Consider the following 42,182-nt stretch of genomic DNA (forward strand, 5'->3'; position numbering starts at 1 on the left):
CTTAAACGATCGGCATTAGGCTTAAAAGCCACCTTTTTTATTGTTTACCGCTCAGGATTTTTTCAGAAATGATCGGCTCGATTGAGTTTAAACACCGCCATGCTTTTTGCCAGTAACTGCGCCTGCTCTTCCAGTGAACGTGTGGCCGCTGTCGCCTGTTCCACCAGTGCGGCGTTTTGCTGCGCTACCTGATCCATCTGCGTAATCGCCACGTTCACCTGTTCGATGCCGTGCGTTTGTTCTGTCGTCGCGATGGAAATCTCACGCATCAGGCTGGTCACTCGTGTCACTTCGCTGGAGATTTCCAGCATAGTGTTTGCGGCAGATCTCACCATATCCGAACCTTCAGAAACCCGGCTTTCAGAATCCACAATCAGCTCTTTAATCTCTTTAGCCGATTGCGCACTGCGTTGCGCCAGGCTTCGCACTTCACCCGCCACCACCGCAAAACCACGACCCTGCTCGCCGGCACGTGCGGCTTCGACTGCCGCATTCAGCGCCAGAATATTGGTCTGGAAGGCAATGCCGTCGATGACCGTAATAATGTCGCCGATACGTTTTGAGCTATCGGTGATGCCCTGCATTTTATCCATTACCTGATGGACGACTTCGCTGCCTTTGTTGGCAATGACTGACACGCTTTGCGCCAGTTGATTGGCCTGGTCAGAGTTCGCGGCATTCATGCGCACGGTTGAGGTCAGTTGCTCCATGCTCGCGGCAGTTTCTTCCAGCGATGCAGCGGATTCTTCGGTGCGCTGCGCCAGATGGACGTTACCGGCAGCCAGTTCGCGGGAACCGACATCGATCTGATTCCCGGCATCGCGTACGCGTCCGACAGAAAGCGCCAGCGAATCCTGCATTTGCTTCATCGCTTTCAGTAAACGCCCCATTTCGTTATTACGGGAATCATCAATTTCATGGGTCAGATCGCCTTGGGCGATGTATTCCAGTTGCGCAATGGAGAATGTCAGCGGATGCATGATGATCTTCTGCAAGGCGAACCATGCCAGCACCGCGATAATCAGCGCAATGATGAAGCTGGTGGCAATCACCGTCAGTTGGATACGTGCATTGGCGCGGGCCTGTTCAATGCGGTTGTTGGTATTATCTACGGCATAGGCACGGAAATCCGCCAGCGCTTTATCATAAGCATTGCTGTAAGGCGTGATTTTGTTTTCCAGCACATCGTAATAACCGTCTGCACTTTGCGCCTGAATTGCTGCCAGCAGCGGCACTAAGCCGTTAGCTTTATAGGCATCGTAGGTTTTCTTTACTGCGTCGGATAAATCTCTGCCCTGCTGAGTGTCATCCTGGATGCTGATAAATTTCGCCAGATCGGTATCGGCTTGTTTGATATAACCGCTAATGCGGTCCGCTGTATTTTTCGCATCATCCATCATGCCAATTTCCAGCTGACGTACCGCCACGCCGCTGGCGACACGCGTGCGCAACGAGAAACTGTAGCTGTCGGCCAGTGAACCAAGTTCATCGCCCTGAAGCTGGTTAATTTTTTGCAGTGATGTCGCACTTTGCCGGATGGCATTCGCCCCCAGTACGCTCACCAGCAAGAGAATTAACGTCATAAATACCAGCAGGCCAATCAGACCGGCTTTTACGCTCAACTTATTCAACATACGGTGTTATCCAGCCATTCAGGTGAAAAGGAGATACTTCAGATGGGTAGGGATCAGGTTAATCCTGATTTTTTGTTTGAATATTGTTATCGGCAATCGCTCGAATATCTTGATAAGAAAAGCAAAAACAGGCAGTTACGCGGAAAAGTATCGGATCAGTAAATTTTACTGCCAATACGGAAGATTTAGCCGAGGTTCAACAGCAGGTCATGCCGGAAAATGCGCGCAGACGATTCGACGAAAAGGGCGGGAAATCGCGGGAGAGTTGGCTATAATGTGCGGCACTCTATTCCTGGTTCAATGAAGGAAACCAACAATGAGCTTACTGAATGTCCCGGCGGGCAAAGAACTGCCAGAAGATATCTACGTAGTGATCGAAATTCCTGCAAACGCAGATCCAATCAAGTACGAAGTGGATAAAGATACCGGCGCGCTGTTTGTAGACCGTTTCATGTCTACTGCGATGTTCTATCCGTGCAACTACGGTTACATCAACCACACGCTGTCTCTGGATGGCGACCCGGTTGACGTTCTGGTTCCAACTCCGTACCCGCTGCAACCAGGTTCTGTGATCCGCTGCCGCCCTGTCGGTATGCTGAAAATGACCGACGAAGCCGGTGAAGATGCGAAACTGGTTGCCGTTCCGCACACCAAACTGAGCAAAGAATACGATCACATCAAAGATGTGAACGACCTGCCAGAACTGCTGCGCGGCCAGATCACCCACTTCTTCGAGCAATACAAAGCGCTGGAAAAAGGCAAATGGGTAAAAGTTGACGGTTGGGCTGATGCTGCTGCTGCAAAAGCTGAAATCGTGACCTCTTTCGAACGTGCTAAAAACAAATAAGTTTTCTGCCATTTGAACAAAAAAACACCGCCAGATGGCGGTGTTTTTTTATGTATTAAGCGTTGTCAGACAACGATTATTTTCCGACGACCTTGCTCAGATTACTCACTTACTGCTTCGTTACGCTTAACCCAGTCACCACCCTCAATTCTCGGCACACCATCCAGTGAACGAATGTAGAGGTAAATCCAGGCGCTGCCATAAGGTGTCGAAATCAGCTCACGACGATAATCTTTCGTATTACTTTTCAGCTCATCTAACTCAGCCATGATGGACGAGTTAATGCGGTAAACTTCGCAATAGACTTTGCCTTCCCCTGGTATAACAGCAGGATAGTGACCCAGATTATACAGGGCGTAACCTTCCAGCTCATGATCACCCAACCATTGAGCATTCGTCATCCAATGACTGTTGCCTTGCTTGCGTCGTAAGCTACCGTAAACAATTATTCGCATGTTTATATTCGTATAGTAAAAGTCACATGAATTAAAACTCAAACTGATAGAGCAAATCCAATGCCTGATCGATGCCCGATACAGCCTGCAGGTAAAGCTTGGGCATCAACCGGTAGCGCAGAGTGAGCGTTGCCAGCGAGTCGAATATCCCGACGCCATATTTCACCTGTAAACCCGGTAAAACATAACCACTGACCACGACCTGGGAGCTGTCTCCCACGCCCTGAGTATCCAGCGCCAGATTGCTGACACCGAATGCCTCGCCGATTTTACCCACAAGTTTACCACTTTGTGCAACCCCTAACCCGATAAGAGCGGAAGTCATTGCGCCACTGTCACCGCCGGAGTTGTCTAATCCTTGCCCGCGAAGCAGGTAGGACAAGGCTTCCTGCTGTGACATCGCCGGATCTGAGAATATTTCAAGTTTAGGCGCATCGGCCTCACCGGTAACTCTCAAACCAGCAACCACATCGTTTTCTGTCGCGTCCGGGTTACGGATCGCTTCCAGATTCAGTAGCGGCTGGTCCGCCGGGCCGGAGAACAGCAACTGGCCTTTACGTACAATCAGATCCTGCCCGTAGGCATGGAAGCGCCCGGACGGAATATTAATTTGCCCGTTCAGCCCCAGACCGCGGCTGTCCTGTGCCACTTTCAGCGCACCTTCCAGCCGGGCTTTCAGACCGAAGGCATCGAGACGAACATCTTTACCAATGTTCACCATCAGATTGCTGTTGATCGGAATAGAAGCAGAAGCCGGTGCGATAGGCTGACGCTGGTCGTTGAGCATTACTTCATCCGACGACACGCCCACTGCACTTTCCGGCAATTCTTGCACCGTAATGCGCGCCCACGGAATATCAACGGTTCCGTTAAGCGAGAACAACTGCGGCGTGGCATCAAACACTAAATCCGGTGAAACGTCCAGACGTACCATCGGTGGCACGGAAACCCGCACTTTGTTGCCTCTCGCCGCGATGCGGGCGCGCCAGGCATTAATTTCACTCCAGTCGGCGTTACCGTTCAGCTCAAGCTGACCCTGCGCGGTTTTGATCACCCCTTCCATGATGGATGACATACCGTTGAAATTAATGCCGATATTGGCATCGGTGATATCAAACGGCATAAATTGCGCGTCGAAATCAACACCGGTCAGCGCAAGCCTGCCAAACACCAGCGGTTTCTGTGCGTTACCGCCGAGGCGCAGATTGGCATTCAAAATACCCGAGGCTTTTTCGCCGTCCATCAGCGCGGGTTGCAGCAAGGCCATCGAGATACGGGCAATATTCACATTACCGCTGAGGTTACGTTTTCCCTGCGGATCGGCAATCTGGATGCTGCCGTCAAGCTGACCGTTGTGGGTGATTTTAATCAGCCAGTCGAGACTGGCACGACCGTTGTTCAGCCCGGCGTTCAGATTCAGCGTATCAAACGCCACCGGCAGCGGGCTGCCCTGCACCAGTTGCTGAACTTTCACGCCTTTACCCACCAGTGAAACACTGGCCTGCGGCAGTCCGCCTTCCGCTTTCCAGCTCACATCGGCTTTCCCACTGAACACGCCGCTCAGCTGTGTATCATCGGTCAGGAAAGGTTTGATCATCGCCAGGTCAAAGCGGTTGAGCACCACGCTCGCCTGCCCGCTGGCACCGGCATCAATCGTTTTCGGTACACACAAATCAGCGTCCGGGTTTTGCCAGCAATGCGGGCCAACGGTGATCCGTTGCTCTTTATTAAAGTAATCCAGTGCAATCGAACGGTTCAGTCGCCATTGCCCGACTGGCGTATCAAACAAGGTATTGGTGATGTCGCCTTTCCATTCCTCGGTTGCACGGTCAAAACTGCCGCTCAGCGCCAGACGGCCGGAAACCGGTTTGCCATCGACTTTCAACGTCAGTTCATGCTTTTTCTCGTTACCTTTGGCCTCGAGATTAATGTCAGTGATATCCAGCGCATCCTGTTTAAGCTGCTGAACGCGTACACTAAAATTCCCCTGGATCTGATCGGTAGAGCTGACGTCGCCTTTAATATCCACGCGCCGCACCGTCAGCGCCTGCCATTTAAGGCCCGTCGCTGTTATATCCGCCAGCAGCTTCGGTGCCTTGAGATCACCGCGCAGTTGCAGCATTCCTTTCACTACGCCGCCCAGCCCCGGCAATGCACCGTCAAGATGTGGGGCATCGACTTTAGCGTCGAGATTCCAGGTATCAGCGAGCGTCCCCTTCACATCCAGATTATTGCGCCCCAGTTCAAGATGCAGTTGCGGGATATCCCACTGGCCATAACTGTTGCCGCGCACATTACCCTGCGCTGTGACCGCGTTTTGCTTCACGTTACCGGTCAGATCCAGCACCGGAACCTGAATCTGCCATGTGCCGCCATACAGGCTGCCGCGCGTGGTGATCTTGCCCTGCAATTTCGCCGGCCAGTCAGGATACTGTTTAGCGGTATTAATGCCGGTCAGCTTCAGTTCACTGTTCCAGCTGATGGCTTTACTCCAGTCCACCACGCCGGTCAGGTCGGTATTGCCTTCCAGCGCGGCAAGGCGCAGCAGGCTCAGTTTGAACTGCTCCACGTTGCCTTTACCGTCAAGGGTCAGCGTCGCAGGCGGTATCTGCTCGCCTTTGAAATCTGAACGCAGTGACAGCGCGTAATCGGTCGCTTTACCACTCACGTTAAATTTGAAGCCTTTCACCTGATACTGCGGCGTGCCGGTCAGCGGCCATTGCAGCGCATCGCTGGTAAGTTGCAGATCCAACGGCAAACCGGCTTCCGCCAGCTGAGTTTGCAAGGCCAGCTGAGCACGCACCGGGCCGGAAAGATTGAGGCCAACATCCAGCTTATCGCGCAGCCCGCCCGCGACTTTCAGTTTGATCTTCTCCCCTTTCAGCGGATCGATATTCACGGCGGTATTGAGGGTCATATCGACCGGCCAGTTCTGGTTGAGCGTCGCCTGCCCCATACCATCCACGGAACCCTGTGGCGAGCGCACCATCAGTTTATCCAGTTTTACAATCTGATTTTGCGTACTGGCTTTCAGCTCGAAACGGGTGATCAGCACATCGGTATCGCCGGTGAGACGCAGGTTTTCGGCGAGAATTTGCTGAATATCCAGATCAACCGGCAGACGGAAATCCGGTAACTCAGGCAGCAGCGGTTTAGCAAACAACTCCTGCAATGTTTCACCCAGCGGTTTCTCCGGCACGACCACCGGCGATTGTGCCGGTTTGCCCGTCGCTTTTTCGACGGCTTTGTCCTGCGCGGCCTGCACCACGTCCGGTAACGGGCTGACCGGCGTTTTCGGCAGCGCAATCAGTAATCCGCCGATACGCGTTGGCATCAGCTGAATTGCGCGGCCTTCCCAGTGCGCCCCAGTGCGGAATGACGCCAGCGAAATAGCCCGGTCATCCAGCGTAATATTGATGTTATCCAGCGTCAGCAAACGCAGCGTGATCGGATACGGCGTGCTGAGATTGGTTAGCGGCTCGCTGTTTTCCGGCTCAGGTTGCGCGGCGGCTGGCGTCATTTCTTTGGTATTGACCACCACATTAACGTCTTTCACCCGCAACGCATTGACGCACAGTGCGCTGTTTTTCAGGCAGGAGAAATCGAGGGAAAGGTGAAACTCCCCGGCTTTAACGTCCACACCCGGCATTTCGTAATGCACGCCTTTCAGTGTCAGGTCGCGCCATCCACCTTCGGTACTGGCTATGTTCAGGCCCGGTACGAACCGGTTGGCACCGTTGATCATCAGGTGCAAACCGGTTTGTGTGCCGACCAGAAAGGCCACCAGGCTGATTAACAGCACCAGGAAAATCAGGAATCCCAGGCAGATCTTTTTAAATAAACTCATAATTCCGGACCCAAACCGATGTAAAACTGCAATCCATGCTCATCTTTGTCACCCACCGGAGCGGCAACATCTAATTTCACCGGGCCGATCGGCGAAGCCCAGCGCACACCCACACCCGCGCCGGTTTTAAAATCGTTTTGTGTAATGTCATTAACCGCTTCACCGGAATCGACAAACACGGCGCCCCACCATTTTCCGGTCACGTTGTACTGGTATTCCACCGAACCGGTGCCCAGATAGGACGCACCGGTCAGTTTGCCTTCGTCATCACGTGGAGAAATGGATTTGTATTTGTAACCACGGATACTGCGGTCACCACCGGCGAAGAAGCGCAAGGATGGTGGCACACGTTCGAAGTCATTGGTTTCAATCCACCCCAGATTGCCGCGGAACACAAAACGGTGCTTGTCAGCCAGGGTGCGGATCCAGACGTTTTGCGCCTGAATCACGGCGAAATCGACGTCAGACCCCCAGCTAGTATCGGACACATCAAGAGAGTAGCGCTGAGAATCGCCCCAGGTTGGCATCAGACCGCCGCGCTGACGCGTACGGTTGAGGCTCACACCCGGATAAATCAGCATGGTGGTGTTGGTCACGCTACCCTGCGTAAAGTGATCGAGGCTCCAGCGCAGATTGACCGCATGCTGCCAGCCGCTCGAGAGATCCCAATAACGCGCCAGATTGACGGTGGTGGAATCTGAATTGGTATCGTTCAGGTCTTCACGTTTGAAACCGCCCTGCACCAGGTAATATTGCTCCAGCGGGGATTTCAGCAGCGGAATTTTATAACTGAGATCTAAAGACTGCTCCGGGCCGGAGAGCGTGGTTGAGGTTTCAAAACTCTGACCACGATCGTTAACCCATGGTTTCTTCCAGTTGGCCGTCACCCGCGGGCCAATGTCCGTGGAATAACCGATACCGGTTTCGATGGTATTCTCGGTGCGCGGCGACACCACGGCATTCAGCGGCAGGGTTTTCGTGGCTTTGGCATCAGTAAAATCCGGGGACACGACAACAGAGTTAAACCAGCCGGTAGCAGACAGGCGGCGGTTAAGCTCAGCCAGTTGCGCCGTGGTGTAGTAATCACCCTGATGAAATGGCACCAGATTTTGCAGATATTCATCACGGATCTGCGATCCCTGATAATGCACGTCACCGAAGCGGTAACGCTCGCCGCTGTCAAACTGAATGTCCCAGAACGCTTTGTGCTCGTCTTCGATGACGCCCAGTTGGCTTTTACGCATCGTGGCGTCAAAATAACCTTTGCGCAGGGCAATGCCGGTCAGTGAGCTTTTGAAATTGTCGTACGTCCCGTGGTTTAAAATCGTCCCTACCGCAGGCACATCACGCTGTTTGAGCTGTTCGAATTCATTATCTTTGTCTGCCTGCCCTTCAATCACGACACTCGTGCCAGCGATTTTCACCGGTATCCCTGGTGTCACTTTGGCAATCAACACCGGACGCCCCGGCGGCGGTGTTTCGCGGTAATCAAAATCGATGGTCGGCGAATAATACCCCAGCGGACGTAAACCCTGTTCAATGGCAGCACTGACGCGGGCACGGAACCGTCCGTTAGCCCCGACTTCATCGCTTTGAATGGCTGATAAACGAACGCGGACGTTCCTTTCTAAATCGCCATCCAGGCCTTCCAGTTGCAAACGCACCTTCGCTGCCATGGAAAGTGAGGGGGCCAGCAGTACAAATAACAAACCCAGTTCACGATATCGTGGCACACGCACTCCTGCTAAATTTTACTGTCCTGTTAAAATATCAGATGCCCGCCGGAGATTATCTGCCCATCTTTGGCAGATTCATCTTTTTAAAGTCTGATGAAAGCATTTTAGTGCTAATCCCCTGAAAATGTTCAACGACGAAGCAACGTCCTTCGTATTGTGTGCAAAGACGCAATCAGATACAACTAACACTGACCTGTTGGTCGTTGTTATTCGTACAAACCTTTTGTGACAAACCTCGTTCACTAAAGCAACAACTGGAGTTTTCTGTGGTGCAACTTTCCGATAAAACGCAGTCTGTCACGCAGGCAGAAGCGTTACCTGGCCGTACAACCCCGATGCCGGTGGCAACCCTTCATGCAGTAAGTGGCCACTCAATGACGCATATTCCTGACAACATGGAAGTCGCGATTTTTGCGATGGGCTGCTTCTGGGGCGTAGAGCGTTTGTTCTGGCAACAGGAAGGGGTTTACAGTACGGCAGCCGGTTATAGCGGCGGTTTCACTCCCAACCCGACCTACCGAGAAGTGTGTACCGGCCAGACCGGTCATGCGGAAGTCGTGCGCGTAGTCTTTGACCCGGCGATTATCAGCTACACAAAACTGTTGCAGATTTTCTGGGAAAATCACGACCCGGCGCAGGGTATGCGTCAGGGTGGCGATATTGGCACGCAATATCGCTCCGCGCTGTATGTGCTGAGCGCAGAACAACAGGATCAGGCGCTGGCAAGTCTGGCGAGTTTCCAGCAGGCGATGGACGAAGCGAACGATAAGCGCACTATTACCACGGAAATCACCGAAGCCCTGCCGTTCTATTATGCGGAAGATGAACATCAGCAATATCTGTTCAAAAACCCGGAAGGTTACTGCGGATTAGGCGGCATAGGCGTCTGTCTGCCGCCGCAATAATGCGGGATTTTTAAGCGCTGGCGCAGTCTCAGTGCTGCTGCTATACTATGCGGGTCACAAAAGTGGCCCTTGAAAACTATTTCTGGCAATTATCTTTGTTTTTCATCCTTAACGCTTTTTTCTTCTGAACAGCTTTTTAATGTTTTTTTAAAAAGGGTGTTCTTTAAGCAACAAAAATAATGAGTGCCTTTCTCTGCCGGTTAATTCCGGTGTTAAACGGATAGATTATGTTAAACAGTATTTTACTGATTCTCTTATTAATCGCGATCAGTGCCTTTTTCTCGCTGTCAGAGATATCGCTGGCCGCTTCCCGCAAAATAAAACTCAAACAGTTGGCAGACGAAGGAAACGTCAATGCCTCCCGTGTCATGAAGTTACAGGAAACCCCTGGCCTGTTCTTTACCGTGGTGCAGATTGGCCTCAATGCCGTCGCCATCCTCGGTGGTATCGTGGGTGATGCCGCATTTTCCCCGGCTTTCCGGACCTTTTTTATCCGCTTTATGTCGCCTGAAATGGCGGATCAAATCAGCTTTATCTTTTCGTTCGTGCTGGTCACCAGCCTGTTCATTCTGTTTGCTGACCTGACACCGAAGCGCATCGGTATGATTTCACCTGAGTCGGTTGCCGTCCGTATAGTCAACCCGATGCGTTTCTGTCTGATGATTTGCCGCCCGATGGTGTGGTTCTTCAACGGTATGGCGAACATGATTTTCCGTCTGTTCAAGCTGCCCATGGTGCGTAACGACGACATCACTTCCGACGATATTTATGCCGTCTTTGAAGCCGGTGCGCTGGCGGGCGTACTGCGTAAGCAGGAACATGAACTGATTGAAAATGTGTTCGAGCTGGAATCCCGTACCGTTCCGTCGTCAATGACCTCGCGTGAAAGCGTGATTTATTTTGACCTGCGTGAAAGCGAAGAAAGTATTAAAGAGAAAATCGCCACACACCCGCATTCCAAATTCCTGGTGTGTGACGGTCATATTGATCAGGTCGTCGGTTATGTTGATTCGAAAGATTTACTGAACCGTGTGCTGGGTAATCAGAGCTTAATGTTGAGCAGCGGTGTGCAAATCCGCAATGCGCTGATTGTGCCGGATACGCTGACGCTTTCCGAAGCACTGGAAAGCTTCAAAGCGGCAGGCGAAGACTTTGCCGTGATCCTCAACGAATATGCGCTGGTGGTGGGTATTATCACGCTTAACGACGTGATGACCACGCTGATGGGGGATCTGGTGGGTCAGGGTATGGAAGAACAGATTGTGGCACGTGATGAGCATTCATGGCTGGTTGAAGGCGGTACGCCAATCGAAGACGTGATGCGCGTGCTGCATATCGAAGAATTCCCGCAATCCGGTAACTATGAAACCATCGGCGGCTTCATGATGTTCATGCTGCGCAAGATCCCTAAGCGTACGGATTTTGTGAAATTCTCCGGCTTCAAATTTGAAGTGGTCGATATCGACAGCTATAAGATTGATCAGTTGCTGGTGACGCGTATTGTCGACCAGCCTGCTGCACCGCTGCTGCCAAAAACGCCGCAGGAAATTAAAGACGACAAGAAAGCGCAGGGGTAAGGCGCTTTTTCAAGCGTGGAAAATTCAAACGCCAGAAACACTAACGGCTCCTTCAGGGAGCCGTTTCTTTTTGCGCACGCTGCTATAAAGCAGTGACAACACGCAGGGCACACTTAGCCCATTTCTGCCTGCAAATGCGTAACCTGACGGTTAACTTCAGACATCACGCTAAAGTGGCGCTTATCGCGTACCTTTGGCAACAGGATCTTGCCTTGGTCGAATTCAAAAGCGCCGACGTCCTTGATATACAAACGTCCACGAAACAGTGTCTTAACGTACTTTGCGACTTTCATCGGATTGTAACGCTGGAATATTCTCATTTTTCTATTGTTCTCCGTTAAATCACTGCAGGTACCGGCCACGTCGCAAGGCGACAGATACCGGGACAGAAAAGTGTTTTGCAGTGAAGAGACCTATAACATAGCAGGGCACTCAGGTATTGCCAGTGGATTTAACTGCTTTTACATTGATTTTCAGTATTGTCTTAAACCCTGACATTCAAACACAGTATAACCCTGCTTTATGTGGCAATTTTGTAATCAGCAACACAAATTTAACATACCAACAGGACAGACCACTTAGGGCGTCCTATGATTGGCGTGACTGTTCTTTTGCGCCCCGGAGAATCTATGCTTTTAAGAAGTCTTTTTGTGATCACTTTTATGACATTTTCGCTTTTTGCATCTGCCCACAACTTTACCGTCGGCCAGCGTCTGGCACCGGTCGGGGTGGATGATAAAGGCGAACTGAATGACGTTAAGGATGCATTCAGTTACAGCAAATGGAACAGCGCAAAACTTCCTGGAAAAGTGCGTATTGTGCAGCACATGGCGGGAAGAAGCAGCGCCAAGGCCCTGAACGAACCGCTAATTACGGCGATCAGAGCCGCGAATTTGCCCCATGACCGTTATCAGACCACGACTATCGTCAATACCGACGACGCTATTATCGGTACCGGCATGTTTGTGCGTAAAAGCATAGAAAGCGGCAAACGTGAATTCCCGTGGTCGCAGGTAATTGTCGACAGCAACGGTGCGGTGAAAAAGGCATGGGACCTGCAACCGGAAAGTTCAGCAGTGGTGGTTCTGGATAAACACGGGGTAATTAAATTCGCCAAAGACGGGCAGTTGTCACCGGAGGAAGTCCAGCAGGTGATTACGCTGGTGGATCAGCTGGTAAAAGAATAAAACGTAAAAACCCCGGCGTAAACCGGGGTGTCATATCAGAATAAAGACACTCTGAAGCCCGGATTCAGGAACGATTCGCGTGGCACGTAGTCCAGCGTCTGCCCTTTCCAGTCATGTACCTGCGCACCGGCAGCCAGCGCGACAGCATGACCGGCGCCGGTATCCCAGATATTGGTCGGTCCGAAGCGCGGATAAAGTTGTGCCGCACCTTCCGCCACCAGACAGAATTTCAGCGACGAGCCGATCGCTACCGTCTGATGTTCGCCCAGTTGCGCCAGGTAATCCTGCAATTCAGGGTCATTACTGAAGTGTGAACGACTGACGACCACCAGCGGCGGATGCGCTTCTTTCACTGCAATCTGCTGACGTTCGCCCTGCTCTTCTTTCCAGGCTTTGCCTTCTGCGGCGCTGTACATCACCTTGGTCACCGGCACGTACACCACGCCTAACACCGGGATACCGTCTTCGATCAGTGCAATATTAACGGTGAATTCACCGTTACGTTTCAGGAATTCTTTGGTACCGTCCAGCGGATCAACCAGCCAGTAGCGCGTCCAGTTCTGGCGCTCGCTCCAGCTTTGCGGGTCTTCTTCCGACAGCATCGGCGTTTGCGGATCCAGCGTTTGCAGGCCGGCTTTAATCACGTTGTGCGCTGCAATATCTGCTGCGGTGACCGGCGAATCGTCTTTTTTATGGCGCGCATCAAGCGGTTGTTCACCGTCATACACCGCCATGATCGCGTCACCCGCATCGCGCGCTAACTGACAAATTTGCTCTAACATCGTTTACCTCAGTGCTTTGATTCTCATTTCTCAAGCCTAGTTTTTTTTGCCGCGAATAGCCATCCCGTAATGTGAACACGCCATAAAGCTGTTACATCTCACATTTATCCATGACAACTGATTACATTCTCAGCAAATTTTGAGATACATATCCGGTTTTCTCTTACGGGCATCATCCCTTTCTCTGGAGGCAAGGCAATGAATAAACGTCATCTGACGTTATCCCTGCTGGCGGTACTGACGGCAGCATCCGTTCAGGCGTCACAGGTGGATCTGCGCATTATGGAAACCACGGACCTGCACAGCAACATGATGGACTTCGATTACTACAAAGATAAACCGACCGATAAATTTGGACTGGTGCGCACCGCGAGCCTGATCCATGCGGCACGGAACGAAGTCACCAACTCAGTATTAGTCGATAACGGCGACATCATACAGGGCAGCCCGCTGGGCGATTATATGGCGGCGAAAGGCCTGAAACAGGGCGACGTCCATCCTGTTTATCTGGCGATGAATACACTCGATTATGCGGTCGGTAATCTCGGTAATCACGAATTTAACTACGGTCTGGATTATCTGAAAAAAGCGCTGGCCGGGGCGAAGTTTCCTTACGTAAATGCCAACGTCATTGATGATAAAACCGGTAAGCCGCTGTTCACACCATTCCTGATCACCGATAACGCGGTAAAAGACCGGGAAGGTAAAACCCATAATCTCCGCATCGGCTATATCGGTTTCGTGCCGCCGCAAATCATGGTCTGGGACAAAGCTAATCTGCAAGGCAAAGTCACTGTGGCGGATATCACCGAAACCGCTAAAAAGTGGATCCCCGAAATGCGTAAGCAAGGTGCCGACATCATTGTCGCCATCCCGCACTCTGGTCTTTCCGGCGACCCATACAAAACCATGGCAGAAAACTCGGTGTATTACCTGAGCCAGGTGAAAGGCATCGACGCCATTATGTTCGGCCATGCGCACGCGGTTTTCCCGAGTGAGGAATTCGCCAGCATCAAAGGCGCGGACATCAGACAAGGCACGCTGAATGGTGTTCCTGCCGTGATGCCCGGCATGTGGGGCGACCATCTTGGTGTCGTGGATATGGTGCTGAACAACGACAGTGGCAGCTGGAAAGTCGAAACGGCTAAAGCTGAAGCGCGCCCGATCTACGATAAAGAGCAGAAGAAATCTCTGGCGGCGGAAGATCAGAGTCTGGTGAAAGTGCTCGCCCCTTCTCATGACGCAACACGTAAATTTGTCAGCAAGCCAATCGGCAAATCCACCGACAACATGTACAGCTATCTGGCACTGGTTCAGGACGACCCGACGGTACAAATCGTCAATAATGCGCAGAAAGCCTATACCGAACATTTCATTCAGGGCGACCCGGATTTAGCCGATCTGCCGGTACTTTCTGCTGCTGCACCTTTTAAAGTCGGCGGACGTAAAAACGATCCGGCCAGTTTCGTGGAAGTGGAAAAAGGCGAGCTGACTTTCCGCAATGCGGCAGATTTGTATCTGTATCCGAATACACTGGTGGTGATGAAAGTCACCGGACAGGAAGTCAAAGACTGGCTGGAATGTTCTGCCGGACAGTTTAATCAAATCGATATTCACAGCACCAAACCACAACCGCTGATCAACTGGGATGGCTTCCGTACTTATAATTTTGACGTTATCGACGGCGTGAAATATGAAGTTGATGTCAGCCAGCCGGCAAAATTCGATGGTGAATGCGCACTGATTAATAAAGATGCAGAACGCATTAAAAACCTGACCTACAACGGTAAGCCGATAGACCTGAAAGCCACCTTCCTGGTCGCCACGAATAATTACCGGGCTTACGGCGGAAAATTCGCGGGCACCGGCGATAAACACATTGCTTTCGCGTCACCGGATGAAAACCGTTCCGTGGTTGCGGCGTACATCAGTGCCGAAACCAAAAAAGCAGGCGCGGTCACGCCAACGGCGGACAACAACTGGAAGCTGGCGAAAATTGCAGCACCGCAACCGCTGGATATCCGTTTCGAAACGTCTCCTGGCGACAAAGCGGCGGCCTTTATTCAGTCTCACGCGCAATACCCGATGACGGCCAAAGGCACCGACGCCATAGGTTTTCAGATTTATCAGGTCGATTTGCAAAAATAATGCCCTGTCAAACGCCCCGCCTGGGGCGTTTTTTCTTTCTGTACTTCCTTTGAGCTATAGCCGCGCCTTAAACATGTATTTATAATACATGTTATAAATTCTTTCATTTAACGAGGCTTCATCATGGACTATCGCGACCAACCCCTTGGCGCTCTGGCTGTTGCCATTCCGCGCGCTACCCGTCTGTTCCGTCAGTACGATCTCGATTTCTGCTGTGGCGGTAAACAAACCCTGCTGCGCGCCGTCACCAAAAAAGAGCTGGATATTGATCTTATCGAACAGCAGATTGCTGAAATTGCCCGGCTGCCGGATACCTCCACTGACTGGAAAACCGCACCGCTGGCGCAAATCATCGATTTTATTATTCCTCGCTACCATGACCGCCACCGTCAGGAGCTGCCTGAACTGGTTCTGATGGCAGAGAAAGTGGAACGGGTACACGGTGACAAATTGCCTTGTCCCCATGGTCTGGCGGTTCAGCTGCAACTGATTCTGGAAGAACTGACCAGCCACATGATGAAAGAAGAACAGATCCTGTTCCCGATGATCCGCGGCGGAATGGGCCGTCAGGCTGCCGGTCCGATTTCAGTCATGGAACGTGAGCACGATGATGCGGGGCAGATTCTTGAAGAGATTAAACGTCTGACCAATAACGTGACGCCGCCGGAAGGGGCGTGTGTGACCTGGCGGGCGCTGTACGCCGGGATCAACGAATTCATCACCGACCTGATGGAGCATATCCATCTGGAAAACAACCTGTTGTTCCCGCGCGCGCTGCGTGGCGAATAATTCAGGTTTCAGAGGTAAAAAAGGGCGCATATGCGCCCTTTCTTGTTTCTGCTATCCGGAAGGAATTACAGAATTTCCAACAGCTCAACTTCGAAGATCAGCGCGCTGTATGGAGGGATGGAAGCCCCCGCGCCACGTTCGCCGTAAGCCAGGTTATGCGGGATATACAGCTCCCACTTAGAACCGACAGGCATCAGGGTCAGTGCTTCGATCCAGCCCGCGATCACGCCATTGACCGGGAATTCAGCCGGCTCGCCACGCTGTACGGAGCTGTCAAACACGGTACCGTCGATCAGTTTACCGGTGTAATGAACACGTACGCGATCCTGACGGCCCGGAATGGTGCCTTCGCCCTGGGTGATGACAGAGAATTGCAGACCAGACTCGGTGCTGCTCACGCCTTCGCGCTGTGCATTTGCAGCCAGGAATTCCTGACCCTGAACAGCCAGAGCTTCCTGGCGTTCACGACGAACAGCATCAGCACGTTCGTGGACTTCACGCAGTGCGCGGTGAACCACATCAACAGGAACGGCTGGCGTATTCCCTTCCAGCGCGTCGCGTAAGCCTGCCAGCAGTGCGTCAGGCTCTAAACCCTGCAAACCTGATTCCTGCAACTGTTGACCGACCTGCAGGCCGATACCGTAACTTGCCTGCGCTTCTACGCTGTCAAATGAAGGGGTAGTCATGAAATTTCCTTAGCTCTTAAAAATGTCGAACGCGCAGCATAGCAGCGCAAGGCTTTTGGGTAAAATTCTCTGTGAGGCAACATGACGGCAGGCGCAGTTCCTTTCCCTTTTCGGTAAATTTTTCGCATTTGACGCCATTCACGACATCGTTCGGGTGATATTTGTGCTTTGTCCCTTTCCGCATCAAGCAGTTAAACGGCTATACTAGGCAGCAACAGGCAGTCGACATTACGACAGTTAACAAGAGAGGTCGTCATGGGCAGAATCCCGCCCAGGAGAAGGAAAGCCATCCGTATTTATCAACCCATGTTGAGATCCTGGATTGCCATTATGAAAAGGCCGATGCGAGACACCACAGCACCGCAGAGTGAAAGCGAGAGTGAAATCACTTCTGCAGAAACGGAAACCGGTACTTCTTCCGCCGCCCGGGGCAAAACGCTGCTGAGCAAAATCTGGCACATGAGCGACGATTTCCACTGGTTGTCGCCCCTGCCGTATGCGCACCGCCGCGGCATTATTCTGGCTGTGCTGGTCATCCTGCTGGCATTACTGTGGCCCTATACGCCAGAAAACACCTATGCGCCGTCGCAACCGCAACAACCGGCAAGTATCCCGATGCAGGCCGATTTGCGTAACGATCAGGGCCGCACAACGCAAATGGCGCAGCCTGAGCCTGTTCAGCCGCAGAGTAATGACAACAGCGGCACGTGGCGCAGTTATCAGGTGCAGTCGGGTCAGACGCTGGCGCAGTTGTTCCGCGATAATAATATGGCAGTAAATGACGTATTTTCGATGGCACGGGTAGAAGGGGCGGACAAACCACTGAGTACCCTGAAAACCGGGCAGGAAGTGAAGATACAGCGTGATGCGCAGGGGATGGTCATGGCCCTGCAAGTGACAACGGATCAAAATGTTACCGTGACGTTTACCCGTCAGCCGGACGGCAGTTTCCAGCGCGGTAACTGATCGGCTTCTTATCTTTGCATTGTTCATCATGCAGAAAAGCAAAACGCCGGCACATGGCCGGCGTTTCACAGGTTAACTTCAGCGCTATTACGCTTCAGCAACCACAACTACGTTCAGTTTAGCGAATACGTCGCTGTGTACCTGGAACTCAACTTCGTGTTCACCAGTGGTACGCAGAACGCCATTCGGCAAACGAACTTCGCTTTTAGCAACTTCAACGCCAGCAGCAGTTACTGCATCAGCAATATCGCGAGTACCGATAGAGCCGAACAGTTTGCCTTCGTCGCCTGATTTAGACGCGATGGTTACTGAACCCAGTTCGTTGATTTTAGTTGCGCGAGCTTCAGCAGCGTTCAGAACGTCAGCCAGTTTGGCTTCCAGTTCTGCACGACGTGCTTCGAAGAACTCAACGTTTTTCTTGGTAGCAGGAACAGCTTTGCCCTGTGGTACCAGGAAGTTACGAGCGTAGCCCGCTTTAACGTTAACTTGATCACCCAGGCTGCCCAGGTTTGCTACTTTATCAAGCAGAATAACTTGCATTACTTTATCCTCTCAAAGTCGTTAATAGACAGTGGCCGATTACTGATGACGATCAGTGTATGGCAACAATGAAAGGTAGCGAGCGCGCTTGATGCAACGAGCGAGCTGACGCTGGTATTTTGCACGAGTACCGGTAATACGGCTCGGGACAATTTTACCGCTTTCGGTAATGTAGTTTTTCAGTGTAGCGATGTCTTTGTAATCAATCTCTACAACGCCTTCCGCGGTGAAACGGCAGAACTTGCGACGACGGAAATAACGTGCCATTAGGCTAGTCTCCAGAATCTATCAAATCAATCTGCTCGGCATGTAACACCACTTTATTCAGACCATTGCGCCCTTGATGGCAGCTAATGAATCCGGTCACAGTGAGTTGCGTGCCGACCGTTATACTGTGAGTTAATGCTTGTGACGCTTGTCCACTGACAACCACGGGCATTCTGCACCATGCTTGTCGGTTAAATCCGGCTTCCTGCTGCGACGATTTGTGCTCTAGCACAAACTGGCAGTGTGGAATGCCCGAAGGACTGACTTTACGAATGGGGGTCTTGCACACAGTGCCCGACAACACCAGACGATTCGCCGTCACGGCAATTACTCTTCAGAATCCCCAGCTTCAGCATCATCGTTAGCTTCAGCAAAGTCTTCGCGGCGATCACGACGCTCGTCTTTTGCTTTAACCATTGGAGATGCTTCAGTTACCGCGTGTTTAGTACGCATAACCATGCTACGGATAACGGCGTCGTTGAAGCGGAAGTTAGTTTCCAGCTCATCGATCGCTTCCTGCGGAGCTTCAACGTTCAGCAGAACGTAGTGGGCTTTGTGCAGTTTGTTGATCGGGTAAGCCAGTTGACGGCGGCCCCAGTCTTCCAGACGGTGAATCTGACCAGCTGCGTTAGTGATTACTGCACTGTAACGCTCGATCATGCCCGGAACCTGTTCGCTTTGGTCAGGGTGAACCATAAAAACGATTTCGTAATGACGCATCGAATTGCTCCTTACGGATTATTCAGCCTCCTGTCAGGGTCAACCGCGGCCCATGGAAGCAAGGAACGTGTTTGTGTGCGGTCGAAAAAATGACGCGCAATTATATGTACAGCCTGTGGGAAACTCAAGGAGAAAGGCAGATTAATTTCTCTACAGCTTTGCAGTGAAGAATGCCGTGACTTCTGCCAGCGCATGAACCGAGACTTTATGCTTCGCGCCAGCTTCAGAAATAAAGGTCAGATTATCATCTGCACCGCTTTCAGCCAGTTCCTGCCGCAAGCGCTGGCTTTCAGCAAAAGGCACCACATCATCTTCTTCACCGTGCCAGACAAACAACGGAATATCTGCGATTAACGCCGCTTTCCCGGTGAAATCCAGACTCAGCAAAGGCGCGATTTCGCGTTCAAATACGTCACGCTGCACAATGCCACCGGCGTTGTAAGCTGGAAAAAGGTGGTGAGATAAACGCGCGAAATAACCAGAGCCCATCAGGTTAGCCGCCGCTTTAATCCATGGGAATTTGATCAGCGCCGCCATGGTGGTCATGCCCCCCATCGAAACGCCAGCGACGCCTAAACGCTGCGGATCCGCCAGACCGCGTCCGACAAACTCGTCTTTCAGACACGCCAGTTCATCAATGTTGTTCTGCAAAATGCTCCAGAAATTCGCCAGACATCGCGCTTCGTCGTTTTCTGCGCGCGCACCGTGCATTAATGCATCAGGCAATATCACGCGAAAACCCGCCTTTGCCAGCGTGTAGCCGAAATATGAGTAAATCTCTTTGGAAGACAGAAAACCATGATAGAAAAAAATCGTCGGAAGTTGCTGCTGATACTGTCCGGCGGGCACGGCATGAATGATCTGGATCCCTTCAATATTTTCTTCGTACATCTCAACCATCGTGCTTTCCCCTGTGCATTTAGAAAAAATGTCGGCCTCTGTGAGTTTTGACATTCTACGGGTCTGCAAAACGGCGACCACAACCTTTTTCGTATGATTTATAACCCGTTATTCAAAATCCGCATTTTTCAGTTGGCTGACCTTAATTCAAATTCACACATTTATATTTATTTCATTGATTCAGATCAATTTTACATGAAATAAATAGTTACATTTGATCGTTAATCCTTTCCCGTTCTCCGCCGTTAGTGCGCTATCAGAAGCTAACGGGAAAAACCCATGAAAACGGCATCAAAACGCTCATTTCGACGGTGGAGCATTGGCGCAAAACTGGCCAGCATCGCCTCCCTGCTGGTCGGTTCCTTATTTATTATTTTCACTTTGTCACTGACTCACTCCGCCGGAAAGCAGGTCAATGAACTGGCCGTTAACGCCATTTCCGAGCAGGTGACCGGGGTGGTAGACATGATTGAAATGTACAATGCCAGCCTGAATGCGGAAGTGGACAGTTATACGCGTCTGTTCAGCCATTTTCTGCCATCGGATTTCGAACTTGATACTACCAGCCCGATGATGGTGGGCGATCAGTCAGCACCTGTCATAAAAGCAGGCGGTACGCCACTGAATCTGGATAGCAAAATCCCCGATGATTTTCTGGCGCGCACCGGCGCAATTTCCACCGTGTTCGCCCGCCGCGGCGATGACTTTATCCGCGTAACCACGTCCCTGAAAAAACAGGACGGCACCCGCGCCATCGGCACCTTGCTCGACAGTAGCAGCCCCGCTTATGCGCAAATTATGGCAGGGCAACCTTTCAGCGGGCTGGCAACGCTGTTCGGCAAAAAATACATCACCAAATATCAGCCGGTGCGCGATGCACAGGGCAGCGTCATTGGGATTTTGTTCGTGGGTGTCGATATCACCCAGGAATATGCCGACATGCGTCAGAAAATCCTGTCCAAACGCATTGGCGAGAAAGGCTATTTCTTTGTGCTGAACAGCGCACCCGGTAAAGATCTCGGTAAATATCTGGTGCATTTCACTGATGAAGGAAAAACGCCAGCGTGGCCTGAAGGCGAACTGCAGCAGGTCATGTCACAGCCAAAAGGCCAGCGTGAATACACTGACGCAACCAGCCAGCATCAGCAATTCATGGTATATGCGAATGTGCCGGCCTGGCATTGGGTGGTGGTCGGCAGTACCGATAAAAACAGTCTGATGGAACAGGTCAACAGCACGCGTAATCACTTCCTGATGGTGAGCCTGCTGGCGCTGGCATGTTTCGCTGCACTGTTTATCTGGCTGACGCGCAAGCTGGTCAGCCGCCCGCTGAGCGACGTCGTGAGTATTGCACAACAATATGCCAGCGGTGACCTGCGCGCGCGGGCTGAAACCCAGCGTGTTGATGAAATTGGTGCCCTGATGCATGCGATCGACGGCATCGGCCACGGGCTGGAAAAAATTGTCGGTGAAGTCCGGCAGGTTTCCTCTGAAATTATGATGAATACGCAAGGACTTGCGCACGACAGCGAGCAGATTAATCATCAGATCGGCACGCAAGCCAGCAGTCTGGAAGAAACCTCAGCCAGCATGGAGCAGATCACCGCTACCGTACAGAACACGGCGGACAATGCCACACAGGCCACTCAACTGGTGCAACAGACCGACAAAGCGGCCACTGTCGGTGCTGATGCAGTAAATCAGTCGGTTGAGAGCATGGAGGCCATTAAGCACGCCTCAACGCGTATCGCGGATATCACGACCGTCATCGAGGGCATCGCCTTCCAGACCAATATTCTGGCCCTTAACGCCGCCGTAGAAGCCGCCAGAGCCGGTGAGCACGGGCGCGGATTCGCGGTTGTCGCTGCAGAAGTCCGGGCGCTGGCACAGCGCAGTTCAAATGCGGTGAAGGAGATTGAAAATCTGGTCGCGGATTCCCTGAGCAAAGTCGAGGACGGCCACCAGAGCGCAGCCAAAACGCAGGTAAACATGAACGATATTTTGCAGGGTATTCGCCAGGTCAAAGTGCTGATGAGCGATATCGATCTGGCCTCGCACGAGCAGTCGTCCGGTATTTCACAGGTAAACATTGCCATTATGCAGATTGGTAAAGCGACGCAGGAGAACGCCACGCTGGTGGAGAATTCACAGCAAACTGCGGCGGCGCTCAGCGAACAAGGCCGCCATCTCTCACAACTGGTCAGCGTCTTTAAAATTTCCGAACGGTAAGACGTGAATTGCGCGGCAATATACACCGCGCGGACTCGCCAGCACACCGGTGAAAGGGCTACACTTCAGGGTATCGCCCTTTTACCGGATATCACGATGAAATCCCTCCGAATCTCCGCTGCGCTGTTGTTACTGGTTGCGCTAAGCGGTTGCAGTAATCTGATGCAAACCACCCCGGTTCCGCCACCTGCCGTGACAACCAAAGCGCAGGAAATTACCCGTGCGCAGACTTCCACTCTCACCAAAATTGGCAGCATCACGGTCGATGTGATTGGCAGTCCGATGGATGCAGAAGCAGAAGTGCAGCGCCGCGCCGATGCGGCGGGTGCGCATTACTACGTGATCATGTTTAACAGCGAAACTATTATTCCCGGCCGCTGGTATTCACAGGCCACACTCTACCGCTGATTATTCAGCGCCGATCGCCCGGTTAAGCAACAACTGGCACAAACGTTCCGGCAACAGCGTTTCTCCACGCGGATCAAGCACCATACGGCACCACGCGTCTGCTAGCGGTGGCGACGCAAACTCCAGCATTTGCGTCGCGGTCAGCAGGTTAAATAGCTGACCGGTAAGCCAGCGACCCTGCGCTTCTTCCGGCCTGCGCAACCGTTGTAAAAACTGGCGCGACGCCCGGTCAAAGACGCGGTTTTGTCCGCGCGCCTGATGCAAAATCTGCTGAACCATTTCCGCGCTGGCAGGCAGTTTTTTCAGCGTGCGCAGCACATCAAGACACATAACGTTTCCCGATCCTTCCCAGATACTGTTGACCGGCATTTCGCGGTACAAACGCGGCAACTCGCTGTCTTCGCAATAGCCAATCCCTCCCAGCACTTCCATCGCCTCTGCCACAAACGGCATCCCCTGGCGGCACACTTCGAACTTTGCAGCGGGCGTCAGCAGGCGGCATAACAATTGTTCCGCCGGATTACCCTGCGCATCCGACGCCGCGGCCAGACGCATCAGCAACATCGTCTGCCCTTCCAGCAACAGCGCCATGCGGCTCAGCGTCTGGCGCATCAGTGGTTGTTCGATAAGAGGTTTACCAAAAACCTGCCGCTGGAAGGCGTGGTACAGCGCAACCGACAACGCCCGGCGCATCATAGCGTGGCTTCCCAGCGCGCAGTCAAAGCGCGTATGACCGCCCATTTTCAGGATATGGCGGACGCCCTCGCCTTCTTCGCCCAGCAGCCAGCCGGTGGCATTCTGAAACTCCACTTCGCTGCTGGCGTTCGAACGGTTACCCAATTTGTCTTTCAGGCGTTCGATGCGGATCGCATTGCGCGTTCCGTCTGGCAATACGCGCGGCAGAAAGAAGCAGGACAGTCCGCCATCAGTCTGCGCCAGCACCAGATGCGCATCGCTTTGCGGCACGGAGAAGAACCATTTGTGGCCCACCAGATGATAAGGTTTTCCGCTGCCGCGTCCTTCCAGCGCCGTCGCCCGCGTGGTGTTGCTGAGCACGTCAGAGCCGCCCTGTTTTTCCGTCATGCCCATGCCGATCAGCACGCCTTTCTTCTGATCGCCGGATTGCAGATGCGGATCATAACGGTCAGATAACAGCGGTTTCATCCAGCCACTGAACTCCGGCGGCAGATATTTTTGCAGCAACGGGATCGCGCCAAATGTCATCGTCACCGGGCATAACGTCCCCGCTTCAACCTGACCGTGAAGAATAAAACGCGCCGCACGCGCCACCACCGAACCGATACGCGCATCTTCCTGCCAGGGTAAATTGTGCACGCGGTTGGCGATCAACCCTTGCATCAGCAGATGCCACGCAGGATGGAAACGCACGTCATCAAGACGTTCACCGGTGGTGTCATAACGCAAAAGATCGGGCGGATTGGTATTCGCCAGCCTTCCCAGCTCCAGCGATTCTGCAGAACCTAACTGCTGCCCGAGGGACGCCAGGACATCGGCATCCCAGCCCGCCTGCTGGCGGGAAACCGCTTCGCGCAACGGGGTGTCGGAAAGGAATAAATTGCTGTTACTCAGTGGTTTGGGTTGATTGAAAACCCGGTGTGTTTCCCAGTCCATCGCCTGCTCCCTGTTAAAAGGATATGGCGTAAGTATGGTAAAAAACGGGGAATTAACAGGCGGACAGATCACAAAGGCAGAAATGCAAACGGGAGCCCTGAGGCTCCCGTTTAATCAGCGGATCAATAAACGACAATCAGCTTTTCTTCAGGCCGCGCTGACGTACCGCTTCGAACAGGCAAACACCGGTGGCTACGGAAACATTCAGGGAAGAGACGCTCCCCGCCATCGGGATGCTGATCAGTTCGTCGCAATGTTCGCGGGTCAGACGGCGCATACCTTCGCCTTCTGCGCCCATCACCAGCGCCATCGGGCCGGTCATTTTACTCTGGAACAGGTCATGATCCGCTTCACCGGCCGTGCCGACGATCCAGACATTATGTTCCTGCAATACGCGCAACGTACGCGCCAGATTGGTCACGTTGATCAACGGCACGTTTTCAGCGGCGCCGCTGGCAACTTTTTTGGCGGTGGCGTTCAGTTTCGCGGAACGGTCGCGCGGAACAATCACCGCGTGAACACCCGCCGCATCCGCGGTACGCAGACAGGCACCCAGGTTATGTGGATCCGTTACGCCATCCAGCACCAGCAGGAACGGACAATCGAGGCTTTCCAGCAACGCAGGCAGGTCATTTTCCTGATACTGGCGCCCTTCGCGCACACGCGCAATAATCCCCTGATGCACAGCACCTTCGGATTTCTCATCCAGCCACTGGCGGCTCGCCACCTGGATCACGATACCGCTGGCTTCCAGCTCGTCGATCAGCGGCTTCAGGCGTTTATCGTCACGGCCTTTCAGGATAAAGACTTCCAGAAAGCGTTGCGGATCGTTGTCGAGTAAGGCTTTAACGGAGTGAATACCGTAGATAATTTCGCTCATGATGCTCTTTAAAATAGACTTGCGGACAGCAAGCTGTCCGCAATTTAGTAAGGTTACAGACGATTCTATCATAGAAGAATCGTCAGAAAGGACTAGCTGTCAGACTGCTTTTTCTTCGCGCGCTTGGCTCTGGTGGCCGCCGCAATTTTTGCAGTTTTGTCAGAAGGCTTTTTGGCTTTCTTCGGTTTACCGTCTTTACTCACAGCACTGACCGCTTTCTCTTTCTTCGGTTTGGCTGGTTTTGCGTCATCTTTGCGGAACGCGCTGTCCGGCTCAAAATTCACGTTTTTCTTAGCAGTACGGCGACGGCCAGCATTAGCTGGCGCGGCAGAACGCATGGTACGTTCGCCACCTTTTTTGGCGCGGTCACGTGCGGTTTTGCCTTCACCCCGTGCTTTGCGGGTGCTTGAAACCAGCGCAAAATCGATTTTACGTTCGTCCATATGCACGGCTTCAACACGAATTTCTACCGTATCGCCCAGGCGATAAACCGCACCGGAGGATTCACCCACCAGACGCTGACCGATGTTATCGTAACGGTAATAATCATTGTCGAGCGATGACACGTGCACCAGGCCGTCGATGAACAAATCGTTGAGGCGGACGAAGAAGCCGAAGCCGGTGACACTGGCGATAATGCCGGTGAAGACTTCACCCACATGATCCTGCATGAAGTCGCACTTCAGCCAGTCCGCCACGTTGCGGGTGGCTTCGTCCGCGCGGCGTTCTGCCATCGAACAATGCTCGCCGAGCTGCAACATATCTTCGTAATCACTGTGCCAGCCGCCGGTTGGCGTCCAGCGATCTTTCAACGTGCCGTGCTCTTTCGCCAGCAGATACTTGATCGCGCGGTGCAATGCCAGATCCGGATAACGACGGATTGGCGACGTAAAATGCCCGTAAGAAGGCAATGCCAGACCAAAGTGGCCACGGTTTTCCGGATCGTAAATCGCCTGTTTCATTGAACGCAGCAACATAGTTTGCAGCATTTCGCGGTCAGGACGATCGGCCAGTTCATCCATGATCTGAGCATAATCTTTCGGCTCAGGTTTCATGCCGCCGCCCATCACCAGACCCAATTCACCCAGCACGCTTTTCAGCGCGGAGATATGGTCATCGCTTGGACGGTCATGCACGCGGAACAGCGCCGGTTCGTTATGTTTTTCAACAAAACGCGCCGCAGCAATGTTCGCCATGATCATGCACTCTTCGATCAGTTTGTGGGCATCGTTACGTACGGTCGGTTCGACACGTTCGATACGACGCTCAGCATTGAAGATAAATTTCGCTTCTTCGGTTTCGAACGCGATACCGCCACGTTCTGCACGCGCCTGATCCAGCACTTTGTACATGGTGTGCAGTTCAAGCAGATGCTTAACCAGCGGCGAATATTGCTCGCGCAGTTCCGGATCGCCTTCGATGATGCGCCAGACTTTGTTGTATGTCAGACGCGCGTGAGAGCTCATCACGGCTTCGTAGAATTTAGAGCTGGTCAGTTTGCCCTGCGCGGAGATAGTCATCTCACAGACCATACACAGGCGGTCTACCTGCGGGTTCAGCGAACACAGGCCATTAGACAGCACTTCCGGCAGCATCGGCACAACCTGTGACGGGAAATACACCGACGTAGCGCGGCTGCGGGCTTCATCGTCCAGCGCGGTGCCGTGACGGACGTAATAGCTCACGTCGGCGATTGCCACCCACAGGCGCCAGCCACCACCACGTTTTTTCTCACAGTACACGGCGTCATCGAAGTCACGGGCATCTTCACCATCAATGGTGACCAGCGGCAGACTGCGTAAATCCACGCGACCTTTTTTCGCTTCTTCCGGCACCTGTTCGCTCAGGTCTTCGACCTGTTTGAGAACCTGTGGCGGCCAGACATGCGGGATTTCATGGGTGCGCAGGGCGATATCTACCGCCATGCTGGTGCCCATTTTATCGCCGAGGACTTCAACGATTTTACCGACCGCTTTGGTACGGCGGGTCGGACGCTGTGTCAGCTCGACCACCACCATATATCCCATGCGTGCGCCGTTAATGGCATCGGCCGGGATCAGAATATCAAAGCTCAGACGACTGTCGTCGGGTACCACAAAACCGGCACCCGCATCGGTAAAGTAACGGCCCACAATCTGGCTCATTTTAGGCACCAGAACACGCACGATGCGCGCTTCACGGCGGCCTTTACGGTCGGTTCCAACTGGTTGTGCCAGGACCACGTCACCGTGGATGCACATTTTCATTTGTTCAGCAGACAAATACACATCGTCTTTCTTCACGCCTTCCAGGCGCAGGAAACCGTAACCATCACGATGGCCGATAACCGTGCCTTTCAGCAAGTCCAGACGCTCCGGCAGCGCGTAGCACTGGCGGCGGGTAAAGACTAACTGGCCGTCACGCTCCATGGCGCGCAAACGGCGACGCAGGGCTTCCAGCGCTTCTTCTCCGGAAAGATTCAGTTCGTTACCAATTTCTTCCCGGCTGGCTGGGGTTTCACGTTTCGCGAGATGTTCCAGAATAAATTCACGGCTGGGAATAGGTGATTCGTATTTTTCTGCTTCTCGTTCCAGGAATGGATCTTGTGACATAGCGGTTCCTCCGTTGTCATCAGCAGTTTGTTGAAAGTCTTTCATTCAACAAGCAATAATTTATAGAGCGTTGAGTTGTCTTTGACCATATCGGCCAGAGTGTACTGATTCAGCTCATCAAGAAAATGTTCTACAGCAGTGTGCAGGACTTGTTTTAGTCGGCATGCAGGCGTGATGTGACAAAAGTCGCTGGCGCAATTGACCAGCGAAAGAGGTTCCAGTTCGCGCACCACGTCGCCAATGCGAATGGTCTCTGCGGGCTTGCCCAGTTTAATACCTCCGTTCTTTCCGCGAACGGCAGTGACCAGACCAGCACGGCTCAACTGATTAATGATTTTCACCATGTGGTTGCGCGATACACCGTAAACCTCGGTGACCTGCGAAATGTTGGTCATCTGATCGTCAGGCAACGAAGCCATATAAATCAACGCTCTCAAACCATAATCAGTAAAACTCGTTAACTGCACACATACCTCTGGGTAGCTATTACCCGGTCTTTCCACACCAGCAATGACAACAGGGTGAAGATGATTGTTTATTATGACACTTTGATGATAAACCAGCCGCGAACTTTGCAGCTAATCATTTAGATAGTGGATGGTTTATGGAAAGTAAACAAGTGAAGGGATTCAGAAAAAAATAAACCGGGCAATTTTGCCCGGTTATGACGTTTTTACACAATCAGCTCTGACTGTTATGCATCAAACGGGTCACGCAGAATCATCGTTTCGCTACGATCCGGGCCAGTAGAGATAATATCAACCGGCACTTCAGTCAGCTCTTCGATACGCTTGATATAGTTAAGCGCTGCCTGCGGCAGGTTTTCGACTTCTTTCACCCCAAAGGTGGTTTCGGTCCAGCCGGGCATGATTTCGTAGATTGGCTCGATACCTTCCCAGCCTTCAGCAGCCAGCGGTGTAGTCGTCATTTCACGGCCATCAGGCATGCGGTAACCGACACACAGCTTCACTTCTTTCAGACCGTCCAGCACATCCAGTTTAGTCAGACAAAAACCAGACAGGGAGTTGATCTGCACAGAGCGGCGAACCGCCACGATGTCCAGCCAGCCACAACGACGGCTACGGCCAGTGGTCGCGCCAAACTCGTTACCTTGCTTGCGCAGGAACTCGCCGGTTTCATCAAACAGTTCAGTCGGGAACGGACCTGCACCCACGCGGGTAGAGTAGGCTTTCACGATGCCGAGCACATAATCAACATAACGTGGACCAATACCTGAACCGGTAGCGACGCCGCCAGCAGTGGTGTTGGAAGAGGTTACGTACGGATAAGTCCCGTGGTCGATGTCCAGAAGCGTGCCTTGCGCGCCTTCGAACATGATCAGATCGCCACGCTTACGCGCGCCATCCAGCAGCTCAGAGACGTCAACAACCATTGCGGTCAGGATGTCGGCAATCGCCATCACATCATCCAACGTTTTCTGGAAATCAACGGCTTCTACTTTGTAGTAGTTCACCAGCTGGAAGTTATGATATTCGATGATTTCTTTCAGCTTGATAGCGAAAGTTTCTTTGTTGAAGAGATCGCCTACGCGCAGACCGCGACGGGCTACTTTATCTTCATAAGCCGGGCCGATGCCACGACCGGTGGTGCCGATCGCTTTATCGCCACGCGCTTTTTCGCGCGCCATGTCGAGTGCGACATGATAAGGCAGGATCAGCGGGCAAGCTTCAGACAGTAACAGACGTTCGCGTACAGGGATGCCACGAGCTTCAAGTTCGCCCATTTCTTTCATCAACGCGTCAGGCGCCAGTACAACACCGTTGCCGATGATGCTGGTCACGTTTTCACGCAGAATGCCAGAAGGAATTAAATGAAGAACGGTTTTTTCACCGTTGATAACCAGAGTGTGACCGGCGTTGTGACCGCCCTGATAGCGCACAACATATTTAGCCCGTTCAGTAAGCAGGTCTACGACCTTGCCTTTTCCTTCATCACCCCATTGAGTGCCGAGTACGACGACGTTCTTACCCATCTCAAGAATCACCAGGTTGCTTAAAAAAGGATTCTAACATCTCATTCTGTGCTTTCCAGCACTTTTAGCACACGTTTGCGGGAAAAATTTTAATTGCGTGCTACCGGTCTCAGCGAGACGTGACAAGCCCGGCGTAACAAACCCTCATCCACCCAGACGACTACGCAACATGTAGTAAATTACGAAGCCTGCGACCACAAGACCCCCACCAAAACGGCGTAAAACCGTGTCCGGAAGATTCGCCAGCGAGAGGATCATTTTTCGCCATGTTTTTGGATAAAGCATCGGCCCCAGGCCTTCAAGAACCAAAACTAATGCCAGCGCCAGCCAGATTGTCGCATTCATGATGAATCGTTCTCATTGCACCCCTTCCCTAAAAGAAAGAAGGATTTCAGAAAAGACAAAAGGCCCCTGAAGGGCCTTTTGGAAATTGCAGAAGCAATTATTTATTTTTTTCAGGTGACTTCATAAAGCGGAAGAAATCGCTGTCAGGGCTTAACACCATGACGTCGTTGCCGCTCTTAAAGCTGGCCTCGTAAGCACGCAGGCTACGGATGAATGCGTAGAAGTCAGGATCCTGGCTGAACGCATCAGCAAACAGTTTCGCCGCTTCGGCATCTCCTTCACCGCGGGTGATACGGGCAGTACGCTCTGCTTCAGCAACAGTACGGGTTCTTTCGTAATCCGCAGCAGCCTGAATTTTGGTCGCCTCTTCTTTACCCTGAGAGATGTGACGCAATGCCACCGCATTACGCTCAGCACGCATACGATCGTAAATCGCGCTGGACACTTCTTCCGGCAAGTTGATTTGTTTCAGACGTACATCCACCACTTCGATCCCCAATGCCGCCATGCTGTTCGGGTTCACCGCAGGTTGTTTACCTTTGGTTTCCTGCTCAACACGTTTTGCTGCAGAGGCAATCGCATCATCGGCTTCGGTGGTCCCTTCAGGCTCATCGCCTACGCTACCGGTGTTCAGGGCATCACGCACATCCAGCGTCAGACGGCCACGGGAATCGGTCACGATATCTTTCACATCAAGACGACCAATTTCAGAACGCAGACGGTCACTGAATTTACGTTTCAGCAGAATTTCTGCCTGAGATACATCACCACCGCCTGTTGCCAGGTAGTAGCGGCTGAAATCACTGATACGCCATTTCAGGTAAGAATCGACGATTAAGTCTTTCTTCTCGCTGGTGACGAAGCGGTCAGCCTGGTTATCCATGGTCTGGATACGCGCGTCGAGCATTTTAATGGATTCCACGAATGGAACTTTAAAATGCAGGCCCGGCGCATACACCAGCGGTTTATTATCGCTGTCACGCAGGACTTTACCAAAGCGCAGCACAATACCGCGCTGACCTTCCTGAACAACAAACAGTGAAGCATAAAGCGCCACCAGCACCACAACGACGATAAGTAAAAATGACTTACGCATTGTTATTCTCTCCCTACGCGAAGTGTATCGTCACGCTGTGCATTTGCACGGCGCTGGTCCATGACACTGCCAGACGAACGGGAACTGCTGTTATCGGCACTGCTTTTACTGTTACTGCTGGTTAAACCTGGAACGGAAGGCAACAAACCTGTTTCATCATTTTTGCTGGTGTCGTTGGCTGCTGCGTTATTTCCACGCAGCATTTGATCCAGCGGCAAGACCATCAGGTTATTCCCTTTATCACTCACCAGCACTTTACGGGTGTGGCTGAGGACTTTTTCCATGGTTTCGATATACAGACGCTCGCGGGTAATTTCCGGCGCGGCTTTATATTCAGGTAACAGTTTGGAGAAACGGGCCACTTCACCCTGCGCTTCCAGAACCGTACGATCTTTATAGGCTTTAGCATCTTCCAGTAAGCGCTGTGCTTCACCGTTTGCCAGAGGCTGAATCTGGTTCGCGTAAGCTTCTGCTTCACGAATAGACTGTTGTTCTCTTTCACGGGCGGCGATCGCGTTATCGAAGGAAGCTTTCACTTCTTCCGGCGGACGCGCGGTCTGGAAGTTGACGTCCTGAATGGTAATACCCATTTTGTACGGACGAATAGTTTCTTCCAGTACACGCTGGGTATCGCTACGCACGGTAGTACGGCCTTCCGTCAGGATTTTATCCATCGTGTATTTGCCGATAACGCCACGTAATGCGCTGTCAGTCGCCTGGCTCAGGCTGTCGTCAGGGTTGGCGACGCTGAACAGATAAGCTTCAGGATCCGTCACGCGATACTGCACGTTCATTTCAACGCGCACAACGTTCTCATCAGACGTCAGCATTACACCAGACGCAGCAAGTTCACGTACCGATTCTACGTTTACTGCACGAACTTGATCGATGAAGGTCGGTTTCCAGTTCAGGCCAGGCTCAACCAGATGGCTGAACTTACCAAAACGAGTCACAACGCCACGCTCGGCTTCTTTAATGGTATAGAAACCCGTTGCTGCCCAGATCACCACCACCGCTGCGACCGCGATGCCAACAATCCGGCCACCACTCATCCCATGACCGGAACCCGTTGGTGCGCCATTGTTGCTGTTATTGTTGTTGCCTGAACCTTTTCCACCGAAGCCCCCCAGCTTTTTGCTGAGCTTACGGAAGATATCATCCAGATCAGGTGGCCCCTGATTGCGGCCGCCTTTGTTGTCGTTATTTCCACCAGAATTTCCACCAGAGTTGCCGCTATTATTATTGCTGCTGCCCCAGGGGTCGCGGTCCTGTCCGTTATTACCGGGCTGATTCCACGCCATGTTATAGCTCCATTATTCTATGATTGGTGTTCTTCAGGCCAAATCAGACAGACTCTGGTTGCGGACATAGCTTTCCAGTTCCTGCTCTTGTTTGCAGAGGCGACGCCAGTCAACGATGGGCATTCGCACCATCAGACCAATACTGCCATCCTCTTCAATCCATTCTTTTTCAATGGCCTGAAGCTGGTAAAAACGGCTACGAAGTCGGCCTGCTTCCGGCGGTAAGCACAATTCATGCTGCGCAATCTCGCCAGAGAGTCGCTCCGTTAATGCCTGGAAAAGCAACGGAATACCTTCACCTGTCACGGCTGAGAGCCAGACCCTGACCGGCAAATTCTCCTCGTTGCGGTCGATACGCGGAACAAAGTCATCCAGCATATCTATTTTGTTCATCACTAACAGCGCAGGAATTTCATCTGCTTCGATCTCTGCCAGCACCGTATTCACCGCGTCAATATTTTCCTGAACACGGATGTCCGCTGCATCAATCACATGGAGTAACAGAGATGCCTGTCGGGTTTCCTGCAACGTTGCTTTAAAAGCCGCAACCAAATCATGGGGCAGGTGACGAATAAACCCTACGGTGTCCGCCAAAACCGTCTCCCCGACATCTGCCACTATAATACGGCGCAGCGTAGGATCCAGCGTAGCAAACAACTGATTGGCCACGTAGACATCGGCCTGAGTAATACGGTTAAAGAGTGTGGATTTCCCGGCGTTGGTATACCCAACCAAAGACACCGTCGGAATATCCGCACGAACGCGTGAACGACGACCCTGTTCACGCTGCTTAGCCACTTTTTCAAGACGGCTGAGGATCAAAGTGATTCTGTCCCGCAGCAAGCGGCGGTCAGTTTCGAGCTGGGTTTCACCTGGGCCACGCGCGCCAATGCCGCCGCCCTGCCGCTCAAGGTGCGTCCAGCCGCGAACCAGTCGGGTAGCAATGTGGCGTAATTGCGCCAGTTCTACTTGTAACTTACCTTCATGTGTTCGGGCCCGCTGGGCAAAAATATCTAATATCAATCCGGTGCGGTCGACAACTCGACATTCGCATAAGGCTTCCAGGTTTCTTTCCTGGCCGGGAGACAAGGCGTGATCAAACAGGATGACAGAGGCGCCCGTTGCTTTGACGGCATCTGCGATTTCTTGGGCCTTTCCTTCACCGACAAAGTATTTTGGGTGCGGTGCCTTGCGGCTCCCGGTGACGACTTGCAACGCCTCTACACCTGCAGAAGATACCAGCGATTCAAATTCGCTCAGGTCTTCCGTGTCTTTGTCCTGCGAGAAATAGATATGAACCAGTACGGCCTGCTCACCGGCTTCATAACGGTCAAACAAGCTTGCGACCTCTCATTTGGGAAAAATTCGCCAGCCGGGGGTGCATAAGCATAATCGGAATACTTATGAACCCCTTCGTGGTTGACCAACGTTGCGCTTTATTCAGCGTCATCGTTTTCCTGCTGCGGCTGTTGCGCAGACGGAGTGCTACCTTGGTGATAATTGTTGGTGCTGCCCGAACCTGGATTATTGCTATGGTGTGACACCGGGCGGGAAGGCACTACGGTGGAGATAGCGTGTTTATACACCATCTGGCTAACCGTATTTTTTAACAGAATGACAAACTGGTCAAAAGACTCAATCTGGCCTTGCAGCTTAATACCATTCACCAAGTAAATAGAAACCGGAACACGTTCACGACGCAATGCGTTCAGGAACGGATCTTGCAAAGATTGCCCCTTAGCCATTCTATCTTTTCCTTATTAGTTTGTTGTTTGTAACTTTGAGCCTATCGGCTCGAAAATAAATCACATAAAAAATTTGCGCGCTGAGTACTGATCAATTGTACACAATCACCCAACCTATGCACTAACAACCTGAATTACACGGTTTAAGGCCTCTTCTGGCTTCTCAGAATCGAGCCATTCGACACTCTCCCAACCTCGCAACCAGGTCATCTGACGTTTGGCCAGCTGTCGTGTCGCGCAAACACCACGATAAACCATTTCATCGTAATCGAATTCACCAGACAAATATGACCACATCTGGCGATAACCCACACAACGAATGGAAGGCAAATCTGTATGTAAATCGCCCCGGGCTATCAGCGTTCTGACTTCGTCTTCAAAACCATTGGACAACATCTGACTAAAACGTTCCTCGATCCGCGCATGTAATAATTCCCGGCGGGTCGGCGCAATCGCAAACTGATGTACGCGATAGGGTAATGTTTCACCCGAAATTTTAGTCAGTTCCGTTAAAGTTTTACCCGAAATAAAAAAAACTTCCAGTGCTCTGGACAGTCTCTGCGGATCATTCGGATGAATTCGCATAGCCGCAACGGGATCTATTTTGCGCAACTGGTCATGTAACGCCTCCCAACCCTGTTCTGCAGCCTGCTTTTCGATACGCTCGCGCACGACAGGATCAGCAGGTGGCAAAGGGGAAAGACCTTCAAGCAATGCCTTGAAATAAAGCATAGTCCCACCTACCAATAACGGGATCTTATTGCGCGAGGTTATTTCTGCCATTTCGCGTAATGCGTCTCGACGAAAGTCAGCCGCCGAATAAGCCACCGTCGGGTCAAGAATATTAATCAACCGGTGCGGTGCTTCAGCCAGCTCTTCTGCCGTGGGTTTCGCCGTGCCAATATCCATCCCGCGATAAATCAGGGCGGAATCGACACTGATAAGCTCGACAGGCAGGTGTTTCAGCAGCGACATCGCCAATGCTGTTTTACCTGAGGCGGTCGGCCCCATAATAAAGATTGCCGGGGGAAGTGCGTTGTTTTCAGAATCAGTCATGCTTAAAAGCCGCCAGCGCGGACTGTAAATCAAGAGGTTGCAGAAGGCCGGACGGGGGCGATTTCACCAATTGCGGGCAAAGACGCTCAACATCCGTGAGTAATTGTATGGCTTGCGAAATCGTCCAGACCTCATGCTCGCAGCCGCAGTGGCGGGCAAACCACATAGCTACCGCATCAGAAGTCACCTCCTGCTGAACAGCAAGGTAACCTAACAGATCAGGTATCAACTTTTGTAAATTTTGTTGGCGTAATGGTAAAGGTACCGCGCGAACCGTCACACGCTGTGACTCACTGAGCATTTCTAAACCAAAATGCTGTAATAACGCCTGATGGCGCGCCAGCACGGCGGTCTCTTCTTTCTGCATTGTCAGCTTCAGCGGAATTAATAACGGCTGCGGCCGCAATCCTTCTTCGGGTGGTGTCAGCTGCGCCCATTTCAGCCAGCGATCGGCCACCGGTAACGCCAGCAACACCAGTTGTTTGCCGCGCTCCAGTAACGCATATTCCGCGGAACATACCGTCAGCACGCGCCCGAAACTCTGGCTGTGTGATTCCAGCGCCGGTTCCGTCAGTGTACGGGCCACTGAAACGGCGGGCTTAGCGGGCTGTGCCACAGCAGGTGCCGGTTCCTGTAAGGAAAACGACTCCGGCGCGGGCTGCAACAAACGTCCGTAAGCTTTGCTTTCTGAAGGATTGTAAGCGGGTTCCGTGCTGCGATAAGCAGATTCACGTGGCTGGCTGGCGCGGGCAGTTTCAGGAAACACATTTTCACGCGGGGAATTGTTTTCCCGCGATGCCGGCACTTTGCGTTCTGCCGGCTGCGAGAAATGATTGCCACCCGCCGCCTGACGATTTTCCTGCTGCCAGCGCGGCGTATCTTCCTGAAGCTGTGGCTCGTCAAGAACGGGTGCCCCGGCCTGCTGCAATACGGACATCACCGCCTGATAAATAAAATCATGTACCAGCCGCGACTGATGGAAACGCACCTCGTGTTTTGCCGGATGCACATTCACATCCACCTGATGCGGATCGACATCCAGATAAAGCACATACGCGGGCTGCTGATCATCTTTGAGCTGATCCTGATACGCCTGGCGGATCGCGTGATTAATCAGGCGATCTTTCATCATGCGGTTGTTCACATAGCAATACTGCATATCTGTCAGACTGCGCGAACCCGCCGGATCGGCGACCCAGCCACGGATCGCCAGATCACCGTGGCTCCATTCCACTTCCAGTGCGTGCTCGACAAACGCCGGGCTACAAATACTGGCCAGACGGCGGGAGAACTGTGAACGGTCTTTCACCGCGCGATACTGACGGATGAGTTTGCCGTTGTGGCTGAGATTGACGGAAACGTCAAAGCGCGCCAGCGCAATTCGCCGGACAACTTCATCGATATGGGTGAATTCGGTTTTCTCAGTGCGCATGAATTTACGGCGGGCGGGCGTATTGTAAAACAGATCCAGCACTTCAACCGTCGAGCCTTGCGGATGCGCCGCCGGTTTGACCGTCACCGCCATATCCCGTCCTTCGGCATAGGCCTGCCAGGCTTCATTCTGCTCTGCGGTGCGCGATGTCAGAATCAGGCGCGATACCGAGCTGATACTGGCCAGCGCTTCGCCACGAAATCCGAGGCTCAGGATTGCTTCCAGATCATCAAGACAGGTGATTTTACTGGTGGCATGACGTGCCAGCGCCAGCGCCAGATCGTCTTTGCCAATCCCGCAGCCGTTGTCGCGAATGCGGATAAGCTTGGCGCCACCGCGATCGATATCAATATCAATACGCGTCGCGCCCGCATCAAGGCTGTTTTCCACCAGTTCCTTCACCACGGAAGCCGGTCTTTCGACAACTTCGCCCGCTGCTATCTGGTTAGCAAGTTGCGGCGGCAGTACCTTGATCGGCATAGCGGCTCCTGTGGCAGACGGTTATTCCCGCCTATGACTGTGGAATAGTTAAGGTTTGGCCGAGCTGTACCTCGCCAGACTTCATATGATTTGCGGTTCTGATGTCGTTCATGCTGACACCATATTTACTGGCGATCGCCGACAGCGTATCGCCGTGTTTCACTTTATGTTTCGCGGGTTTCTTCGCCGTTTTTGCTGTCGAATCCGGTGCTGCGGCTATTGAAGATGTGCGGGTTCCCGCAGGGACTTTCAATCGCTGGCCGACCCAGACGCCGTCTTTTTTCAACTTATTGAGGTCGCGCAGTGCCGCATTTGTCGTGCCATAGCTGTTCGCGATCCCGGTCAGGGTTTCACCCCGTGTCACTTTATGGATCTGCGTGGCACCGGCTGCCCCGGCAGTCACTTCAATCGGACCTGGCTGACTCACGGCAGAGCGGGTTGTCGCACTACTGTCTGCCGCCGCTGCTGATGAGGCCAGCAGCGGACGGTTTTCGACCTTTGGGCCGTTTTGTATCGGATGCGACTGGAAATAATTACGCAGGCCGATGTGGATAGCCCTCGCAATTTTATCCTGGTACGCGCTGCTGCCCAGCAGCCGCTCCTCAGTTGAATTACTGATAAAGCCGGTTTCCACCAGCAGGGAAGGAATATCCGGCGAACGCAACACGCCTAAACTGGCGTGCTCAGGCTTCGCTTTATGCAAAGAGCCAACGGATCGCAGTTCGCGCAGAACACGGGTCGCGACGTCATAACCCACACGTTGTGAATGACCGAACTGTAAATCCAGCACTGCCTGACTGAGATACGGGTCTGAAGCGGTATTCGCCAGCACATCCCCGGCGCCGCCGAGCAGTTCTGATTGTTTCTCGTGCTGCTCCAGCCAGTTACCCATTTCGCTGTTAGCACGACGGTTCGACAGCACCCAGACTGATGCACCACGCGCGCTGCGGCTTGGCGCGGCATCTGCGTGAATGGAAACCAGCACATTAGCATTTTTCTTACGCGCCACATCGGAACGTCCCATGACGGAAATAAAGTAATCACCGTCGCGGGTCAAGACCGGCTGGAACATCGGGTCGGCATTCAGAATCGCCTGTAATTTACGGGCGATAGAGATGGTGACATTTTTTTCTTTCAGCCCGCCCGCGCCAATTGCGCCAGGATCCTGCCCGCCATGACCGGCGTCAATCGCGACAATTATCCTGCTGTCACTGGTCGACACGGTAGAAGAGCGTGAGTTATCCGGCGCCACCGTAGTAGCTACGACTTTAGTCTGATCATTGGTAAACGGGTTTGATTTTTCGGAAGGCGTAATCATTTTGCCCGCATTTGGCGATGGCGTGTTGGTCGCCACGGCAACCGGTGCACGCTGACGTGCCGGAGCAGAGGCGTTCATGGTCAGCACCACGGTATACTGGCTGCCGTCTTTTTGTTTGGTGGCGTTGGTTCTGACTTTCTGATTCAGTTCAAATACCAGACGCTGACTCTGCGCATTGGGCGGCGTACTGGCACGCACACGCGTCACCAGATTCTGGCCGTTGAAATTCAACGGCAAGCCTTTCATCACGCCGTCCTGACGGATATCCATCACTACGCGTTCAGGGTTGTGCAGAGGGAAAAAAGAGTAATCCGGTGAGCCATCAAATGTAATCGTAACGGTAGATTGCGTGGCACCGTTGGAAACATTGATGTTTTTCATGCCTGCTGCAAGAACCGGTGAGGCGAGCACAGCAAACAATATCAGCGTCGATAACAACATCGCGGCTGAAATATAAAGAGAGGTAAAACGTGAGTTCATCGCGTGATCATCCTTGCTGTTGAACACGATGCAGCAATTTTATGCCAGATTCAGAAACCGCCACCAGCTTCGCGGTGCGACCGGTCAGGGAATAATCCAGCGTCAGTTCAATATCCGGTTCTGGCAACACACCTGCCCCCTGCTGTGGCCATTCCACCAGACAAATAGCGTCCTGTGCGAAATAATCGCGGATCCCCATAAACTCCAGTTCTTCCGGATCAGCAAGGCGATATAAATCAAAATGATACACGGCAATCTTTTCCAGCTGATAAGGCTCGACCAGTGTGTAGGTCGGGCTTTTCACATTGCCCTGATGCCCTAATGCCTGAAGAAATCCCCGGCTAAAGGTTGTTTTACCGGCTCCCAGATCGCCATAAAGATGGATAACCGTTGAACCTTCACAGGCTTTCGCCAGGGAAGCACCTAGTTGCAACGTTGCCGCTTCGTCGGGTAAAGAGATATTAAGTTGATTCATTCAGTGATATCTATTTCTTCAGGTCTGGATTAACTAACGGGGCAATCACCGCTAAAAGATCAGTTGCCAGCATACCGCGCGTTCCCTGCCGGTGGGCAATTTCGTCTGCGGCAGCACCATGCACTACTGAGCCCGCGCAGGCCGCATCATAACTATTCAGTTTCTGAGCCAGCAGGCCGCCGATAATACCAGAAAGTACGTCGCCCATGCCGCCGGATGCCATACCGGCATTGCCGACATCCGCGACCGCCATCTCGCCACGCTCACTGGCAATCAGAGTGCCGGCACCTTTGAGCACCACCACGCCGCCATATCGCTCCGTGAGTTTCTTCGCTGAAAGTAAGCGGTCACTTTCAATTTCGTTCACGCTGCAACCTAGCAAACGTGCCGCTTCGCCCGGATGGGGCGTCAGCACACGATTTTGCCGTTTCCGCGGATTGATTGCCAGCAGGTTAAGCGCATCAGCGTCCCATAAGGCCGGTTTATCCCAATTTTCTGCGCGTTCTACCGCCTGTTTGCCCCATTCTTTCTGACCCAGACCGGGGCCGATAACTAACACATCCGCCCATTCAAGCCCTTCATCGAGCGACTCTGCGGTGAGTTCTTCCACCATCAGCTCAGGTCTCGCGGTCAGTAACGGTCCGGTATTTTCTTTGTGAGTGAGTACTCGCACCAGTCCGGCCCCGCTTCGCAACGCGGCTTCCGAAGCCATGCGGATCGCCCCCGCAAAACCGGTATCGCCGCCCACTACCAGCAAACGCCCGTGTTCGCCCTTGTGAGAACAAGGGCGACGCGGGTGCAGCCATGCGCCTAATTGTGACGCATCCAACCGTTGTAAGGGAGCAAGATGCCCGCCCAGCCAGCTTTCCAGCCCCAGCGCATCGCAGTGTAATTTGCCGGTGTAGTCGCGCGCCTGCCCGGTCAGTAAACCGGGTTTCAGGGCTATGAAACTGATCGTATGCGTGGCGTGAACCGCCTTCCCCGCAGTCTGACCTGTTTGCGCATCAAGACCGGAAGGGATATCTAAAGAGATGACAGGCAAAGACGCCGAGTTAATGGCTTCAATCAGCCCGTCATAAGGTGCTCGCGGCGCGGAAGATAAACCGGTGCCAAGCAAACCATCGATAATCAGATCAGCGTCCTGCGGCCATGCAAAGTCCGCAGGGTTAACCGTGCCGCCGCTTTTCAGCCAATCCTGCCGCGCTGTTTCTGCCTCTTCTGGCAGCGGCTTGCTGCCTGCCACGGCCAGCAGCGTCACGCTTATGCCTGCAGTTTTCGCCAGACGCGCAACTTCAAAACCGTCGCCACCGTTATTACCGTGGCCACACAAAATCAGCCAGTGGCGGGTTTGCGGAAACTCACGCTGCGCCAGTAAAAAAGCGGCTTTTGCCGCACGTTGCATCAGTGTAAACAGAGAAATCCCCGTTTCCTGCGCCGCCTGGCGTTCAGCCTGTCGCAGCCAGTCAGCAGAAAACACAGAATGTGGTAAACTCGCCTCGTTTCGTTTTTCACGTTGGTTCGTCATGACACTCCCTCTAGATCTCGTTCAACTGGCTCAACATATCAAGCAATGGGGCCAATCGCTAGGCTTCCAGCAGGTTGGCATCTGCGATACAGACTTATCTGCCGAAGAGCCTAAACTGCAAGACTGGCTTGATAAACAATATCATGGCGAGATGGAATGGATGGCGCGCCACGGCATGTTACGCGCACGGCCGCATGAACTTCTGCCCGGCACATTGCGGGTGATCAGCGTGCGCATGAATTATTTACCCGCCAAAGCAGCCTTTGCCAAAATCCTGAATAATCCTCAACTCGGCTACGTCAGCCGCTATGCCCTTGGACGTGACTATCACAAAGTCTTGCGCCAGCGCCTGAAAAAACTTGGCGATATGATTCAGGCGCATTGTACTGAACACGCTGATCAGACCGTCACCTTTCGCCCTTTTGTCGATTCCGCCCCCGTGATGGAACGCCCGCTGGCGGCGAAAGCCGGTCTTGGCTGGGTTGGTAAACACTCACTCATTCTTAACCGTGAATCCGGTTCATGGTTTTTTCTTGGCGAACTACTGATTGATTTGCCCCTGCCTGTCGATCAGCCGCAGGAAGAGAAATGCGGAAAGTGCGTGGCCTGCATCACCACTTGCCCGACCGGTGCCATTGTTGCGCCTTATACCGTCGATGCCCGCCGCTGTATTTCCTATCTGACCATTGAGCTGGAAGGCGCAATACCGGAAGAATTCCGCGCGCTGATGGGTAACCGTATCTACGGCTGCGATGATTGCCAGCTGATTTGCCCCTGGAATCGCTATTCGCAACTGACGGATGAAGAAGATTTCAGCCCGCGCGCCGCGCTGCATGCACCAGAGCTGATTGAATTGTTTAGCTGGGCGGAAGAAAAATTTTTGCGTATCACGGAAGGTTCGCCGATCCGGCGTATCGGACATCTGCGCTGGCTGCGCAATATTGCAGTGGCGCTGGGCAATGCGCCCTATTCGGAAGACGTGCTTAATGCCTTACAGTCGCGGGAAGGGGAAAATGCGTTGCTGGATGAACATATCAGTTGGGCAATCGCACAGCAGACAGAAAGAAGGAATGAACATCGGATAGAAGTGCAAACTTCACAGCAAAAACGCCTGATCCGCGCAGTGGAAAAGGGTTTGCCAAGGGATGCATAACCATTCCCCAAAGCAATGCATGAGAAAAGCGACATTTTCTGTGCATAAAAATAAAAA

The 42,182-nt window shown here is 52.6% G+C and carries 37 protein-coding genes; 10 read left to right on the forward strand and 27 right to left on the reverse strand.

What is annotated here, in order from left to right; genetic code table 11:
• Positions 1-62: 62 nt before the first annotated feature.
• The gene (locus UC14_RS17295; protein ID WP_013573793.1) at positions 63-1,634 is read right to left on the reverse strand and encodes a methyl-accepting chemotaxis protein; all 1,572 of its coding nucleotides are present in this window, start codon (positions 1,632-1,634) and stop codon (positions 63-65) included.
• A 316-nt stretch (positions 1,635-1,950) separates the two neighbouring features.
• On the opposite strand from UC14_RS17295, the gene ppa reads away from it, so the two are divergent.
• Positions 1,951-2,481 carry an inorganic diphosphatase gene (ppa, locus tag UC14_RS17300; protein ID WP_013573791.1) on the forward strand — a complete coding sequence of 177 codons (531 nt, stop codon included), beginning with the start codon at positions 1,951-1,953 and terminating at the stop codon, positions 2,479-2,481.
• 101 nt (positions 2,482-2,582) lie between these two features.
• Here ppa and UC14_RS17305 read toward each other — a convergent pair whose 3' ends face one another.
• Genes UC14_RS17305 through UC14_RS17315 form a run of 3 tightly spaced genes read right to left on the reverse strand, consistent with a single transcriptional unit; the run spans position 2,583 to position 8,459 of the window.
• Positions 2,583-2,936, reverse strand: coding sequence for a gamma-glutamylcyclotransferase (locus UC14_RS17305; RefSeq protein WP_013573790.1), 354 nt, complete (start codon positions 2,934-2,936; stop codon positions 2,583-2,585).
• A 31-nt stretch (positions 2,937-2,967) separates the two neighbouring features.
• Positions 2,968-6,783 (reverse strand): translocation/assembly module TamB domain-containing protein, encoded by a 3,816-nt coding sequence (locus UC14_RS17310; protein WP_112198108.1) that lies wholly within the window; start codon positions 6,781-6,783, stop codon positions 2,968-2,970.
• A complete protein-coding gene (locus tag UC14_RS17315) occupies positions 6,780-8,459 on the reverse strand; it encodes an autotransporter assembly complex family protein (protein WP_222940672.1) in 1,680 nt (559 codons plus the stop codon). The genes UC14_RS17310 and UC14_RS17315 overlap by 4 nt, the downstream gene beginning before the upstream one ends.
• A 329-nt stretch (positions 8,460-8,788) precedes the next feature.
• Between UC14_RS17315 and msrA the strand changes: the two genes are divergently transcribed.
• Together msrA and UC14_RS17325 are read left to right on the forward strand one after the other, a co-directional pair.
• A complete protein-coding gene (msrA, locus tag UC14_RS17320) occupies positions 8,789-9,424 on the forward strand; it encodes a peptide-methionine (S)-S-oxide reductase MsrA (protein WP_370447487.1) in 636 nt (211 codons plus the stop codon).
• A gap of 227 nt (positions 9,425-9,651) precedes the next feature.
• On the forward strand, positions 9,652-11,001 hold the full coding sequence (locus tag UC14_RS17325) for a hemolysin family protein (protein WP_013573786.1): 1,350 nt from the start codon (positions 9,652-9,654) through the stop codon (positions 10,999-11,001).
• Between the two features lie 113 nt (positions 11,002-11,114).
• Here the strand turns inward: UC14_RS17325 and UC14_RS17330 are convergent, their stop codons facing one another.
• Positions 11,115-11,321, reverse strand: coding sequence for a DUF1107 domain-containing protein (locus UC14_RS17330; RefSeq protein WP_013573785.1), 207 nt, complete (start codon positions 11,319-11,321; stop codon positions 11,115-11,117).
• A gap of 309 nt (positions 11,322-11,630) precedes the next feature.
• Between UC14_RS17330 and UC14_RS17335 the strand changes: the two genes are divergently transcribed.
• On the forward strand, positions 11,631-12,188 hold the full coding sequence (locus UC14_RS17335) for a YtfJ family protein (RefSeq protein ID WP_112198110.1): 558 nt from the start codon (positions 11,631-11,633) through the stop codon (positions 12,186-12,188).
• Positions 12,189-12,223: 35 nt separating this feature from the next.
• On the opposite strand, the gene cysQ is transcribed toward UC14_RS17335, so the two are convergent.
• The gene (gene cysQ / locus UC14_RS17340; RefSeq protein WP_112198111.1) at positions 12,224-12,970 is read right to left on the reverse strand and encodes a 3'(2'),5'-bisphosphate nucleotidase CysQ; all 747 of its coding nucleotides are present in this window, start codon (positions 12,968-12,970) and stop codon (positions 12,224-12,226) included.
• A 198-nt stretch (positions 12,971-13,168) separates the two neighbouring features.
• Between cysQ and UC14_RS17345 the strand changes: the two genes are divergently transcribed.
• The gene (locus UC14_RS17345) at positions 13,169-15,118 is read left to right on the forward strand and encodes a bifunctional 2',3'-cyclic-nucleotide 2'-phosphodiesterase/3'-nucleotidase (RefSeq protein ID WP_013573782.1); all 1,950 of its coding nucleotides are present in this window, start codon (positions 13,169-13,171) and stop codon (positions 15,116-15,118) included.
• A gap of 123 nt (positions 15,119-15,241) precedes the next feature.
• A complete protein-coding gene (ytfE, locus tag UC14_RS17350; protein ID WP_013573781.1) occupies positions 15,242-15,907 on the forward strand; it encodes an iron-sulfur cluster repair protein YtfE in 666 nt (221 codons plus the stop codon).
• A gap of 65 nt (positions 15,908-15,972) precedes the next feature.
• On the opposite strand, the gene fklB is transcribed toward ytfE, so the two are convergent.
• Positions 15,973-16,593 carry an FKBP-type peptidyl-prolyl cis-trans isomerase gene (gene fklB / locus UC14_RS17355; protein ID WP_037034256.1) on the reverse strand — a complete coding sequence of 207 codons (621 nt, stop codon included), beginning with the start codon at positions 16,591-16,593 and terminating at the stop codon, positions 15,973-15,975.
• A 255-nt stretch (positions 16,594-16,848) separates the two neighbouring features.
• On the opposite strand from fklB, the gene UC14_RS17360 reads away from it, so the two are divergent.
• On the forward strand, positions 16,849-17,559 hold the full coding sequence (locus UC14_RS17360; protein WP_112198112.1) for a LysM-like peptidoglycan-binding domain-containing protein: 711 nt from the start codon (positions 16,849-16,851) through the stop codon (positions 17,557-17,559).
• A gap of 87 nt (positions 17,560-17,646) precedes the next feature.
• Here UC14_RS17360 and rplI read toward each other — a convergent pair whose 3' ends face one another.
• The 5 genes from rplI to yjfP all read right to left on the reverse strand — a co-directional run bounded on the left by rplI (position 17,647) and on the right by yjfP (position 19,986).
• Positions 17,647-18,099, reverse strand: a complete 453-nt coding sequence (rplI, locus tag UC14_RS17365) for a 50S ribosomal protein L9 (RefSeq protein ID WP_013573778.1) — start codon at positions 18,097-18,099, stop codon at positions 17,647-17,649.
• 39 nt (positions 18,100-18,138) lie between these two features.
• Entirely contained in the window at positions 18,139-18,366 is a 228-nt protein-coding gene (gene rpsR, locus UC14_RS17370; RefSeq protein ID WP_002210155.1) for a 30S ribosomal protein S18, read from the reverse strand.
• Positions 18,367-18,370: 4 nt separating this feature from the next.
• A complete protein-coding gene (priB, locus tag UC14_RS17375; RefSeq protein ID WP_013573777.1) occupies positions 18,371-18,688 on the reverse strand; it encodes a primosomal replication protein N in 318 nt (105 codons plus the stop codon).
• 5 nt (positions 18,689-18,693) lie between these two features.
• Positions 18,694-19,086: a 30S ribosomal protein S6 gene (rpsF, locus tag UC14_RS17380; RefSeq protein ID WP_013573776.1), complete on the reverse strand. Its 393-nt coding sequence runs from the start codon at positions 19,084-19,086 to the stop codon at positions 18,694-18,696.
• Positions 19,087-19,236: 150 nt separating this feature from the next.
• Positions 19,237-19,986: an esterase gene (gene yjfP, locus UC14_RS17385; protein WP_112198113.1), complete on the reverse strand. Its 750-nt coding sequence runs from the start codon at positions 19,984-19,986 to the stop codon at positions 19,237-19,239.
• Between the two features lie 279 nt (positions 19,987-20,265).
• Between yjfP and UC14_RS17390 the strand changes: the two genes are divergently transcribed.
• Both UC14_RS17390 and bsmA read left to right on the forward strand, forming a co-directional pair.
• Positions 20,266-22,215 carry a methyl-accepting chemotaxis protein gene (locus UC14_RS17390; RefSeq protein WP_112198114.1) on the forward strand — a complete coding sequence of 650 codons (1,950 nt, stop codon included), beginning with the start codon at positions 20,266-20,268 and terminating at the stop codon, positions 22,213-22,215.
• A 96-nt stretch (positions 22,216-22,311) separates the two neighbouring features.
• Entirely contained in the window at positions 22,312-22,623 is a 312-nt protein-coding gene (gene bsmA / locus UC14_RS17395; RefSeq protein ID WP_112152036.1) for a biofilm peroxide resistance protein BsmA, read from the forward strand.
• Here bsmA and UC14_RS17400 read toward each other — a convergent pair whose 3' ends face one another.
• The 15 genes from UC14_RS17400 to nnr all read right to left on the reverse strand — a co-directional run bounded on the left by UC14_RS17400 (position 22,624) and on the right by nnr (position 40,972).
• Positions 22,624-24,255, reverse strand: a complete 1,632-nt coding sequence (locus UC14_RS17400; protein WP_112198115.1) for an isovaleryl-CoA dehydrogenase — start codon at positions 24,253-24,255, stop codon at positions 22,624-22,626.
• Between the two features lie 136 nt (positions 24,256-24,391).
• Positions 24,392-25,135 carry a 23S rRNA (guanosine(2251)-2'-O)-methyltransferase RlmB gene (gene rlmB / locus UC14_RS17405; protein ID WP_014411562.1) on the reverse strand — a complete coding sequence of 248 codons (744 nt, stop codon included), beginning with the start codon at positions 25,133-25,135 and terminating at the stop codon, positions 24,392-24,394.
• 92 nt (positions 25,136-25,227) lie between these two features.
• The gene (rnr, locus tag UC14_RS17410) at positions 25,228-27,726 is read right to left on the reverse strand and encodes a ribonuclease R (RefSeq protein WP_112198116.1); all 2,499 of its coding nucleotides are present in this window, start codon (positions 27,724-27,726) and stop codon (positions 25,228-25,230) included.
• A gap of 41 nt (positions 27,727-27,767) precedes the next feature.
• Positions 27,768-28,193, reverse strand: a complete 426-nt coding sequence (gene nsrR / locus UC14_RS17415) for a nitric oxide-sensing transcriptional repressor NsrR (protein WP_013573769.1) — start codon at positions 28,191-28,193, stop codon at positions 27,768-27,770.
• Positions 28,194-28,420: 227 nt separating this feature from the next.
• Positions 28,421-29,719 carry an adenylosuccinate synthase gene (locus UC14_RS17420; protein WP_013573768.1) on the reverse strand — a complete coding sequence of 433 codons (1,299 nt, stop codon included), beginning with the start codon at positions 29,717-29,719 and terminating at the stop codon, positions 28,421-28,423.
• A gap of 144 nt (positions 29,720-29,863) precedes the next feature.
• Positions 29,864-30,064 (reverse strand): DUF2065 domain-containing protein, encoded by a 201-nt coding sequence (locus UC14_RS17425; RefSeq protein ID WP_013573767.1) that lies wholly within the window; start codon positions 30,062-30,064, stop codon positions 29,864-29,866.
• 97 nt (positions 30,065-30,161) lie between these two features.
• Positions 30,162-31,160 (reverse strand): protease modulator HflC, encoded by a 999-nt coding sequence (gene hflC, locus UC14_RS17430; protein ID WP_112198117.1) that lies wholly within the window; start codon positions 31,158-31,160, stop codon positions 30,162-30,164.
• A gap of 2 nt (positions 31,161-31,162) precedes the next feature.
• On the reverse strand, positions 31,163-32,461 hold the full coding sequence (gene hflK / locus UC14_RS17435; protein ID WP_013573765.1) for an FtsH protease activity modulator HflK: 1,299 nt from the start codon (positions 32,459-32,461) through the stop codon (positions 31,163-31,165).
• A gap of 33 nt (positions 32,462-32,494) precedes the next feature.
• Entirely contained in the window at positions 32,495-33,799 is a 1,305-nt protein-coding gene (hflX, locus tag UC14_RS17440; RefSeq protein WP_013573764.1) for a ribosome rescue GTPase HflX, read from the reverse strand.
• A 98-nt stretch (positions 33,800-33,897) separates the two neighbouring features.
• The gene (hfq, locus tag UC14_RS17445) at positions 33,898-34,206 is read right to left on the reverse strand and encodes an RNA chaperone Hfq (RefSeq protein ID WP_013573763.1); all 309 of its coding nucleotides are present in this window, start codon (positions 34,204-34,206) and stop codon (positions 33,898-33,900) included.
• Between the two features lie 114 nt (positions 34,207-34,320).
• Positions 34,321-35,262, reverse strand: coding sequence for a tRNA (adenosine(37)-N6)-dimethylallyltransferase MiaA (miaA, locus tag UC14_RS17450; RefSeq protein WP_013573762.1), 942 nt, complete (start codon positions 35,260-35,262; stop codon positions 34,321-34,323).
• A complete protein-coding gene (gene mutL / locus UC14_RS17455) occupies positions 35,255-37,174 on the reverse strand; it encodes a DNA mismatch repair endonuclease MutL (RefSeq protein WP_037034274.1) in 1,920 nt (639 codons plus the stop codon). Before mutL ends, miaA begins: the two co-directional genes overlap by 8 nt.
• Positions 37,175-37,205: 31 nt before the next feature.
• Complete coding sequence (gene amiB, locus UC14_RS17460; protein ID WP_112198118.1) at positions 37,206-38,972, reverse strand: N-acetylmuramoyl-L-alanine amidase AmiB; 1,767 nt, start codon at positions 38,970-38,972, stop codon at positions 37,206-37,208.
• Positions 38,973-38,979: 7 nt separating this feature from the next.
• Positions 38,980-39,447, reverse strand: coding sequence for a tRNA (adenosine(37)-N6)-threonylcarbamoyltransferase complex ATPase subunit type 1 TsaE (gene tsaE / locus UC14_RS17465; RefSeq protein WP_013573759.1), 468 nt, complete (start codon positions 39,445-39,447; stop codon positions 38,980-38,982).
• A gap of 10 nt (positions 39,448-39,457) precedes the next feature.
• Positions 39,458-40,972 carry a bifunctional ADP-dependent NAD(P)H-hydrate dehydratase/NAD(P)H-hydrate epimerase gene (gene nnr / locus UC14_RS17470; RefSeq protein ID WP_112198119.1) on the reverse strand — a complete coding sequence of 505 codons (1,515 nt, stop codon included), beginning with the start codon at positions 40,970-40,972 and terminating at the stop codon, positions 39,458-39,460.
• Here nnr and queG point away from each other — a divergent pair.
• Positions 40,971-42,125 carry a tRNA epoxyqueuosine(34) reductase QueG gene (gene queG / locus UC14_RS17475; protein WP_013573757.1) on the forward strand — a complete coding sequence of 385 codons (1,155 nt, stop codon included), beginning with the start codon at positions 40,971-40,973 and terminating at the stop codon, positions 42,123-42,125. The genes nnr and queG overlap by 2 nt on opposite strands.
• The last annotated feature ends 57 nt before the right edge of the window (positions 42,126-42,182 follow it).

Source organism: Rahnella sp. NRRL B-41462, from assembly GCF_003263525.1.
Classification (GTDB): Bacteria; Pseudomonadota; Gammaproteobacteria; order Enterobacterales; family Enterobacteriaceae; genus Rahnella; species Rahnella aceris.

Excerpts from the sequence above, each read along its gene's own strand:
- UC14_RS17295 (WP_013573793.1), bottom strand. The coding sequence starts at position 1,634 with ATGTTGAATAAGTTGAGCGTAAAAGCCGGTCTGATTGGCCTGCTGGTA.
- ppa (WP_013573791.1), top strand. The coding sequence starts at position 1,951 with ATGAGCTTACTGAATGTCCCGGCGGGCAAAGAACTGCCAGAAGATATC.
- UC14_RS17305 (WP_013573790.1), bottom strand. The coding sequence starts at position 2,936 with ATGCGAATAATTGTTTACGGTAGCTTACGACGCAAGCAAGGCAACAGT.
- UC14_RS17310 (WP_112198108.1), bottom strand. The coding sequence starts at position 6,783 with ATGAGTTTATTTAAAAAGATCTGCCTGGGATTCCTGATTTTCCTGGTG.
- UC14_RS17315 (WP_222940672.1), bottom strand. The coding sequence starts at position 8,459 with ATGGCAGCGAAGGTGCGTTTGCAACTGGAAGGCCTGGATGGCGATTTA.
- UC14_RS17325 (WP_013573786.1), top strand. The coding sequence starts at position 9,652 with ATGTTAAACAGTATTTTACTGATTCTCTTATTAATCGCGATCAGTGCC.
- UC14_RS17330 (WP_013573785.1), bottom strand. The coding sequence starts at position 11,321 with ATGAGAATATTCCAGCGTTACAATCCGATGAAAGTCGCAAAGTACGTT.
- UC14_RS17335 (WP_112198110.1), top strand. The coding sequence starts at position 11,631 with ATGCTTTTAAGAAGTCTTTTTGTGATCACTTTTATGACATTTTCGCTT.
- cysQ (WP_112198111.1), bottom strand. The coding sequence starts at position 12,970 with ATGTTAGAGCAAATTTGTCAGTTAGCGCGCGATGCGGGTGACGCGATC.
- UC14_RS17345 (WP_013573782.1), top strand. The coding sequence starts at position 13,169 with ATGAATAAACGTCATCTGACGTTATCCCTGCTGGCGGTACTGACGGCA.
- ytfE (WP_013573781.1), top strand. The coding sequence starts at position 15,242 with ATGGACTATCGCGACCAACCCCTTGGCGCTCTGGCTGTTGCCATTCCG.
- fklB (WP_037034256.1), bottom strand. The coding sequence starts at position 16,593 with ATGACTACCCCTTCATTTGACAGCGTAGAAGCGCAGGCAAGTTACGGT.
- UC14_RS17360 (WP_112198112.1), top strand. The coding sequence starts at position 16,849 with ATGGGCAGAATCCCGCCCAGGAGAAGGAAAGCCATCCGTATTTATCAA.
- rplI (WP_013573778.1), bottom strand. The coding sequence starts at position 18,099 with ATGCAAGTTATTCTGCTTGATAAAGTAGCAAACCTGGGCAGCCTGGGT.
- rpsR (WP_002210155.1), bottom strand. The coding sequence starts at position 18,366 with ATGGCACGTTATTTCCGTCGTCGCAAGTTCTGCCGTTTCACCGCGGAA.
- rpsF (WP_013573776.1), bottom strand. The coding sequence starts at position 19,086 with ATGCGTCATTACGAAATCGTTTTTATGGTTCACCCTGACCAAAGCGAA.
- yjfP (WP_112198113.1), bottom strand. The coding sequence starts at position 19,986 with ATGGTTGAGATGTACGAAGAAAATATTGAAGGGATCCAGATCATTCAT.
- UC14_RS17390 (WP_112198114.1), top strand. The coding sequence starts at position 20,266 with ATGAAAACGGCATCAAAACGCTCATTTCGACGGTGGAGCATTGGCGCA.
- bsmA (WP_112152036.1), top strand. The coding sequence starts at position 22,312 with ATGAAATCCCTCCGAATCTCCGCTGCGCTGTTGTTACTGGTTGCGCTA.
- UC14_RS17400 (WP_112198115.1), bottom strand. The coding sequence starts at position 24,255 with ATGGACTGGGAAACACACCGGGTTTTCAATCAACCCAAACCACTGAGT.
- rlmB (WP_014411562.1), bottom strand. The coding sequence starts at position 25,135 with ATGAGCGAAATTATCTACGGTATTCACTCCGTTAAAGCCTTACTCGAC.
- rnr (WP_112198116.1), bottom strand. The coding sequence starts at position 27,726 with ATGTCACAAGATCCATTCCTGGAACGAGAAGCAGAAAAATACGAATCA.
- UC14_RS17420 (WP_013573768.1), bottom strand. The coding sequence starts at position 29,719 with ATGGGTAAGAACGTCGTCGTACTCGGCACTCAATGGGGTGATGAAGGA.
- UC14_RS17425 (WP_013573767.1), bottom strand. The coding sequence starts at position 30,064 with ATGAATGCGACAATCTGGCTGGCGCTGGCATTAGTTTTGGTTCTTGAA.
- hflC (WP_112198117.1), bottom strand. The coding sequence starts at position 31,160 with ATGCGTAAGTCATTTTTACTTATCGTCGTTGTGGTGCTGGTGGCGCTT.
- hflK (WP_013573765.1), bottom strand. The coding sequence starts at position 32,461 with ATGGCGTGGAATCAGCCCGGTAATAACGGACAGGACCGCGACCCCTGG.
- hfq (WP_013573763.1), bottom strand. The coding sequence starts at position 34,206 with ATGGCTAAGGGGCAATCTTTGCAAGATCCGTTCCTGAACGCATTGCGT.
- miaA (WP_013573762.1), bottom strand. The coding sequence starts at position 35,262 with ATGACTGATTCTGAAAACAACGCACTTCCCCCGGCAATCTTTATTATG.
- mutL (WP_037034274.1), bottom strand. The coding sequence starts at position 37,174 with ATGCCGATCAAGGTACTGCCGCCGCAACTTGCTAACCAGATAGCAGCG.
- amiB (WP_112198118.1), bottom strand. The coding sequence starts at position 38,972 with ATGAACTCACGTTTTACCTCTCTTTATATTTCAGCCGCGATGTTGTTA.
- tsaE (WP_013573759.1), bottom strand. The coding sequence starts at position 39,447 with ATGAATCAACTTAATATCTCTTTACCCGACGAAGCGGCAACGTTGCAA.
- queG (WP_013573757.1), top strand. The coding sequence starts at position 40,971 with ATGACACTCCCTCTAGATCTCGTTCAACTGGCTCAACATATCAAGCAA.
- nnr (WP_112198119.1), bottom strand. The coding sequence starts at position 40,972 with ATGACGAACCAACGTGAAAAACGAAACGAGGCGAGTTTACCACATTCT.